Raw genomic sequence first — 55,194 nt, 5'->3', positions numbered from 1 at the left:
CCGGCAGGGATATCGCGGCGGGTGGGACACATTCGCGTTTGCGGGGGCGTGCGTTTGAGGTTGAGGGGTCACAGACACCGGTGCTTGCGAACGGCCGCGGCGATTGCCACGGGCGTGCTGGCTTTTCCGACCGCCGGCCGCGCGGCCGATCTGCCGCTGAAGGAGCCGGCCTTGAGAGCGGTCTATGACTGGACCGGTCTCTATATCGGCGCGCATGCCGGCTACAGCCGCGGCTCGTCGCGCTTCGCGCTGAACGACGGCACCGCACTCGGCGACAGCGGCGTCTTCAGCGGCATGATCGGCGGCGTGCAGGCGGGCTACAATTACCGCCTCAACTCCGGCTGGCTGGTCGGCGTCGAAGGCGATTTTACGTTTCCCAACTACATCACCTCGAACTCGATCGTCTCGTTCCTGGCAACGCCCGCCAACACCGTCACCCAGCAATGGGACTACGCCGCGAGCGTGCGCGGCCGCGTCGGCTACACCAGCGGTCCCTGGCTCATCTATGCCACCGGCGGCTTCGCCTGGATGGGCGAGCGCTATTTCGACGCGCCGGCCTCCGGCGCCGAAATCCCGAAGATCCTGAACACGCGGCCCGGCTGGGTCGCAGGCGCCGGCCTCGAATACGCCTTCGCGCCGCATTGGAGCGCGCGGCTCGAATATCTCTACAGCCGCTTCGACGGCGCCAACGTCGCCTTCTCCACGGGCGCGCAATACACGTCCTCGTCGCTCGACTTCCAGCAGGTCAGGCTCGGCCTCAACCGCAAGGTCGATTGGCCGGGCCTGCCTAGCTATGATCCGAAGAGCTCACTGATCGACACCGAATCGGACCGCTGGGAGATTCACGGCCAGACCACTTATCTTCCGCAAGGCTATCCATCCTTTCCCGCGCTCTATACCGGGCCGAACTCGCTGTCGCCATCGCGGCAGGCCAAAGCGACCTGGAGCAACAGCCTGTTCCTGAACGCGCGGCTGTGGGACGGCGGCGAGGTCTATTACAATCCCGAGCTGCTGCAGGGATTTGGGCTGAATGACACGGTCGGTGCGGCCGGCTTCCCGAACGGCGAAGCGCAGAAGTCGAACTTCCCCTATCCGCACTACAACACCTCGCGCCTGTTCGTGCGCCAGACCTTCGGCTTCGGCGGCGAGCAGGAAGAGCTCGCGAGCGGTCAGCTGCAGCTGGGGCAGAAGGTCGACGTGTCGCGCCTGACGATTCAGGCCGGCAAGTTTCCGGTGATCGACGTGTTCGACGGCAATGCCTACGCCAAGGATACGCGCCGGGATTTCATGAACTGGTCGATCTGGGCGCCCGGCGCCTTCGACTATTCCGCCGACAAGGTCGGTCTCACCTACGGCGTCACCGCCGAGCTCAATCAGAAGCAATGGGCGCTACGCGGCGGCTATTTCCTGATGGTCTCCGAGTCCAACGCCAATCACTTCGACACCAGGGTCGGGGAGCGCGGTCAATATTTGCTCGAGCTCGAGACGCGCTTCTCGCTGTTCGGCCGGCCGGGCAAGCTCAGGACCATCGGCTGGCTCGATAGCGCCAACATGGGCAGCTTCCGCGAGACGCTGGACAATCCCGCGCTCAATCTCGACATCGCGCAGACCCGGCGCGGCCGCCTGAAGTACGGCTACGTGCTCAACCTCGAGCAGGCGATCACCGACGATGTCGGCCTGTTCGGCCGCTGGAGCTGGAACGACGGCAAGACAGAAACGCTGGCCTTCACCGACATTCATCGCAGCCTGTCCGGCGGCGTTTCGATCAAAGGCACGACTTGGGGCCGACCCGACGACGTGATCGGCGTCGGCGGCGCGATCAATGCGATCTCGCAGGATTATCGCGACTTCCTCGCCGCCGGCGGCCTTGGTGTGCTGGTCGGCGACGGCGCGCTGAACTACCGCAAGGAACGTATCCTTGAAACCTATTACGCCTATGCGGTGAACAAGAACATCACCCTCACCGCCGACTACCAGCTCATCGTCAACCCCGCCTACAATGCCGACCGCGGACCGGTGTCGGTGTTTTCGGGGCGGCTGCACGGGGAGTTCTGAGCTCGACGCGACTTCGGTGCGCGCGACGCGTCCTTCGAGACGACCGCGTCGCGGTCTCCTCAGGATGAGGCTAAGCAACACCGGCGCCCGTGGAAATAGCTGCCGCATAGTCCGTCCTCATCCTGAGGAGCCCGCCAGAGGCGGGCGTCTCGAAGGATGGACCGCGGGCACGTCGCTCTTCAATGCGATTGCCTCACCAAGCGGCGAGAGACGCTCGTCACGCCGCGCGGATCGCGTCCAGGAATTTTCCGACCTCGACCTTGAGCCGGCTGCTCTCGCCGGACAGCGATCTCGCCGATGCGAGCACGTTGGAGGAGGCCGATCCGGTCTGGTTGGCACCGCGCTGCACGTCGACGATGCTGGCGGAGACCTGCTGGGTGCCGCGCGCGGCCTGCTGCACATTGCGTGAGATCTCGCGCGTCGCTGCGCCCTGCTCCTCGACCGCCGCGGCGATGGCGGACGCGATCTCGGACATGCGGGAGATGGTGTCGCCGATCGACTTGATGGCGCCGACGGAGTCCTCCGTCGCGGCCTGGATGCCGGAGATCTGCTGGCTGATTTCGCCGGTCGCCTTGGCGGTCTGCTCGGCCAGCGCCTTGACCTCGGACGCGACGACCGCGAAGCCGCGACCGGCCTCGCCGGCGCGCGCCGCCTCGATGGTGGCGTTGAGCGCCAGAAGGTTGGTCTGGCCGGCGATCTGACTGATGAGCTCGACGACGTCGCCGATCCGCCCCGCAGCCCTGGCGAGCTCGCCGACATGCTCGTTGGTCCGCCCGGCCTGCTGCACGGCCTCGCCGGCGATGCGCGCGGAATCCTGAACCTGACGGCTGATCTCGTCGACCGACGAGGCCATCTCCTCGGCCGCGGCGGCAACGGTCTGCACGTTGGTGGAGGCCTGCTCGGATGCGGCGGCAACGGTCGCGGTGACCTTTTCCGATTGCTCGGCCGTGCTCGTCAGCGTTCCCGCGGAGGCTTCCAGCTCCGAGGATGCCGATGAGACGGTGTTGATGACGTCGCCGATCATGGCTTCGAACTCGCGCGCGATCTGATCCATGCGCTGGCTGCGCTTCAGCTTCGCTTCCGCTTCGATCGCGGCCGCCTCGTCGGCGGACTTCTTGGCGAGCAGCGAATCCTTGAAATGCTGGAGCGAGCCTGCGACCTGGCCGATCTCGTCGCTGCGGCCCGTCGCCGGAATCTCGACCTCGTGCTGCCCGGCGGCGAGCGCTCCGATCACGTCGGCGATCCGGCCGAGCGGCGTCACCACGCGCCTGCGCAGCATGATGGTTACGCCACCGAGCGTGCCGAGCAGGGCCAGCACGGCGACACCGGCCAGTGCGAGCATCGCCAGCGCGCCGTCGCGCGCGGCCGAGGCACGCTCGGCGGCTTCCGCCAGCGCGGCGTCGCGCACGCCGTAGAACATCTGGATGGCCGGCACGATGACCTTCGCCAGTTCGTCGGCGGTGGCAGCATATTTGCCGTCGCTCCGGGCCGCAGGAAGCTCCTTGTCCACAGCAACTGCAGCTTTTCCGAAATATGATTCCGTCGCAGCCTTCAGCGCGGTGGCGATGCGGACGGGATTTCCGAGTTGCTCGAGACCGGCCTCGATGCGCTCGCGATCGACCTCCACGCGTCCCTGCATGCGGTCCATCAGCGACAATTCGGCCGCGGTGAGCGGACGGCGCGCGGAGAGCGCTGGGGACAGCGTGGCCGCACGGCTGCCGGCCGAAACACGCAGGTCCTGCGCCGTCCGCGCCAGGTTCAACAGCGCCGCAAGCGAGGAATCGGCGTTGATCACCTTGGCCTCGAGCTTGTTCATGACAGGCTCGAGATTGGCGAGGACCTCGGCAACACCGGGCAGGAAGCCCTTTGTCACGGCGCTGTCGCGCGTCGCGAGGGGAACGCTCATCGCACGATCGGCCGCGGCGGTGATGTCTTTCAGCCGCCGCGCTGCACGGTCGAGATTCTCGGCAATCGCGCCGCCGTCATCCAGCACCATGACGGCGCGCGTTGCGGCCTCGAAGCCCGCCTCGGCCGTTTTCGTGGCCTTCGTCGCAGCTTCGAGCTGCGCCTGCGTTGCGGCGCCCTCCTGGAAGATCGGTCCGATATAGGGAGCGCGAAGGCTGGCGACGTGCTGGCTGGCCATCAGCGTCGCGCCAAAGGCATCGACCGTCTTGATCGCGTCGGAGCGGTTCGTGAAGATGCGGGCCTGCGGTATCAGCACCTCGGCGCCGAGAATGACTGCAAATACCGTCACCGTCAGCATCGACAGCGCAAAAAGCTTCCCGATCCGCATCCTCAGGTTCCCCGACTTTACTTCTGCAATGTCGAAAACCTAGCCGGCGGGCCACTAAGGGCTCGTTAAGCAACGATCCGTAGTTCCGCGGGGTGTCAAGTCGTCGCGGACGCCCTTGGGAACGCCGTCGCGCGCGGGTTCCCTTTCGGCATGAACAAGCAGAATCGCCAGCACTTCCGCACTGAATACCTATATCAGTGGCTTGCCGGCATCCCGGCCACACTTGCTTACCTCCGGAACGTCAATGCTTTCGCTCGAACTCGCCATCGTCGTCGTCCTGATCGTCATCAACGGCCTGCTCTCCATGTCGGAGCTGGCCGTGGTGTCATCGCGCCCAGCGCGGCTGTCGCTGCTCGCGGCCAAGGGCGTGCGCGGCGCCGAGCGGGCGCTGACGCTGGCGGCCGATCCCGGCAAGTTCCTCTCGACGGTGCAGATCGGCATCACGCTGGTCGGTGTGCTCTCCGGAGCGTTCTCGGGCGCGACGCTCGGGCAGCGGCTGACGCAATGGCTGCTCGAGCTCGGCCTGTCCCCAGGTATTGCCGACATCGTCGGCGTCGGCATCGTGGTCACGCTCATCACCTACGGCACTCTGATCGTCGGCGAGCTGGTGCCGAAGCAGGTGGCGCTGCGCGACCCCGAGAGCATCGCGGTGCGGGTCGCGCCGGCGATGCACGCGCTCGCGAAAATATCGCTGCCGCTCGTGTTTCTGCTCGACGTCTCCGGCAAGCTGATCCTCACGCTGCTCGGCCGCGGCGGCAAGGCCGAGGAGAAGGTCTCGGAGGACGAGATCCATCACCTCGTCAGCGAGGCCGAGAGCGCAGGCGTGCTCGAGCCGGGCGAGAAGGAGATGATCGCCGGCGTGATGCGGCTAGGCGACCGGCCGGTCGGCGCGGTCATGACGCCGCGCACCGAGGTCGACGAGATCGACTTGAACGACGATCCCGCCGCCATCCAGGACATCATCGCCAAGAGCCCGCATTCGCGCTTTCCCGTCTCCGACGGCGACCGCGACAAGCCGATCGGCGTGCTGCAGGCCAAGGATTTGCTGATCGCCTATATGAACGAACGCAGCCCGGACCTGCGCGCGCTCGTGCGCGAGGCGCCCGGCATCCCGGTGTCGGCAGATGCGCGCGACGTGCTGACCATCCTGAAAGCGGCCCCAGTTCACGTCGGGCTCGTCTACGACGAATACGGCGCCTTCGAGGGCATGGTGACCGCCGCCGATATCCTCTACTCGATCGTCGGCGCCTTTCATTCCGAGGAGGGACCGCCCGAGCCGGCCTTCATCAGGCGCGACGACGATTCGCTGCTGGTCTCCGGCTGGATGCCGGTCGACGAGTTCGGCGAACTGCTCGGCATCGAGCTGCCGCCGCATCGCTACAACACGGTCGCAGGCCTCGTGCTGCAACAATTCAACATGCTGCCCGATGTCGGCGATGCCTTCGATTTCGGCGGCTGGCACATCGAGGTGGTCGATCTCGACGGGCGAAGGATCGACAAGATATTGGCGAGCCGATTGACTGAGGTCGAGACGGGGTAGCAGGTGACGGCGCACCCGCTTTTCCTTCTCCCCTTGTGGGAGAAGGTGGCGCGAAGCGCCGGATGAGGGGTTGTCTCCGCACATTCAATCGAAAATTGGATTCGCGGATAGAACCCCTCACCCGTCTCGCCGCTACGCGGCGAGCCACCCTCTCCCACAAGGGGAGAGGGAAACATCATCACCCGAACCTGACCCCGATCCGCTTTTCCTTGCGCCAGACCACCGTGCAGGTCCGATGCGTGCCGTCGGCCTGGACGAACAGGGTGAAATGATCGGGAATGCCGACGGGGCTGGCGACGTCGAGTGCGGCGCCGGTATCGGAGAGATTGCGGACGGTGCAGTCGATCGCGCCGCCGCCGAACTCGATCGTTCCGGCCTTCAGCACGCGATGTCGGGCCTTGTCGCGTCGCTCGTCCATGGGGCGAATCTACACCCAAAGTTGAACCAGCCGTTAAACCCTACCCTCCGCTCTCGGCAATTTGAGGTCCCTGGCCTACGGCAGCCGCAGCCCGCATCTTACAACGCCGGCTGGAACGTCTCGGCGCGCGCCATCTGCCAGGCGTCGCGGAAGCGCGGGTCTTCCGTGCCTTCGAGCAGCTCGCCCGGACGCAGCGCCGGATAGAGCTGCGCGAACGACTTCACCTGGGTCGTCGACGTCCGTTGGCTGAAATGGATCGGCCGCAGCTGCTGCGGATGTTCGAGCCCGGCCGCGGCGATCAGCTCGGTCAGCGAGTGCAGCGTGGCATGGTGATAATTGTGCACGCGGTCGATCTTGAGCGGCACATAGAGCGCGCGCGCCCGCGTCGGGTCCTGCGTCGCCACGCCGGTCGGGCAGCGGTCGGTATGGCAGCTCAACGACTGGATGCAGCCGAGCGAGAACATGAAGCCGCGCGCCGAATTGCACCAATCGGCGCCGATCGCCATGGCGCGCGCCATGTCGAAGGCGGTCGCGATCTTGCCGGAGGCGCCGATCTTGATGCGGTCGCGCGCATTGATGCCGACCAGCGCGTTGTGGACGAAATTGACGCCCTCGCGCATCGGCATCCCCAGATGATCCATGAACTCGAGCGGCGCGGCACCGGTGCCGCCCTCATTGCCGTCGACGACGATGAAATCAGGATAGATTCCGGTCTGAAGCATCGCCTTGCAGATCGCCAGGAACTCCCAGGGATGGCCGATGCAGAGCTTGAAGCCGGCCGGCTTGCCGCCCGAAAGGCGGCGCATCTCGGCGATGAACTGCATCATGCCCACGGGCGTCGAGAAGGCGCGGTGCGAGGCCGGCGAGATGCAGTCCTCGCCCATGGCGACGCCGCGGATCTTGGAGATCTCCTCGGAGACCTTGGCCGCCGGCAGCACGCCGCCATGGCCGGGCTTGGCACCCTGGCTGACCTTGAGCTCGACCATCTTGATCTGGTCGTCGCCGGCGACGCGCGCGAACGCTTCGGGATCGAAGCTGCCGTCGAGATGACGGCAGCCGAAATAGCCCGAGCCGATCTCCCAGATGATGTCGCCGCCCATCTCGCGGTGATAGGGGCTGACGCCGCCCTCGCCGGTGTCGTGCGCGAAACCACCCTTTTTGGCGCCGGCATTCAGCGCGCGCACGGCGTTGGGGCTGAGCGCGCCAAAACTCATCGCCGAGATGTTGAACACCGAGGCCGAATAGGGCTTTGCGCAGTCCGGCCCGCCGATCACGACGCGGAATTTCTCCGTCGCATGCGCCTTCGGCGAGACCGAGTGATGCATCCACTCATAGCCCTCGCGATAGACGTCCTCCTGGGTGCCGAAAGGACGCTTGTCGAGCTCCATCTTGGCGCGCTGATAGACCACCGCGCGGGTGTCGCGCGAGAACGGCATGCCGTCCTTCTCGCTCTCGAAGAAATATTGCCGCATCTCGGGGCGGATCTCTTCGAGCAGGAAGCGGATATGCGCCGAAATCGGGTAGTTGCGCAGCACCGCGTGGCTCTTCTGCAGAAGATCGCGGACGCCGAGCAGGGTCAGCGCGCCGAAGATCAGGATCGGAATCAGCAGGATGTCGAAGATCTTGCCGTCGGAGATGCCGATGCCGATCAGGAGCGCGGTGACCACCGCGCAGATCGTCAGCACGATGAAGCGCGGCGAGAAGGGCAGCAGCAGGGTTTCCATGATCCCCTCCTCCGCCAGCGGCAGGCGTTTCGGGGATGCATGCGTCTTGTTGTCGTCGGCCACGATTCCGATCCTCTCGCCAGCAGAAGGCGTCACGATACGCCCGCGCCTGTCATACGGATATGACGCCGCCCTTGTTTCAGGCTAGCGAATTCGGCCGAGACAAATCAATCAGCCGGATGGACGGATTTTGCGGTGCAGCAGAGGGGTCGGATGGGGTCAGGCTGGAGGCGGCGCAAGCCATGCAGTGTCCCGGGCAAGCGCAAGCTCAGACCCGGGACCCAGAATGCAACAGCATACGATGCGGCGAGATGGACCCCGGCTCTGCAGCGCACCGGCGAAGGGGCGCTGCGTCCGGGACACGAGAGCGTGGTGCTTAGCGCTCGACGAAGGCCTTCTCGATCACGAAATGGCCGGGCTTGTTGCCGCTTCCTTCGACGAAGTCGCGGCTCTCGAACATCTGCTTCAGCTCTTCCAGCATCGCCGGGCTGCCGCACATCATGATGCGGTCGGTTGCGATGTCGAGCGGGCCCTGCCCGATGTCGTTGAAGATCTGCTCGGAGCTGATGAGGTCGGTGATGCGGCCGCGATTCCGGAACGGCTCGCGGGTCACGGTCGGATAATAGACGAGCTTATCCGCGAGCAGCTCGCCGAACAGCTCATCCTCGCGCAGGGTCGCGACCAGCTTCTCGCCATAGGCGAGCTCGGAGACCTGACGGCAGCCATGCACCAGCACGATGGACTCGAACTGGTCGTAGACCTCGGGGTCCTTGATCAGGCTGGCGAAGGGCGCAAGGCCGGTGCCGGTCGAGAGCAGCATCAGCCGCTTGCCGGGAAGCAGGTTGTCGGTGATCAGCGTGCCGGTCGCCTTGCGGCCGACCAGGATGGTGTCGCCTTCCTTGATCTTCTGCAGGCGCGAGGTCAACGGACCGTCCTGCACCTTGATCGAGAAGAACTCGAGTTCTTCCTCGTGGTTGGCGCTCGCCATGCTGTAGGCCCGCAGCAGCGGCCGGCCATCGACCTCGAGGCCGATCATGGCGAACTGGCCGTTCTGGAACCGGAAGCCGGTATCGCGGGTGGCGCGGAAGCTGAACAGCGTGTCGGTCCAGTGGTGGACGGAAAGAACCTTCTCTCGGTAAAACGCGCTCATGATTTTCGATATTCCGAATAACTGCGGTTTTAGGGCAAAAGCGTTGCCCGGCCCTGAAATCGGGGCGGCACCATTTGCCATGGCGGAGGATTTCGCGTGTGTGATCTACGCCATTGAGACCAATAATCAACCTCGTTTCGGATGCAATTGATGCCGGTCAAACCGGCATTTGCGGCAGAACTGGTCACATCATTAAGGAATCTGCTGCCTGGCGCGCGCGGAGGATAATATCTTTTCCCTCCCGGCCTTCATTGCAGCACTTAATTTCCGGCGCGCTCGCAAGAATTTCATTAAGAATAGCTCTGATTTTCAGCCGGTTTGGCGCCGATGCCCGCATTTTTGCGGCTTTTGGCAACAGGAATGACGAAACACCATGGCAAGCGGCGAGCGGATCTTCGTTCAGGCGATCAGGCGGTATTGCGCGGAGACGGGCATCGCGGTCGATGTCCGCTCCGACGGCTGGCTGATCGCAATGCGCCGGGGGCCGCGGCGCCGTTTCGCCTTCGGCTACGACATCGGCCTCAACAGCGCCATCGCCCATCGCCTCGCCAATGACAAATCGGCCACCGCCGAGGCGCTGACGCTGGCGGAGGTGCCCTGCGTTCCGCATCGGCTGTTCCTCAACCCGAAGCTGGGCGTGCATGTCGCCGGCGCCGATTGGCGCGAGGGGATGCTGGCGCAGCTTGCCCAAAACCCGCAGGGCGTGGTGGTGAAGCCGAACGAGGGGACATCGGGGCGATCGGTGTTCAAGGTGACGACGGAGGCGGAGCTCGACCGGGCGGCCAGCGAGGTCTTTTCGATGAGTACGGGGCTCGTGATCTCGCCCTTTGTCGCGATCGAGGAGGAGGTCCGTGTGGTCCTGCTCGATGACATGCCGCTCGTCGTCTACAGCAAGCAGCGCGGCTCGGATTGGCGGCACAATCTCGATGCCGGCGCAAAGCCGGTGTTGCTGGAGGACGGCGAAGTCCGCGCGGCCTGCGCAAAGCTCGCGATCGATGCCGCGTGCGCCATCAGCATCGTCTTTGCTTCGATCGACGTGGTTCGCGTGAACGGCGAATGGAAGGTGCTCGAGATCAATTCCGGCGTGATGATGGAGGCGCTGGGCAAGCTGCACCCGGAGCTGGTGCAGGCGACGTATGACGCGGCGCTCGACCGGGTGTTTGCGTGACGCTCTGAGCGCCAAGCGCAAGCTGCAACCCCTTCTGCGTGCGGCCGCGTTTTCAGGATGTTCCCGTTGTGAAATGGAAAGCGGCGATCTAGCCTTCATGCAGCGCACGACGCATGCGGCTTGCACGCTTTCCTTGCGGCGGCTGCATCAATGATCGTCAAGCAAATGAAGAGGGAAACGCCATGAGCGGCAACATCAATCGCCAGATCCTGCTGGTGGAAAAGCCTAGCGGCAAGCTCGGTCCCGAACATTTCAGGATGGTCGAGGGCGCGATGCCGGAGCCGAAGGACGGCGAGGCCTTGCTGCGCGTACGCTACATCTCGCTCGACGCGGCCAACCGCGCCTGGATGCACGGCGCGACCTATCGTTCCGCCGTCGTAGCCAACAGCGTCATGGCCGGCGGCGCCATCGCCGAGGTCGTCAACTCGAAGGCAGCGGGGCTTGCGCCCGGCGATATCGTATTCGGCGACACCGGCTGGCAGGAATTTGCCGCCGTGCCGGCGAAGCATCTGACCAAGATGCCGAAGCTCGAGCCGATGACGCACCTGCTCAGCGTGTTCGGCATCGCGGGCCTCACCGCTTATTTCGGCCTGCTTGAGATCGGCAAGCCCAGGGAGGGCGAGACGGTCGTGGTCTCCGCAGCCGCAGGCTCGGTCGGCTCGATCGTCGGACAGATCGCCAAGATCAGGGGATGCCGCGTCGTCGGCATCGCCGGCGGCGCCGACAAGTGCAACTGGCTGACCTCCGAGCTCGGCTTCGATGCCGCCGTGGACTACAAGGATGGCACGGTGTTCAAGGCGCTGCGCGCAGCGGCGCCTGATGGCATCGACGTCTATTTCGACAATGTCGGCGGCGACATCCTCGAAGCCTGCCTGCCGCAGATGAACAATTACGGCCGCATCGCCTGTTGTGGCGCGATCTCGCAATATGACGGCGCGCCTGCCGCACATGGCCCGCGCGGCGTGCCCGGCCTGGTCGTGGTGAAGCGGCTGACCATGCAGGGCTTCATCGTGATGGACTACATGAAGGACAGCGAGCGCGCGCTCGCCGATCTCCAGGCTTGGGTGAAATCCGGCAAGCTCAAGGTGCAGGAGGACATTCTCGATGGACTTGAGAACACGCCGAAAGCGCTGATTGGATTGCTTGCAGGCGAGAACCGCGGCAAGCGCATGGTAAGACTGACGACGTAGTCGCGCGCCCCAATTGCGCCGCCATAATTGACTTGCGGTAGAGGCCGAAGCGGCCAAAGATGCCGCTCGCGAGCTGACCCTCGCGACGGTTGCGCTTGTATATCTTTTTCAGAATGGTCGGCATTCCCGATCGGGCAGGAATTCATTCAAATGTTCAAAACGTTGAAGCATGCATCGACGCGCACGGCGTTGCTGGCGACGGCACTCTTCGCAACCGCAACAGGAGCGTTCGCGCAGACCGAGGCCCAGAAAAGCGCGATCCGGTCCGCATGCCGCTCGGACTTCATGGCGCATTGCTCGAGCGTGACGCCTGGCGGAGTGGAGGCGTATCAATGCCTCGCCAAGAACATGTCGAGCCTGTCGTCGGGCTGCCAGGCTGCGGTTCGCGCGGTCGAACCGGCCGCCGCGCCGAAGACCGAAGCAGCGCCCGCCAAATCTGAACCGGCCAAATCTGAACCGGCCAGAACGGAAGCGGCGCCGGCTGCCGCGCCAGCTTCCAAGCCGGGAGCGGCGGCGGCGCCGAAGGCAGCAGCAGCAAAGCAGCCGAGCCCCGCGCAGGTTTCCGCGATCAAGAGCGCCTGCCGCGGCGATTATCCCAAGGTCTGCGCCAGCGTGCCGCCCGGCGGCGCGCCCGCGCTCGAATGCCTGGAGAAGAACAAGGCGAAGGTGTCGGCCGGTTGCGCCAAGGCGGTGAATGCGGCTTTCGGTGGCGGAGCGGCCGCGCCTGCTTCCGCTGCTGCACCGGCCGCAGAGGCGGCGCCTGCCGCGGCTCCGGCCGCCATCGTGCTGCGGCCATTGCTGCCGCGCGAAGAGCTGTTCATCGTGCGGTCGGCTTGCGGCGCCGACATCCGCACCCTCTGCGCCGGCGTGGCGCCCGGCGGCGGCCGGATCATCCAATGCATTTCCAACCGGGCGGCATCGCTCTCGCCGGCCTGCAAGGAGGTGCTCGCGCCTTTCGCGGCGCGATGAGACCGAGCGGGCTTAATTCGTCCGCGGCATGAATTGCCTGACGCGAAGGTTTGCGCGTGCTGAGGCGTAAACTAACCGATCCTTGTTTGAAAGGCCGCTACGACCACGACAAGCCCCGGGAGGACAACATGCGTTCATTGCTGCTCGTTGCTTCTGCGCTTCTGGCCTTCGCCGCCACCATGACCTTCGATGCCACCGACGCCAATGCGGTGGTGTGCGCACGCGGCGTCGTTCGCGCCGGCTGCGCCGGCCCGAACGCGGCCGTGGTCGTCCGCAAGCCGGTGCCGGCGGTCCGCTGCACCCGGGTTCTGGTGAACGGGGTCTATGTGAAGCGCTGCGTCTGACCCCCCGGTGGCCAATCCGCCCCGGTTTGGCTATGATTCGCACCTGACGGTTTCGGACTCGCAAAACGCGTGTCCGGACACGTGCTTTGGCGTGCCGCGCGCTGGCAATAATTCCGCTGGCGCAGGACACCGGAGCACATTAGTCTACCCCTAGATAGTAAGTATACTGTCAATTAGGGAGGCAGACGTTGCGGATCGCCGTGATTGGCGGGGGGCCCGGTGGGCTCTACTTCGCCTATCTCTGGAAGAAGCGTCACCCCGAGGATCAGGTCGACCTGTTCGAACAGAACCCGGCCGACGCGACCTGGGGCTTTGGCGTCGTGTTCTCCGACCAGGCGCTGGAATTCCTGCGCACGGACGACCCCGATACGGTCGATGCGATCGCCCCGCACATGGAGAGCTGGGAGAACATCACGCTGCACCTGCATGGCGACAGCGTCGCCATCGACGGCGTCGGCTTCTCATCGATCGGGCGACTGGACCTGCTCAGATTCCTGCAGCAGCGCGCGCTCGATGTCGGCGTGACCCCGCGCTTCGACACGCAAGTCCAGGCGATCGACCAGCTCAACGGCCACGATCTGATCGTCGCCGCCGACGGGCTGAACTCGCTGGTGCGCCGCGCCTATGAGGGCGATTTCGGCACCTCGCTGTCCTACTCATCCAACAAGTTCGTCTGGTACGGCACCTCGAAACGCTTCGACACGCTGTCGCAGACTTTCGTGAAGACCGAACGCGGCGCCTTCAACGCCCATCACTACCGCTATTCGCCGACCATGAGCACCTTCCTGGTCGAATGCGATTACGCCACCTGGCAGGCCTATGGGTTCGCCTACAAGGACGTCGAGCAGTCCAAGGGCGTCTGCGAGGAGGTGTTCGCCGACACGCTCGGCGGCCATTGCCTCGTCTCCAACAAATCGGTCTGGCGCAATTTTCCCTGGATCTGGAACGAGCACTGGTCGTTCAAGAACATGGTGCTGCTCGGCGACGCCCTGCATTCGGCACATTTCTCGATCGGCTCGGGCACGCGGCTCGCGATCGAGGACGCCATCGCCCTCGTCAAGGCGCTGGAGTCGGATGCGCATCTTGCGACTGCGCTGCATCGCTACCAAGCCGCGCGAAAACCCATCGTGCAGAAGCTGGTCAATGCGGCGCGCACCAGTGCGTTCTGGTACGAACATTTCGCCGAGCACATGAAGCTTCCGCTGATGGACTTCGCCTACAGCTACATCACCCGCTCCGGCCGCATCGACGATTCCCGGCTGCGTGCGATGTCGCCGGCCTTCATGGCCCGCTACGAGGCCGCCAAGAACGGCAAAGACAATGGCGGAGATGCAAGCGACGAGGCCACGGCATGAGCAACGACATTCGCGATCAAGTGCCCGCCGACAGCGCAGGGGCACGCGAGATCGGCTTCGCCGTTCCGGACATCTACAACGCGAGCCGCGTGCTGTTCGACAATCTCGGAAAGGGCCGCGGCGACAAGCGGGCGCTCATTGGTCCTGCGGGCTCGCGCACCTATGCCGAGCTCTGCGCGGAGGCCTGCCGCTGGGGCAATGGTTTCGCCTCGCTCGGCCTTGCGCGCGGCGATCGCGTGCTGTTGTTTCTCGACGACACGCCGGCCTACCCCGCCGCCTTCTTCGGCGCGGTGCGCGCCGGCTTCGTGCCGCTGCTGATCAACACGTTGACGCCGCCGGACCTGTTGCAATTCTATCTCGCCGATTCCGGAGCGACCGTCGCGGTGGCGGATGCAGAATTCGCGGCCCGCTTCAATGCCGAGGCTTGCAAGGGGACGAAGCTGCATACGCTGATCGTCGCCAACGGCGCGGCCGGCGAGCACGCGGCGCCGCGGGCGCTCGCGGCGGCGAGCTGGCTCGCGCAATTTTCTGCTGAGCTGGCGGAAGCGCCGACGCAACGCGACCACATGGCGTTCTGGATGTACTCCTCCGGCTCGACCGGACAGCCCAAGGGCATCGTGCACCTGCAGCACGACATGGCCTATAGCGAAGCCGCCTTTGCGCGGAACGTGCTGAAGCTGACGCCTGACGACATCTGCTTCTCGGTGCCGAAAATCTTCTTCGCCTACGGCTTCGGCAATTCCGTCACCTTCCCGTTCTCGGCCGGCGCCGCAACGCTGCTGCTGCCGGGCCAGCCGAAGCCGGCCGCGATCTTCGCGGCGATCGAGCAGTACAAGCCGACAATCTTCTTCGGCCTTCCGACGCTGTACACCGCGCTGACCAAAGCGGAAGGCGCGGACAAGACGGATTTCTCATCGCTGCGGATGGCGCTCTCCGCGGCCGAGGTGCTCTCGGCCGAGGTCTTCAACGGCTGGAAGACGCTCACGGGGCTCGAAATCATCGAAGGCCTCGGCTCGACCGAGGTGCTGCACATCTATCTCTCCAACCGGCCCGAGCAGAAGAAGCTGGGCGCTGCGGGCCTGCGCGTCCCCGGCTACGAGGTCGCGCTGCGCGACAAGGACGGCCGCGACGTCGGCGACAACGAGGAAGGGATTCTGTGGGTGCGCGGCGATTCCAACACGCCGCTGTACTGGAACCGGCCGGACAAGTCCGCCGAGACGATCCGCGAGGGCGGCTGGATCTACACCGGTGATCGCTTCGTCCGGGATGCCGACGGCTTCCACTTCTTCCGCGGCCGCGCCGACGATCTCATCAAGATCTCCGGCCAGTGGGTCTATCCGCTCGAGGTCGAGCTGTGCCTCGCCGATCACCCCGACATCCGCGAATGCGCGGTGTTCGCCGCCGAGCTGCCGGACCGTCGCATGACGCTGAAGGCGGTGGTGGTGATGAACAGCCGAGCGGTCGACCAGAGTGAGGCGACGCGCAGGCTGCAGGACTATGTCAAGGCCAGGCTGCTGCCCTACAAATATCCGCGCGAGGTGATCTTCATCGACGAGCTGCCGAAGACCGGCACGGGGAAGATCGATCGGCAGGCGTTGCTGCGGATGTGAGGCGAGGACAGTCAGGAGCGCACTCGCGCCCTACCCAACCGCTGTCATCGCCCGCGAAGGCGGGCGATCCAGTATTCCAGAGACGGCGCGGCTAGAAATCGAGGGGCCGCGGCGTACTGGATTCCCCGCCTTTGCGGGGAATGACAGCGGAGTTTGAGGCGACAGCATCGCCTCATCCCCCTCACCCCGCTTTTCCAAGATGCTCCAGCGCGTCCTCCGCGCGCAGCGGCACGCGGGAGGCTTCGTTGTTGAGATCGACCAGCTGCGCCAGCAGGCCCATCAGCGCCTTGCGGTCGGCGGGCTTGAGCGGCTCCAGCATCCGGGCCTGGGCGCGCTCGACGGCGGGGATGATCTCGCGCAGGATCGCGGCGCCGGACTTCGTCAAGTACAGGAGCTTGATCCGCTTGTCTTCCGGCGCCGGCTTGCGCTCGATATAGGCCTTGGCCTGGAGACGTTCGATCACACTGCCGAGCGTGGAGCGGTCGAAAGCGATCACCGCCGACAGCCGCGTCGCGTCGATGCCGGGATGGGTGTGGATCGCGACCAGCGCGGCATATTGCACCGGCGTGAGGTCGAACGCCTTGCACTCCTCCATGAAGATCGAGACGGCGATCTGCTGCATGCGCCGGAACAGATAACCCGGCGCGGCATAGACCGCGTCCATCGTGATCGGAGCAAGCGGCTTACTCGGCATCGGGCTGCTTCTCCGGCGCCGCATCGGCAAACGCCGGCAGCGCCTTGGCGGCGGCCTCGGCCTGGAGCAGGCGCGGATAGGCGGAGACGTCGACGCCGAAGCGGCGCGCATTGCCGAGCTGCGGCACGAGGCAGAGATCGGCCACCGTCGGCGCATTGCCGAAGCAGAATGGGCCCTTCTCGTCCTTGATCAGCGTCTCGCAGGCCGACAGGCCCTCGCGGTTGACCCAGGCGGCCCAATCCTGGACCTTCTCCTCGGGCAGGCCGAGCTCACGCAGCCGCGCCAGCACTTTCAGGTTCTGCACCGGATGGGTGTCGCAGGCGATCGCCAGCGCAAACGCTCGCACCTTGGCGCGGCGCAGCGGATCCTTCGGCAGCAGCGGCGGATTGGGATGGGTCTCGTCGAGCCATTCGATGATGGCCACCGATTGCGTCAGCACTCCGCCCGCATCGTCCTCCAGCGCCGGCACCAGGCCCTGCGGGTTGATGGCGAGATAGCTGGGGGCGCATTGCTCGCCCTTGCGCAGATGATGCGGCAGATGCTCGGCGCCGAGCCCCTTGAGGTTCAGCGCGATCCGCACGCGGTAGGCGGCGCTGGAGCGGAAATAGCCGTGCAGCTTCATTGAGACCTCCCTGCTTTGTCATTCCGGGGCGACGCGCCAGCGTCGAGCCCGGAATCCATACTCCCGATCGTGGTTATGGATTCCGGGCTCGCCGGGCCACGCGTTGCGCGGCCCTTCGCCCCGGAATGACAACCTTGTATGTCATTCGTCACGTTGACGCTACCTAGATCCTCAGTATACTGTCAATCAACAAACGATCGGGAGCAGCAACCATGGAAGCCGTGACCAAGACGCCGGAACGCGAGGCGTTCTACCGGAAGATCGACGGCGAGAATCTCACCGCGCTGTGGACGGTGATGAGCGACCTGATCACGCCGGAGCCGAAGAGCGCCTGCCGGCCACACCTCTGGAAGTTCGACGTCATCCGAGACTACATGACGGAGGCCGGCAAGCTGATCACCGCCAAGGAAGCCGAGCGGCGCGTGCTGGTGCTGGAGAACCCGGGGCTGCGCGGGCAATCCAAGATCACGACCTCGCTCTATGCCGGCGTGCAGATGGTGGTGCCCGGCGACGTCGCGCCTGCGCACCGGCACAGCCAGTCGGCGCTGCGCTTCGTGCTCGAAGGCAAAGGCGCCCACACCGCGGTGGACGGCGAGCGCACCGCGATGGAGCCCGGGGACTTCATCATCACGCCGTCGATGACCTGGCACGATCATTCCAACGAGACCGATCAGCCGATGTTCTGGCTCGACGGCCTCGACATTCCACTGGTGCAATTCTTCGACTGCTCCTTTGCCGAAGGCGCGAAGGAAGACCAGCAGAAGATCACCAAGCCCGCGGGCGACAGCTTTGCCCGCTATGGCCACAACCTCCTGCCCGTTGATGTGAAGCGGAGCTCGAAGACTTCGCCGATCTTCAGCTATCCCTATGCCTACACCCGCGAGGCGCTGGAGAAGGCCAGGACGAGCCAGGAATGGGACGCCTGCCACGGCCTCAAGCTGAAGTTCAGCAACCCCGAGACCGGCGATTTCGCGATGCCGACGATTGGCACCTTCATCCAGCTGCTGCCGAAGGGTTTCAACACCGCGCGCTATCGTTCGACCGATGCGACGGTGTTCTGCCCGATCGAGGGTAAGGGTCGGAGCCGCGTCGGCGATACAATGTTCGAATGGGGCCCGCGCGACCTGTTCGTGGTGCCGAGCTGGCATTGGGTGACGCACGAGGCGGATGAGGACGCCGTGCTGTTCAGCTTCTCGGATCGGCCGGTGCAGCAGAAGCTGGATCTGTTCAGGGAAGACCGCGGGAACGCGTGACGGTCGCCGGTCTCGTAGGGTGGGCAAAGGCGCCCTTGCGCCGTGCCCACGTCTTCGCGCCTCATGAAGGAATGGTGGGCACGCTTCGCTTTGCCCACCCTACGGCGCCGGTGATCGTATCTAGCGCCAGTGCAACAGCCGCATCTCCAGCCAGCCAATCACCTTCCCGACCGCCAGCCCAAACACCGACAGGATCACGACGCCCGCGAGCAGCTGATCGGTCTGCATCAGGTTGCCGGCCTGCAGCACGAAGGCGCCGATGCCGTATTGGGCGCCGATCATCTCGGCGCTGACGACCAGCAGCAGCGCGACGGAGGCGGTGATGCGGAAGCCGGCAAGGATCGCCGGCAGCGCGCCCGGCCAGATCACCTTGCGCACGATGGTGGCGAACGGAACGTTGAAGCTCTGCGCCATGCGGATCAGGTTGCGCGGCACGGCATCGACGCCGCTATAGACCGAGATCGCGGTCGAGAAGAATACCCCGAGCGCAATGGTCGCGATCTTCGGCTCTTCGCCGATGCCGAGCCAGAGAATGAGCAGCGGCAGCAACGCGATCTTCGGAATCGGAAACAGCGCCGAGATGAAGGTGATGCCGACGCTGCGCGCAAGGCGCGACAGGCCGATGGCGAAGCCGACGGCGATGCCAGCCGCCGTTCCCAACAGCCAGCCGACGCCGATCCGCAGCAGCGAGGCCGAAACATGCTGCCAGAGTGCGCCGGAAACGGCGAGCTGATAGATCGCGCGAACAATTGCGGAAGGAGTCGGCAGAAACAGCGCATTGACGAGGCCGGCGCTGCCGGCGGCCTGCCAGATCGCGATCACCAAAGCGAGCGCGATCCAGCCGCCGTACCGGCTCGAGGCAGGCACGAAACCGGCGCCGCGGAAGCGGACGGGCCGCGTAGCTTCGTTCTTGGCCGTGTCCGTTGCCGCGCGGTCAAGCATGCTGGACCTCGCGCTCGGCATCGATCGCCTCGTTGCGGATCAGCGACCAGATCTGGTTCTGCAGCACCAGGAGCTTTTCGCGCGCCGCCGCTTCGCCGCGCGTCGCCCGCGCCATCGGCACGGTGACGACCTCGCGGGTGCGGCCAGGACGGCGCGACAGCACCACGATGCGGTCGGCGAGCCGCGCGGCCTCTTCGAGATTGTGGGTGACGTAGACCGCGCCCATGCCGCCATCGGCAAGCAGGCGGATGAAATCCTCCAGCAGCAGCTCGCGAGTCTGCGAATCCAGCGCCGACAGCGGCTCGTCCATCAAGAGGATCGCGGGCCTCACCGCAAGCGCGCGCGAGATGCCGACGCGCTGGCGCATGCCGCCGGAGAGCTGCTTTGGATAGGTCTGGCGAAAATCGGTGAGGCCGGTGCGGCGCAGCGCATCCTCGACCAGCGCGCGGCGCTGCGCGGCCGAGAGCTGGGTGTGCAGCAGCGGGAATTCGACGTTTTCCTCCACCGTCGCCCAGGGCAGCAGCGCGAAGTCCTGGAACACGAAGGTCAGCGGATTGAGACTGTCCGCCGGCGGCGCGCCGCGCAGCTCGGGCGCGCCGGAGGTCGGCTGCAGCAACCCGCCGAGGATCGACAGCAGCGTGCTTTTGCCGCAGCCGGAGGGCCCGACGATCGCTACCACCTCGCCGGCCCCGACGGTGAACGAGACGTCGTCGAGCACAGCGAGATCGCCGAAGCGATGGGAGATGTGGCTGGCGATCAGGTCCATGAGGCGCACCGTTTCTGCTCGGGCTGGTGTGCGCGCTCTTCACCCTTCTCTGGAGGGGGAGGGCATAGGCCGCCTATGGCGGCCGTCCCTGAGAACGCCGAAGCCAAGCTTCGGCTATGTCGTATTGAGCGAAGCGAAATGCGAACCGGGGTGGGGTGACAGTCTATCGGCGCGGATGCTGGCAATTCCTGCCCCCGAACTTCCCGCGAATGGTCGGAGCAAGCGACAGATAGACCACCGCCGTGGCTCACCCCGCCCCGCTCGCTCCGGACGATGCTGCGCATCGCCGGTGCGATCGACCCTCCCCCTCCAGGGGAGGGTGGCAGATCGCCTGCCGCGGGAGTTTGCACAATCAGCATCAATCCACCTTCACGAATTCCTTCGCGATGATCGCTTCCGCATCAAAGCCCTTATCGACGAAGCCCTGCTCCTGCAGCCATTTGATCTGGTTGTCGACGTTCTTCACGTCGAGCTTGCCGTCGGGATCGATATAGGCGCAGTTGCCGACCACCTGCTCGACCGGCAGGTTGGTGTACTTTGCGATGATCTCCAGCAGCGGCCTGGTCTTGTCGTTGATCGGGGCGACACCGTCCTTCATCGCGGCAAGGATGACGTCGTGATATTCGCGGTCGGCTTTCGCGAGCACGCCGAGGAATTTCGTCACCAGCGCCTTGTTGGCCAACGTCTTCGGCGCGGCGAATACCGCGCCCAGCTGCCACGGCGTCTCGTCACCGACCCAGCCTAGGAATTTCGCGCCGCCCTCGTCCATCAGCTTTCGCGCGGTCGAGATCGGCAGCAAGGCGGCATCCACGGTCTCGCCCTTGAGCGCGGCGGCGGCATTCGACAGCGATTGCAGCGGCACGATCTTCACGTCCGCGAGCTTGAAGCCGTATTTGTCGGCGAGCAGGCCGAGCGAATAATGGAAGCTCGATCCGACCTGCGTCATCGCCACACGCTTGCCCGCAAGGTCCTTCGGCGTCTTCAGGCCGCTCGCATAGGCATTGTTGCTGGCGAAATAGCCGATCAGGGGATAGCCCGGCTTCTCGCGGCTCATGCCGCCGATCACCTTCAGCGTGCCCTTGCCTCCGAGATTGTAGAGCCCGGCGGTGAAGGCGGTGACGCCGAAATCGACGTCGCCCGAGGTGGTGGCGACCGCAATCGGCTGCGCCGCGTCGAAGAACTTCAGCTCGACCTCCAAGCCGGCCTCACGGAAATAACCCTTGTCCTGCGCGATGAAGACCGGCGCCGACGAAGACAGGCGGAGCACGCCGATCCTGGCTTTCAGCGGATCCTCGGCCCGTGCCGTGCCCATAGCCATGATCGCCATCAGGCCCCCTACCGCGAGCCGCGCAATCCCGATCATCCCGTTTCCTCCGCTTTGTCTTGCAGTGCGTTTACAGGCCTTCGGGCACCGCCTGGTCCCGTCCGATGAAGGCGCCCTGTTGTTTCAACGTTTCCTGCAACTTTTCAATGGGGATTTCGCGTGGAATCCGGTTTCCGGACAGCGCCAGAGCGGCGGCGGAACCGGCGGCCTCACCCATCGCGAAGCAGGCACCGGAGACCCGGGCGGCCGACTGGCCCTCGTGGGTCATCGAGGCGCAGCGGCCGGCGACCAGGAGATTGTCGACGCCCTCAGGGACCAGCATCCGGTAAGGCAGCTCATTATAGCCGCGCGATTCCGGGATCGGCGGGAAGGTGAAGACGACGTCGCCGGGCACATGGGCCTCGATCGGCCAGCCGTTGACGCCGATGGAATCCGCGAACGAGGCGCAGCCGAGCACGTCCTCGCCGCTGAGCTGGTAGCCACCCTTGATGCGGCGGGTCTCGCGGATGCCGAGCTGTGGCGGCAGGTCGACGATGTAGGACTTCTCAAATCCGGGCACCGTGCTGCGCAGGAATTCGTACGCGGCGAGCGCCTGCTTGCGGCCTTCGATCTCGCCGCGGGTGAGATCGTCGGGCTCGATGCCGTTGATGGCATGACCGTCCTCGCGCGCCACCTGCGTAAAGTTCACCCGCCATTCGATGCCGGATTTCTGTGGCCGCACGATCGCGCTTCTGCGCGGAAACCTGTGCGTGCCGGCCGCTACGGCCTTTTCCATCAATTGCGGAATGGTGCGCCAGGCCTCGCCGGCCTTTGCGGGATCGATGCCGTTGAGACGGAGCATCATCGAGGGGTAGAGCGGATGGCCATGCTCGTCGCCGATCTCGAACGGCGCGCCGGCCCACACGGCGAGATCGCCGTCGCCGGAGCAGTCGATGAAGATCTCCGCGCGCACCGCCTGCCGGCCGGCCTTGGTCTCGATCAGCATCGCGTCGATGCGGCGCTCATCGGCCATCACGACGCTGGCGCCGAGGGCGTGGAAGAGCATATTCACCTTATGGCTGGCGAGCAGCTGGTCGGCCGCGATCTTGTAGGCGGCGGTGTCATAGGCCTGGGCAAAAACCTTGCCGAGGATCAGATGCGGCGCGTTGAGGCCGTTCAAGCGATCGATCCGCGCCAGCAGCTCCGAGGCCAGCCCCTGCACCAGCCGCCGGTGCTCGCCATGGACATTGCCGTGCAGGCCGCAGAAATTGGTGACGCCGGCCGCGGTGCCCATGCCGCCGAGAAAGCCGTAGCGCTCGATCAGCAGCGTCTTCCGGCCCGCGCGCGCCGCTGCGGCCGCCGACACGATGCCGGCCGGCCCGCCGCCGAGCACGACGACTTCATATTCGCCATAGAGCGGCACTTTGCGCGCCGGTTCGTCGATCGTCGTGGCCCGCATGGCGCGTTCCTTCCGGAATCTGGTTCGAACTGGATCACGGCTTAGCCGGCGGTCCTCATGCCCGCAAGATCGCGGTTGCTCGCCACCGGTGAACCTGAGACAAGGACGGCCATGAATTCGATCATCATCAGGTCCTGCTTCGCCGCTTCTATCGCCCTCGCGCTCTCGGCCGTTCCAGCCTCGGCCGTGGAGCAAAATTGCCGTTTCATCCCCGGGCGCCCGATCGCGAAGCCTGCTACAAACGCCAGGAGGAAGAACTTGCGGCCAAGCGCAAGCCGGCCGCGCCGGCGGCTGAGAGCACGACGCTCGAAACGCTGCGCCAATTGCGACAGGATGACGACGCGGTCTATCGCAGCATCAACAACATCTGCCGCGGCTGCTGACCACGATGGCAGGATCCAAGGACGGACAAGAGGAAGCATAGGGATGCAGATCGATGGAGTTGATGCTCTAAGGAACGCAATCAGTTCTGGATGGGCTCCCGAGTTCGTCTTCTTCTGGGGACACACTCCGAAGGATCACAGGATCGGCAAGCACGTGCTCAGCCAGTGGTGGCCGGCGACCTTCGTCATTGATGGCCAAACCTATAGTACAGCCGAGCACTATATGATGGCCCAGAAGGCTGAACTATTTGGGGATCAGGACACGCTCGCCGCCATCCTTTCTGCGCCCGGTCCTTCGGAAGCGAAGAAGCTCGGTCGGCGAGTCAAGGGCTTCGACGAGGAGCGCTGGATAGTCCATCGCTTCGACGTCGCGGTACGCGGCAATTTGGCGAAGTTTGGCCAGAACCCGGAGCTCGGAGACTGGCTGCTCGCGACCCGTGATGCTGTGCTTGTAGAAGCCAGCCCCGTTGATAGCGTCTGGGGGATCGGTGTTGCCGCAGACGACAAGCGAGCCAGTGACCCGCATAACTGGCCGGGCCTCAACCTGCTGGGTTTTGCGCTGATGAAAGCCCGCCATTCACTGAAATCAGGATCGTCGGCGCCCTAGCTGCCACTACCCCAGTTCGCCGCCCGCTTCTCGGCGAAGGAGGCCAGTCCCTCCGCCGCCTCGGCGCTCTGGCGCTTGAGCGAGTGCAATCGCACGAGCCGGGTGTAAGCGGCATCGTTCACGGCCATGCCGCCGAACGAGCTCTCCAGCGCAAGCCGCTTGGTCTCGGCCATCGCCTCCGGTCCGTTGGCGAGCAGCTGCTCGACCACCTTGGCGCCTGCGGCCTCGAGATCGGCGAGCGGCACCACCTCGTGGACGAGGCCGATGCGGCGGGCGTCCTCGGCGCCGAAGCGCTCGCCGGTCAGCGCGTAACGGCGGACTTGCCGTACACTAATGGCATCGCAGAGCTGCGGGATGATGATCGCCGCGGTCAGGCCCCAGCGCACCTCGGTGATCGAGAACAGGGCGTTGTCCGCTGCAATCACGACATCGCAGGCCGCGATGACGCCGGTGCCGCCCCCGAAGCAGCCGCCCTGCACCAGCGCGACGGTCGGAAGCGGCAAAGTGTTGAGCCGCTGCACGGCCTCGAACGTCGCCCGCGAGGCTGCCTCGTTCGCCTCGCGCGATTGCGGCCGCACGCTGTTGATCCATTTGAGATCGGCGCCGGCCTGGAAGTGCTTGCCGTTGCCCCGGAGCACGACGACGCGCAAATTGGGCTTGCTGCCGAGGTCGTCCATGGCCGCGAGCACGCCTGAGATCAGCGCGCCGTCATAGGCATTGTTGACTTCCGGCCGATTCAACGTGACGGTCGCAACCCCGCGTTCATCGAGGCTCCACAGGACGGGGCTGGCAGTCATCGGCGGTCCTCCGGTTGTTTGCCGCGCACTATGGCTGAGCGCGCCTGCCCTGATCCATATCTTTCCGGCGTAGGGCGGCCGCGTCCATCGCATGGCGGCTTGTGTCATGCTGGCTGCGGGCGACACCACGGGATGGATACGGGATATCAATATGCGCATCTGCATTTTCGGCGCAGGCGCCGTCGGCAGCCACATTGCGGTACGGCTGGCGCGCGCCGGCCATGAGGTCAGCTGCGTGATGCGGGGCGCGCATCTGGAGGCGGCCCGCGCGGGTGGGCTCAAGCTGCGCGTCGGCGATTCCGAGGTCGGCGCCAAGGTGAACGCGTCAGGCGACCCGGCCCAGCTCGGCCCGCAGGACGTCGTGATCTCGACCTTGAAGGCGACGGCGCTTCAGGGACTGGTTTCCAGCATCAAGCCGCTGCTCCAGGACGATACTGCGATCGTGTTCGCGCAGAACGGCATTCCCTGGTGGTACGGTATCGGCCTGCCGCCGCGGCACCCGACACCGCCCGACATTTCATTCCTCGATCCCGGCGGGCGCCTGCGCGCCTGCATCCCGAAGGAGCGGATCATCGGCGGCGTGATCTTCTCCTCCAACGAGGTGATCGCGCCCGGCGTGGTGCAGAACCTGACGCCGGACCGCAACCGCCTCCTGATCGGCGAATGCGACGACCGCAATTGCGAGCGGATCACGAAACTGCGCGGCGTCTTCAACGATGCGCGGCTGGAATCGCCGCCGGTCGCCGAGATCCGCGAGGCGATCTGGTCAAAGCTGCTGACCAACATGTCGCTGTCGGTGCTGTGCCTGCTTACAGGCCAGACCGCGCGCGGCGTGCGCGACGACCCCGCCTTCACGGAGGTAATTCCGCGCATGCTGAACGAGGCCAACGAGATCGCCCAATACTTCATTCCCGAGGTCAAGCGTGCCAGCCGCAGCGGCCCCGCCCCCAACCACAAGCCGTCGCTGCTGCAGGATTACGAGCTCGGCCGCGCCATGGAAGTCGACGTGCTGGTGAAGGCGCCCCAGGCCTTCGCGCGCACCGCCGGCCTGTCCACGCCGACGCTCGACCTGATCGCCGCGCTCGCGATCCAGAAGGCGCGCGACAAGGGGCTTTATTCCGCGTGAGCCTCAGGCGAGCGCATCGATCCAGGCCGCGAGCGTGTCCAGCACCTCGTTGAGCGCCTCGTCATTGCTACGGCCGGATTTCTTGAGCACCGCAAAGGAATGGTCGCCGCCTGCGACCTCATGCAGCGTCGCCTTACGCCCGAGCCGCTCGATGACGGGCTCGATATGGGCAAGATCGGCAAGCTCATCGCGTGTGCCTTGCAGGAACAGCATGGGAATCGCGATTGCAGCGAGATGCTCGGCGCGCTCGCTCGACGGCTTCTTGGCGGCATGGAGGGGAAAGCCGAGGAAGGCCAGCCCCTTGACATCGGGGAGCGGCGACTTCGACTGCGCCTGCGAGGTCATGCGGCCGCCGAATGATTTTCCACCGGCAACGAGCTTCAGCCGGGGGCAGAGCCGCCCCGCCTCCGCGACCGCGGCGCGCACGCTCGCGTGTGCGATTGCGGGCGGGTCAGGACGTCCCTTCTTCGCTTCCATGTAGGGAAAATTGAAGCGGAACGTCGCAATGCCGCGTTCGGCAAGGCCGGCTGCAACCTTCTCCATGAAGGAATGCCGCATGTCTGCGCCGGCGCCGTGCGCCAGGACGTAGCAGGCGCGCGCGTGGGTCGGCTGCGTCAGGATCGCCGAGACCGTGCCGATGCGCTCGATGTCGAGCTTGAGCTCTGTCGTCTTGCCCGTCATGACCTACGCAAGCCTCGATGTGCATCTAAAGCGCGATGAGATCTGGATGAATCGTCATGACGCTTTAGGTTGTTGTTTGCGCATGATCTTTCCGGAAAACCGCTTCGCACTTTTACGGATCATGCTCTATTGGCGCGTGCCGCTCGCGGGCCAGAGATAGTTCAGGACCTGATCGAGCGTCATCATGATCTCGCGGCGTCCGGCCTCATTGTTCACAGAGCCAAATTTCTCCTCGAGCGCAAGCTTGGCAAAGCCGTGAACGGTGGACCAGGCCGCCGCAGCCGCCGTCTTCGCCTCCTTCGCGGTGCCGCCGGTCAGCTCGGCGACGACGACCTCGAACGCATGGCCGGCGGCCCTGCTCGCCTGCTTCAGGCGCGCATCGTCGGCAACCAGCCGCTTGTTGGCAAACATCATCTGGAAACGGCCGGGATGCCTCAACGCATAATCGACATAAGCAAGTCCCTGGGCGTGGAGCTTGTCGCGGACGCCCTGCTTGCCGGAGGCCGCCTCGCGCAAGGCGCCGGCAAGCGCGTCGTAGCCGCGGATCGCCACTTCGGTGAGAAGGCCCTGGGCGTTGCCGAAATGATGCGATGGCGCGGCCGGCGAAACGCCGGCGCGGCGTGCGGCTTCGCGCAGCGTGAAGGCTTCCGCGCCCTGCTCGGCGAGAATGGCTTCGCTCGCGGCGATCAGCGCCTCCTGCAATTCGCCGTGATGGTATCCGACCTCCGGCCTTGGCCGGGTCGGAGCGGTGCTGCGCTTGGCGGCGGGGGGCCGTTTCTTCATGTAACTTGACACTGTTCAGATTGCAGCATATCTATCTTAACACTGTTCAGATTGAGCGGACCGGAGTTCGAAATGACCGAAATGCAGAATATCATCGCGAGCCATCCCGTAAAGCGGCGTCATCTGGTCGGGGGCGCGGCCCTCGGCATGCTCGCAGGTGCCGTCGGCGGCCTCGCCGGCGGCGTGGCGCTCGGCCAGGGCGCGGCGCTGCCGCAGCAAAAGCCGAGCGGCAAGCAAAGGTTCGCGGGCAAGGTCGTCATCGTCACGGGCGGCACCTCCGGAATCGGGCGGGCCGCAACGCTGATGTTCGCCGCCGAGGGCGGCCGCGTCGCCTTTTGCGGGCGCAACACCGACCGTGGCAAGCAGGTGGAGACCGAGGTGCGCGAGTCCGGCGGCGAGGCCGTCTTCATTCGCGCCGACCTGCGCCACGAGTCCGAGGTGAAGGCGCTGGTCGACGCGACGATCGCGCGCTACGGACGGCTCGACGTCGCCTTCAACAATGCCGGCATCTCCATCGAGAAGCCGCTGCATGAATTCAGCGCGGCCGAATTCGACGACGTGATCGGCACGGATCTGCGCGGCGTGTTCCTGTCGATGAAATATCAAATCCCGCACATGCTGGAGAAAGGCGGATCGATCGTCGTCACCTCCTCGTCCAACGCCATTGCGACGTCGGCCAAGCGCTCGGCCTATTCGGCTGCCAAGCGGGGACTGGTCGGCCTGGTGCAGGCCGCGGCACTCGACTACGCAAAGCATGGCATCCGCATCAACACCTTGATCCCCGGCACCACGGACACCCCGATGATCCGCCGGCTCGCCGGCATGGAGGGCCTGCCCGATGCCGCCTGGCACGTCGGCATCGCGCAATGGGCTAAATCCAACGTCCCGGGGTTGCAGCGCCTGGCGACGCCCGAGGAGATCGCGGCTTTTGCGCTGGTGCTGGCCTCAGACGATCATCCCTACACGACCGGGGGCCAGTTCGTGATCGACGGCGGCAAGACGGCTCATGGCTAGATCGGACGCAGCCTGAAAACACAGTTCATGGCGATCCCGGTGGGCGTATCCGCGCGACCACGATCTGGAAAACATCAATCTTCGCGCGTCCTCGGCGCGCAGGCCGTAACGCGCGGGAGCCGTCAGCTGACCCGCCGTTCCCGCCCCTCCCAGAACGGCCTGCGCAGCTCGCGCTTCAGCACCTTGCCGGCGCCGGACAGCGGCAACGGCGTCTCGGTGATCTCGATGCTGCGCGGACATTTGTAGCCGGCAATCAACGTCTTCGTGAACTCGATCAGCTCGCCGGTCGAAACCTCTACGCCGCTGCGTTTGACCACGACGGCATGGACCTGCTCTCCCCATTGCTCATTGGGAATTCCGATCACGGCGCATTGCAGCACCGACGGATGCTGGGCCAGCGCGTTCTCGACCTCGACCGAGTACACATTCTCCCCGCCCGAGATGATCATGTCTTTCACCCGGTCGACGACATAGATGAACCCGTCCTCGTCCATGTAGCCGCCATCGCCCGTGTGCATCCAGCCGTCGACGACGGCGCGCGCGGTCTCCTCCGGCCGCTCCCAATAGCCCATCATCACGGTGTCGCCGCGCACCACGATCTCGCCGACCGCGCCCGCCGGCAGCGGCTGGTCGTTCTCGTCGACGATCCGCACCTCGCAACCGAGCGTGGCGCGGCCCGCACCGCGATGACGTCCCTTTCTGCGCCCCTCCGCGACATGCTCGTTCGCATGTAGCAGCGTCGCGATCGGCGACAATTCGGTCATGCCATAGGCCTGGGTGAAGCGCACATGCGGCAGTGCGCGCGCGGCACGATCGAGCACCGCCTCGCTGATCGGCGAGGCCCCGTAGATGATGTTCTTCAGGGACGAGAGGTCGTATTTGCCGATCGCGGGGTGATCGACGAACATCTGGATCATCGTGGGCACCAGCAGCACGTCGGTGACGCGCTCGTTCTGCATCGCAGCCATCACGCCTTCGGGCGTGAAGCCCTGAACGATCACGTTCGAGCCGCCGGAGAGCAGCAGCGAATACATCGCCGCCCCGTTGGCAAGGTGAAACATCGGAGCCGCATGCAGATAGATCGCGCTTGCCGGAAACAGGCCTTCGCCGAGTGCGTTGAGCGCATTGGCCATCAGATTCTGGTGACTGAGCATCACGCCTTTGGAACGGCCGGTGGTGCCGCCGGTGTAAAAGATGCCGGCGAGATCGTCGCTTTTGCGCATGGCGTCGGGCACCCGAGCGCTGCCCGCAACCAAAGCCTCATAGCTCTCCATCCCCGCCGGCGCCTCGCCATCGTCGGCATAGATCAGCTTCAGCCCCGGAATGGCGCCGGCGAGCTGCGCGCCGACCTGCGCAAAGGCCTTGTCGACCAGCAGAACGGACGCGCGGCAGTCGCGCAGCGCATCCTCGTTTTCCAGCGCGCTCCAGCGGATGTTGAGCGGCACGATCACGCCTCCCGCCCAGCCGGTCGCCAGATAGAGCTCGAGATAGCGGTCCGAGTTGAAGGACAGCACCGCAACACGGTCGCCGTCCCTGACGCCGCGCGTGCGCAGGCCGCCGGCCAGCCTTGTAACGCGCTCGCCGAGCTCGCCCCAGCTGCGCCGCCGCTGGCCATAAACGGTCGCCAGCCCATTCGGATTGATCTGCAGCGCCCTGCGCAGGCCGTGCGTGATGTTCATCCCGTCTCTCCTCCCGTGCGTTTCTTCCCTGTTGTCTTGCGTCCTGAGTTGCGCCCTTGCGGCGCCCTCGGCGTCTTCCTTGTCGTCTGCAGCCGAACCTGGGACGCCAGGCCGTCCGTCAGCCGCACCGTGAACTCGTCGGCGATCGCGGTCGGCGACAGCTTGCCCTCCCGTCGATACCAATGGCCGATCCAATTGAGCGAACCCGCGATCGCGAAGGCTGCAAGCTTGGGATCGCAAGGCCTGATCGAACCGTCGGCGATGCCCGCGGCAATGTAACGCCGGAAGGTGGCGTCGATCCGCCTCTTGGCGGCGCGTGCGACACCGGCGTTCCGCTCGGCCAGATCGCGCAAATCGAAACGCACCAGGCTCGCGCCGAAATCGGTCGCCATCAGTTCGGCATAGGCGTGCACCAGCTTGCGCAGCTTGGCGAGACCCGAACCGCCGCCGGCGTTGATCTCCGTGATCACGCCGTCGACGAGTTCGGCGCCCATCGACCAGCATTCGAACAGGATCTCGTCCTTGCCCCGGAAGTAATTGTACAGCGCGGGCTTGGTGATGTTCAGCCGGTCCGCAACCTCGTTCAGCGTCACGCGGTGATAGCCCTGCTCCAGGAACAGCTGCACGGCGGCGCGCAGCACCGCCTCGCGCTTTTCGTCGCGGGCGCGGCGGCGGCTCTCGAACGGCAGCCAGGGCGATGGCGATGAGGGTGGAACGGGGGGCGCTGAATCCATGCTCGTCGGTTGACTCTCGTGGGGTTCGGCCGATATGTTACCCATGGGTAAGAAAAAGTCCAATGGGTAATTTATTGGGAGGAAGCCATGTCTGACGTCATCGTCGCAGGGGTCGGCATGATCCCGTTCGCCAAGCCGGGCGCGAGCGCGCCCTATCACGAGATGGGGACGGAGGCGATCAAGCTGGCGCTCGCCGATGCCGGCCTCGGTTACGACAAGGTGCAGCAGGCCTATGCCGGATACGTCTACGGCGATTCCACCTGCGGGCAGCGCGCGCTGTATCACGTCGGGATGACCGGCATTCCCATCGTCAACGTCAACAACAATTGCTCGACCGGATCGACCGCGCTGTTCATGGCGCGGCAAATGATCGCAAGCGGGGCGCTGGATTGCGTGCTGGCGGTCGGCTTCGAGCAGATGAAGCCCGGCGCGCTCGGCAGCGTCTACACTGATCGCCCGAGCGCGTTCGAGGAGTTCGACGCGGCTGCGGACCAGTTGATCGACGCCCCCGGCATACCGCTGGCGCTGCGCTATTTCGGCGGCGCCGGGCTCAGCCACATGAAGAAGTACGGCACCCCGCTCGACGCCTTCGCCAAGGTGCGCGCCAAGGCGAGCCGCCATGCCAAGAACAATCCGCTCGCACTCTTCCGCAAGGAGGTCAGTGCGGACGATGTGATGAACGACCAGGTGATCTGGCCCGGCGTCATGACGCGCCTGATGGCGTGCCCGCCGACCTGCGGCGGCGCCGCCGCCGTGCTGGTCTCCGAGCGGTTTGCGGACAAGCATGGCATCGGCAAAGAAGTACGCATCGCGGCGCAGGCCATGACCACCGATACGCCCTCGACCTTCAAGGCCGGCGACATGATGCAGCTGGTCGGCTACGACATGGCCAAAGAGGCGGCAGGCCGAGTCTATGAAAGCGCCGGCATCGGCCCCGGTGATCTCGACGTGGTGGAGCTGCACGACTGCTTTGCTCATAACGAGCTCATCACCTACGAGGCGCTCGGCCTCTGCGGCGAGGGTGAAGCCGGCAAGTTCATCAATGACGGCGACAATACCTATGGCGGCCGGATCGTGACCAATCCGTCCGGCGGATTGCTGTCCAAGGGACATCCGCTCGGCGCCACCGGGCTTGCGCAGTGCTACGAGCTGACGCGGCAGCTGCGCGGCACCGCAGGCTCGACGCAAGTCGAGGGTGCCAAGGTCGCGCTCCAGCACAATCTTGGCCTCGGCGGCGCTTGCGTCGTCACGCTCTACAAGCGGCACTGATATCGGCCATGGTCGACCAGTCCGCCGTAGGGCGCAGCTTCACGCCGGTCACCGCGCGCGTGGAGCCCGGCCGTCTCCGCTACTTCCTCAACACGCTGGGTGAACAGAATCCGGTCTACCGCAATGCGGATGCTGCCCGGGCGGCCGGGTTCACCGGCATGCCGGTGCCGCCGACCTATCTGTTCTGCCTAGAGATGATGGACGTCGACGACCCCTTCGAAATGTTCAGCGCGCTCGGCATCAATCTGTCCCGCGTGCTGCATGGTGAGCAAAGCTTCGCCTATCACGCCCCGGTTCTGGTCGGCGACACCCTGACGTTTCGACCGCTGGTGACCAGCGTCGTGGACAAGAAGGGCGGCGCGATGACGCTGATCGGCATCCGATGCGAGGTGACCAACCAGGACGGCGTGCATGTCGCCGATACCGCGCGCACCATCGTCGTCCGCGACGAGGCGGCGTCATGACGGCATCCGAAGACATAAAGGCCGGCGAGCGCATCGTCCACAAGGTCTTTCCGCCGATCACCCGCCACACGCTCGCGCTCTATTGCGGTGCATCGGGCGATCATAATCCGATCCACGTCGACATCGACTTCGCCAAGGCGGCCGGATTTCCCGATGTGTTCGCCCACGGCATGCTGGTGATGGCCTCTCTTGGGCAGGCGCTGACGGATGTGGTGCCGCCGTCGAAGCTCCGCAGCTTTGCGACCCGGTTCGTCTCGATCACTCAGCTCGGCGCCAAGCTCACTTGCGAAGGCACCGTGACCGAGCTCTTCGTCGAGGACGGCGAGCGTCGCGCAAGGCTCGCGCTCACCACCAAGGACGATCGCGGCGAGGTCAAGCTCGAAGGCAGCGCCGTCGTCGCGCTGTGACAGCAAGAGGACTCATTCAAATGACAAGACTGCAGGGAAAGGTCGCGCTCGTCACCGGCTCAGGCCGGGGCATCGGACGCGCGATCGCGCTCAAGCTGGCGCGCGAAGGCGCCAGGGTGGTCGTCAACGACCTCGATGCCGAGCCCGGCAACGCCGTGGTCGCGGAGATCGAGGCACTCGGCGGCAATGCCACTGCCGTGAACGGCAGCGTCGCCGAGGCGGGCTTCGCCGATCGCTTCGTCGGCGCCGCGCTGGACAAGTTCGGCGGGCTCGACATCATCGTCAACAATGCCGGCTATACCTGGGACTCCACCATCCAGAAGATGACCGACGAGCAGTTCCAGGCCATGCTCGACGTCCACCTCGTCGCGCCGTTCCGGATCCTGCGCGCGGCCGCCGAGCCGATCCGCGTCTTCGCCAGGAAGGAGGCCGAAGAGGGACGCGAGGTGTTCCGCAAGGTCGTGAACATCTCCTCCATCGCGGGTCTCTACGGCAATGCCGGGCAGGCCAGCTATTCCTCGGCCAAGGCCTCGCTGATCGGCTTGACCCGAACCATGTGCAAGGAGTGGGGCCGCTACAAGGTCAACGTCAATTGCGTCGCCTTCGGCCTCATCAACACCCGCCTGACCCAGCCGATCGAGGCGCAGCAGAAGACCATCGACGTCGCCGGCCGCGACATCAAGGTCGGCGTGCAGCCGCACATGCTGGAAGCCATGTCGCGCATGATCCCGCTCGGCCGCGGCGGTACGCCGGAAGAGGCGGCCGACGCCGTCTATCTGTTCTGCAGTCCGGAATCCAATTATATCAGTGGTCAGGTGGTCGTCGCCGGCGGCGGCCTGATTGTCTGAGAGCGAGGCGCTGATGCATTATCGATCGTCCTGGATGACCGAAGACCTCGACGTCTTCCGCGACCAGTTCCGCAAATATCTCGCCAAGGACCTGGCGCCGCATGCCGAGAAATGGCGCGAGCAGAAAATGGTCGACCGCTTCGCCTGGCGCGGGCTCGGCGAGATGGGAGCGCTGCTGGCGAGCGTGCCGGAGGAATATGGCGGTCTCGGCGCCACCTTCGCCTATGACGCCGCCGTGCTCGACGATCTCGAGAGCACGGTGCCAGAGCTGACCACCGGCGTCTCCGTGCACAGCGCCATCGTCGCGCATTACATCCTCAATTACGGTTCGGAGGAGCAGAAGAAACGCTGGCTGCCGAAGATGGCGTCCGGCGAGATGGTCGGCGCCATCGCCATGACCGAGCCCGGCACCGGCTCGGACTTGCAAGCTGTCAAGACCACGGCGAAGAAGCAGGGCAATTCCTACGTCATCAACGGCCAGAAGACCTTCATCACCAACGGCCAGGCTGCCGATCTCGTCATCGTGGTCGCGCGCACCGGCGAGCTAGGTGCGAAAGGCATTTCGCTGATCGTGGTCGAGACTGCGGGCGCGGACGGCTACAAGCGCGGGCGCAACCTCGACAAGATCGGCCTGCACGCCTCCGACACCTCGGAGCTGTTTTTCGACAACGTGACCGTGCCGCCGGAAAACCTGCTCGGCAAGGAGGAGGGCCAGGGTTTTGTCCAGTTGATGCAGCAATTGCCGCAGGAACGCCTTGCGCTCGCGGTCGGCGCCGTCGCCTCGATGGAGCGCGCGGTCAAGCTCACCACCGACTACACCAAGGAGCGCAAGGCGTTCGGCAAGCCGCTGATGGATTTCCAGAACACCGCCTTTACGCTGGCCGAGCGCAAGACCGAGGCGATGATCGCGCGCGTCTTCGTCGACTGGTGCATCGAGCGCCTGATCGCCAAGGACCTCGACACCGTGACGGCCTCGATGGCGAAATATTGGTGCTCGGAGAAGCAGGTCGAGACCGCCGACGAATGCCTGCAGCTATTCGGCGGCTACGGCTACATGCAGGAATACCCGATCTCGCGCATCTTCATCGATTCCCGCATCCAGAAGATCTATGGCGGCACCAACGAGATCATGAAGCTGCTAATCGCGCGGTCGCTGTGAGGCGCTCCACCTCGCCCCGCTTGCGGGGAGAGGTCGATCGCGTAGCGATCGGGTGAGGGGGACTCTCCACAGGTCCGTCTCTCACCGTATTCGCGGAAGCAGCCCCTCACCCCAACCCTCTCCCCGTAAGAACGGGGAGAGGGGGCTCATCGAGCGAGTCGCCGCGCAGTTTCTCTCACCGCGCGCGCCAGTCGCGCGGCCGGCAGCCGAAGCGCTGCTTGAAGCGGCGGGTGAAGTGGGAGAGGTCCGAAAAACCCCAATCGAACGCGATGGCGCCGATCGCGCGCTCCGCCATCGCGGGAGTCCTGAGATCCCTGGCCGCGCCGTCGAGACGATGGTCGATGACGTAGTCGGTGAAGCTGGAGCCCGATCGCGCCAGCAGCTTGTGCACGTAGCGCTCGCTGATGCCGACGGCGGCGGCGACGTCTGCGACCGCAAGTCCCGGCTGGCGGAGCCGCCGGTGGATGGCACGTTTCACCGCCAGCGTGGTTGCATCGGCGAGACTCTCGGCTTCAGCTGCGTGCAGGCGGCTGCTTCGCGACAGGCTCACGGCAACCAATTCGATCAGCGCCCGGAACAGCCGCACACCTTCGTCCTCGCCCATCTGCAGCGCGCCCTCGCTGAGCGTGCGCGCGGTCTCGACAATGAGGTGGCCGACGACGGGATCGTCCGAGAGGCGTGCCGCAACGACGTCGAACGAAGCCGGCAGCCGTTCACGCAAGGCTTCTGCCGGCACCCAGAACGAGGCGACGCGCAGCTGCGGACCACGATCGTGCAGGAGCGCGAACTGGCGGTCGCTGTCGAAGATGCCGACCTGTCCGGGCGACAGGCTGATCTCGCGACCGTCCTGCTGGATGCGGCAGCGGCCGGCCAGCTTCAGGTTGAGGTAGAAGCAGCTGCGATCGGACGCCGCAATGTCGGCCGCGGAACGGCGCACCACGTGCTCAGGGAAGCTGACGCGGTTGATCGCGGCATCACCGAGACGGACATGCTCGACGCTGGCGGGAAAGGCGGCGGCGGCCGCCGGCTCCGGCGTCAGATTCATGAAAGCCTGGCAGATTGCCTCGCGATAATAGGCGAATTGCTCGTGAGGCCGTACGCCCACCGTATTCCAGGCCGAGTGGCGTGACGGAACGGGACGCTCGATCTGCTGCATCGGTTCACTCCGAGACCAATACGGTTCACTTCCAGCCAAGCGGCAAATCGGTCGCCGGTCCACACTTGCCGTGCGGCGACGCTGCGCCGATCTAACCACACCCTCGGGAGGAGCCACAATATGTCGACCTACGTTCTCGTCCATGGCGCCTGGCATACAGGCGCCGAGCTCGAGCCGGTCGCCGCGACGATCCGCGCCGCCGGCCATCAAGTCCATACCCCCACCATCAAGGGCAACCGTCCGGGCGATGCCAAGACGACCGGGTTGAAGGAAGCGATCCAATCGATCGCGGACTACCTGGCCGAGAATAATCTGAAGGACGTCATCCTGCTCGGCCATTCCTATGGCGGCATGGTTATCACTGGCGTTGCCGACCTCGTGCCGGAGCGCATCCGCCGTCTGGTCTATTGGAATGCCTTCGTGCCCAACGGCGGCGAATGCCTCAACGACATGGTGCCGCCGCATTATGTCGGACTGTTCGACGCCATCGCGGCCGAGCGCGGCGACGGCTCGGTGGTGCTGCCCTTCCCGATCTGGCGCGAGGCCTTCATCAACGATGCCGATCTGGAGACGGCGCAGCGCGCTTATGACGTGCTCAATCCGCATCCGCTGGCGACCTTCAGCGACAAGATCGCGCTCAAGAGCAATCCGGCCGAGATGCCGCTGGCCAAATCCTACATCAACTGCACCGAGGATACCGCGATGCCGCACAGCCATGGCTGGCATCCGCGCCTGTCGGAGAAGCTCGGCCTGTTTCGCCTGGTGCAGGTGCCGGGAAGCCACGAACTGTGCTTCTCGGACCCGGCGCGGCTCGCCAAGGCGATCATGGAGGCGGGACGCGACTGATCAGTGCGTCATGCGAGCACGTGGTCACGATCCGCGCGCGCCGCTCAATTCGGATGCCACCAGCGGCCGCCGATGACGACGCCTTCGGACACGATCTTGCGATCGCCGATCAGGTGCTCGCCGACGACGTCTTCATAGTCGAACTGGCCCTGCCGCACCGAGATCAACGTCGCGTCGCCGACGCTGCCCGGCTTGAGGCTGCCGAGCTCAGGACGCCGCAGCGCCATCGCCGCATTCACCGTCGATGCCGCGATCACATCCGGCAGCTCCATGCCCATGCACAGGAACTTCGACATGGTCGTCACCTGGTCATAGGCCGGTCCGTCGATGCAGAGCTGATGGATGTCCGAGGAAATCGTGTCCGGATGGAAACCATTGGCCAACATGGCGCGCGCGGTCTTGAACGCGAACGAGCCCTTGCCGTGGCCGATATCGAACAGCACGCCGCGCTCGCGCGCCTCCAGCACCGCTTTCTTCACGGTGCCTTGCGCCGTCGCCGGGGTGTTGGGAAAGGGGCGGAACGCGTGGGTCAGCACGTCGCCGGGACGCAGCCGCGCCAGCACGTCCTCATAGCTCGGCGGCGGATGATCGATATGCGCCATCAGCGGCATGCCGACCTCGTTCGCAACCTCGAGCGCGATGTCGAGCGGCACCGCGCCCGAGGTGCCCGAGGAATGCAGGCCCACGCGCACCTTGATGCCGACGATGAGATCGCGGTTGGCATCGGCCACTTCGGCCGCCTCGATCGGATTCATCAGGCGCAGCTCCTCGCTCTCGCCGACCATGATCCGGTGCGAGAAGCCGAAGATGCCGGCATGCGAGACGTGCAAATAGGCGAGGATGCGGACCTGGCTCGGCTCGATCACATGCTTGCGGAAGCCGGCGAAATTGCCGGGGCCAGCGCTGCCGGTATCGACCGCCGTGGTGACGCCGGAGAGGCGGCAGAACTCCTCGGCATCAATGCCGAGCGAGGTGCCGCCCCAATAGACATGGGTGTGCAGATCGATGAGTCCGGGCGTCACGATGAACTGCGAGATGTCGCGGACATCGGTGCCCGGATCCGCCTTGAGCCCAGTGCCAACAGCGGCAACCTTGCCGTTCGAAAATGCGACATCCGTCACGGCATCGAGCTTCTGCGAGGGGTCAATGACCCTTCCGCCGCGAAGGATCAAGTCAAAAGGCATCATGGTCTCCGGGTATGGCAACGGACAGGCACGGACCGGGCTGGAAGGTGCCCCTTCCGGCCCGGTCGCTTCTGTTAGCAATTTTTGCACCAGCCGAGCAAATCAGCGGGCATCCTGTCCGCTCGGCTTGCGGGCCGCCGGATGCATGACGGCTTACTCCGTGAACGTATTCGCGACTCTACGGGAGCGAAGGACGTAGGTTATCCAAATCGCGGTACTGATCGCACCGACGACCATTCGTGCGACTTGAAGAGGTTCGATAGTGAAAAAATCACCGAACGGACGGTTCAAGCCAATGGAAAAGATCGATGCAACCCAAACCAGATCGATCAACGGCATCAGTACCGCACAGATCATCTGCACAATGAAGAACGCTGGAAATCTACGGGAATGCATGAACAGGAGCACCGCCGTCCAGATTGCGAGACCGATCAGCGCGGCGTTCATCGCTATCTCGCCCCAAAATACGATTGAGAATTGCACCCAGGTCTCGCTGGAGATCGACTGCACATATTGCGCGGTATTGACGACGAGGCGCACGATGCCGATCATTTGGCCGAACGCCAGAAGCCCGAGCCAGCCGCTGATGCCGGTCATCTCTGGCTGGACGTCCTTGAATGAAGCGCCGTCTTCTGCGGGAGCGGCCGCCTCGCGAATGACCTCAACCGGCGGCGATGCTGGGCTTGGCGGCGGCGATTGAAGGAGCTGCTGCGTGATCTCGTGCACCTCCCCGGCCGGCTTCCAATTCTCGAAGCCGTGCCGCCAGACCAGCACGCGCCGAGGATCGGCGATACCCGCGAGAAGCGTAAGGAGTTCAGAAATCGAGAACGGGCCGCGCCGCTGCCCGCCCTCAGCGTAGTACCATGAGTCCGCCATGCAAGGCCCCCTGCACCCGCCGTATTTTAGCCGGCTGTCGGCACACGTCACGATGGAATAACGCTTGGGGGGAATACCGGCGTTGCGTGCCCTAGGCGCGGCGTAAACGCGCGGAAAAGTGGCGATCCCGGGAAGACTCGAACTTCCGACCTACGGTTTAGGAAACCGCCGCTCTATCCGGCTGAGCTACGGGACCGCGGAACCCGTGGGTGCGGGCTCGGCCCCCTCATAGCAGAGCAAAATGCGGTTCGCCAGCCGTCAGGCGGGCGAGATCGATCGTCAGCCTGAACGGGGCGGCTATACTTCCAGGCCCCTCCCAACGGAGCAGCTCACATGATCGGAAGCATCAGCGCCATCACGCTCGGCACGCATGACATGGGGCGCGCCGTGCACTTCTACCGGTCGCTGGGGTTCGAGCTCTTGTATGGTGGCGAAGCCGCCGCATTCACGAGCTTTCGCGTCGGCCCCGGTTATCTTAACCTGACGGCACAGCCGGACGACAAACGCTGGTCCTGGTGGGGCCGCGTCATCTTCCATGTCGCCGATGTCGACGCAATCTATGAGCAGGCGCGCGCCGCGGGATGGCAGCCGTCGACCACGCCGCGCGACGCAGAATGGGGCGAGCGCTACTTCCATCTCACCGACCCCGATGGCCATGAGCTCAGTTTCGCACGTCCCCTTCGTCGGGCATGACGGGGCCTCACGCCTTGATATTGTTGTCCTTCACGACCTTGCCCCAGGTGGCGACCTGCTTGTCGAAGAAGGTCTTGAAGGCGGCGCCGTGATGGAGCAGCAGCGTCATGTGTTGCGTCTCCTTCAGCTGGGCGGCGGTCGCGGGCTCGCTCAGGATCTCCTTGGACGCCGCCGCGAAGGCCGCGACGACGTCCGGCGGCGTGCCCGTGGGCGCGAAGATGCCCCACCAGGCCAGCGTCTCGAAGTCCGGGAAGCCGGCCTCGATCGCGGTCTGAGTATCAGGCAGGGCCGGCAGCCGCTCGCGGCCGAGCTGCAGGATCGGACGCAGCATATTGGTGCCGAGCTGGGCGGCGACCAGCGCCGCCGATCCCGCGATGAGATCGACGTGGCCGCCGAGCACGTCGTTCATGGCCGGCCCGCCGCCGCGATAGGGCACGTGCATGATCTCGACGCCGGCCTTGTTACCGAGCACGGTCATGGCGAGATGGCCGAGCGTGCCGATGCCGACCGAGGCATATTTCACCGCACCGGGGGTCGCCTTGCAGGCGGCAACCACGTCGGCAAAGCTCTTGTAGGGGCGGCCAGCGCCGGCCGCGATCACGTAAGGCGCGGTGCCGATCAGCAGCACCGGCATCAGCTCGCGCTCGACATCGACCGGCGGCTTGTCGAGGATCGACGGGATCACGGCGTGGGAATCGAACGTCACCAGGAAGGTCGAGCCGTCGGCCGGGCTCTTGGCGACCTGCGCCGCGCCGAGCGCACCGGCCGCGCCCGATTTGTTCTCGACCACCACGATGCGACCAAGCTTGGTCTGCAGGTTCGTCTGCAGCAGCCGCGCCATGGCGTCGGTCGATCCGCCCGGCGGGAACGGCACCACCAGCGTGATTTTGCCGGCCTGCGCCATCGCCGGCGTCAATGCGAGAATAGCCGGCGCGGCCAGCAGCGCCCGTCGTGTGATCGTCATGGTCCCCTCCCTTTATGTGTAGCGCTTTGCTTTTTTGCTTTTGAGCGCTAGGTCGTGCCGAAGCCTGATCCTGCTTTTCTGTATTCTGGCCGAGGCGGACTGAAGATGTCCAGCACGCGGGCGCCGTCCGGGCCGGCGCGCATGGTGTGCGGCACGTTCCCGGGCGTGCGCCAGAAATCGCCTTTCTTCACCGGGATTTCCTCCTCGCCCTGGACGCGGATGGCGGAGCCGTCGAGCAGCACGCCCCACTGCTCCTCGGGGTGATGATGCAGCGTGCCTTGCGCATGCGGGGCCAGCGTCACCACCGACAGCATCGCCTGCTCGCCGGAGAAGATGCGCGTGGTCACGCCGGCGGCAAGCTCGCGGAAGAGTCCGTCGCTGGCATCATCGAGATTGTGAAATTCTTCCTTCTGGCTCACGCCATCCTCCCTTCACGCTCCTCTGATCAGGACTTGCCGTAGGCGCCCTGGTAACGGCCCTCGCGGATCGCCTTCAACGTCTCCTCCTCGCGCGCGACCTGGACACGCACCGCGTCCAACAGGGCGGCCGCCCCGGCAGCGGGAAACGACACCACGCCGTCCTCGTCGCCGACGACGATGTCGCCGGGCGCAATCACGCTGCCGCCGATCGTCACCGGCACGTTGATCTCGCCGGGGCCGTTCTTGTAGGGACCGCGATGGATCACTGCGCGGGCGTAGCAGGGGAAGTCGTCGGCCGCGAATGCTGCGACGTCGCGGATCGCGCCGTCGATTACGTAGCCTTCAGCTTTGCGCCATTGCGCGATGTTCTTCATGATCTCGCCGATCAGCGCGCGCGTCTCGTCGCCGCCGCCGTCGACCACGATGACGTCGCCGGGCCCGACCAGATCCAGCGCGCGGTGGATCGCGAGATTGTCGCCGGGACGGGTGCGCACGGTGAAGGCCGTGCCCACCAGCTTGCCGCCGCGGTGATAGGGCCTCAGCCCCACTGCACCGGGTAGCCGGGCGAGATTGTCCGAGATCACCGAGGTCGGCGCGTCCCTGAACCCCTCGATGATATCGGCCGGCGGCTTCTTCACGCTGCTCGCTGCGATGGTGATCGTCATGTCAGTCCTTCCTTGCTTGTCTCATTCGGCATGCGCCCGCGCCTTCGAAGACAAGATCCGGAACGCGCGCCCCTCCTTCATCCACGTCGCACGCTCATCGCGCAACAGGGTGCGCCGAACTTTTCCGGAATCGTCGCGCGGCGGGGCGCTGACGAATTCGAAGCTTTCGGGATGCTTATAGCGGCTGAGCCGGTCCTTGAGAAAATCCGCCATGCCGTCGGCAATGGCCTGCCCGTCCGCATCGGGCTCCGGCTCGATGATGGCATGCACACGCTGGCCCAGTTCCGGATCGGGCAGGCCCACCACGACGCAGGAGCGCACACCGGGAGCCTCGGACACCGCGGCCTCGACCTCGGCCGGATAGATGTTGGCGCCGCCGCGCAGCACCATGTCCGCGAGGCGGTCGCCGAGATAGAGATAACCTTCGGCGTCCAGCCGGCCGATATCGCCGAGCGATTCCCAGCCGTCGGCGCGGCGCTTCGGCTCGGCGCCGAGATAATGGTAGGTGGCGTCCTTGCCGTCATTGTTGAGGAAATAGATCTCGCCGGTCTCGCCGGGCGCAACGTCCTTGCCGTCCTCGCCGACGATGCGAAGCTTCGCCATGTCGCCGATCTTGCCAACCGAGCCCTTGTGCGTCAGCCATTCAGTGCCGGAGATGATGCAGGCGCCCTGCCGCTCGGTGCCACCATAGAGCTCCCAAATCCGCTCGGGTCCGAGCCAGCCGATCCAGTTCTCCTTTAGCCACGGCGGCATCGGCGCAGCCATGTGGAAGACCGTCTGCAGGCTCGACAGATCGTAAGAGTTGCGCACGCTCGCAGGCAGCGCCCAGATGCGGTGCATCATGGTCGGCACGAAATTGACCCATTGCACGCGCTCGCGTTCGATCTGCCGCAGCGTCTCCTCGGCGTCGAACTTGGTCAGCCCCGTGAGCTTGCCGCCGACGAAGAGCGCATAATGCGACACGATGAACGGCGCGTTGTGGTAGAGCGGACCGGGATTGAGCAGCGATACGCCGAATGGAATATTGAGCGGCGGCGCAGCCGCGGTATCGGTCACGGCCGGCTGGTGATCGAGGATCACTTTGGGTCGGCCGGTCGAGCCGCCTGAGGTCATCGCCTTCCAGTATCGCGCCACCGGCGGCGCCAGCGGCCCATCCGAGAATCCTTCCGGCACGAAGTCGGCGGCCAACCGGTTGGGCGCATTCCAGTCGGCCTCGCCGCCGACCACCAGCGCAGGCTTGAGAATGTCGAGCACGGCGGCGGCTTCGCCGCGCGGCAGCCGCCACGACAGCGAGGTCGGCGTCGCGCCGCATTTCCACACCGCAAAGGAGGTCTCGAAGAACGCGTTGCCGTTCGGCAATCCGATCGCGACGAAATCCCCGGGCTTGACGCCCTTGGCCATGAATGCCCGCGCGCGGCGGTTGGCGCCGCGCTCGAGCTCGTCCCAGGTCAGCGTGTCCTGCCCGTGACGGATCGCAATCGTGCCGTGTGGTTTGCGTTCCGCGTACCAGCGCGGCACATCTGAGAGCGGCAGCAACATCAGGCGTTTCCATTTCGTCTTCTTGGCGTCGCCGCAGGAGTGAGGCGCTCGCGGCACGAGTGTACCAGCCTGCGGTCAGGGCGCTGTGACTCTCGCGCCACGTCAAGCACAAAATGTCAGCATCGCAGCCCTGAATTTCCTGGGTTCCATGGGTGACAAGCCGGCAAGAAAGGGGCAAAAATCCGGCTCGACTCAGTTCGGGTTGAGTTGCGCAAGGAATGCTCTCGTAGAATGTCGTCGGTCGTTACATCGCGTCGTGCGGCGCTGCTCGCCGTAGGTACAGCAGGTTTGTTCCTGCTGACGCACGGGCATGCCGAGGCGCAATGGTGGAAGCGCGCTCCGGTTGATTTCGAGGAATGCGCCGACGCCGCCGAGAAGGCCGCAACCAAAGCGGAGAAGACGGCCGCCCTTGCCGATTGCAACGCCAAGTTCGCCGGCCGCCGCAAGCCGGGCGGCGGCTATTCCTATTACGATTTCCTCCAGGATCGCACCTTCGATATCGCCGGTCCCAATCCGACGCCGGAGGAGCAGAAGAAGATCGACGAAGCCTATACGGCCTATCTCGCCAACCAGCGCCGCAGCAACGAAGCGGCCCAGGCTATCGCCCGGCAGCAGCGCGAACAGCAGGAGCAGCAGTTGCAGCAGCTGCAGCAGGTCGCGCTGCGGACCGAAGTCGCGCGCGTGCCGGTGCCGGTCGAGCGGCCGAAGGTGCAGCAAGCCGCGGGCGCGAAGCCGAAGGCTGCACCTTGCGCCAAGGGCTCGTTCTCCTGCGAATGGCCGCGGCTGTCGGAGAGCTTGAACGACCTGAAGAAGCTGTTCAACCCGACCCCGAGCAAGCCCGCGAAGAAGGGGTGAGTTGCATCCATAACCGTCATTGCGAGGAGCCCTTGCGACGAAGCAATCCAGGGTCTTTCCGCGGTGGGATTCTGGATTGCTTCGCGGAGCCTGTCATCGGGCGGCGCTTTGCGCCGACCCGGTGGCTCGCAAGGACGAGTTGGATGGAGATCAGCTCCCACCCTCAGTTCGTGCGCTTCTTCTTGCCCTGCTTCGGTTTCACCAACGGCGCAGTCGCCGGCTCCGTCACCATCGGCGAAGCACCCAACTGCGACCGGCTCTCCTGCAATCGCCTGTCATATCCAGGTGAGTTCATCACCGTCGGCGGCCTCGCATAGGCGAGCGTCGATGTGCCGCAGAAGGCGGTCAGCGCGAGCCCGATCACAAGACCACGTTTCATCGCGCTCCTCCTTTCGGGCGCTACCCCCGAATCTGCTGCGGCGTCATACGGAGCGGACCGTTGCCGGCCGCCTCGGCTTCCTTGATCAGCGCAACAATGCGGCGCATCAGCGGCACGGCGACATGGTTCCGCTCGGCGAGCGCGATCACCGCGCCTTGCAGATAGTCGATCTCGGTCTTGCGGCCCTGCTTCAGATCCTGCCACATCGAGGAGCGCGCCTCGGGATCGATCTTCATGGTCCGGCCCAGGATTGCACCGAAGATCGCATCCGGCAGCCGCAGCAGGGTTGGAGACCAGCTCATCGGGATCGGCGTCGACGACACCGGCACGATGTGGGCGGCCTTCAGCACGGCCAGCCCTTCGGCCATCTGGTCGGCGAACAGCCTGCGCCAGTCGCGGCTGGCCAGTTGCGCGGCAAGCGGCATGTCCGACAGCGCGCTGAGCGCGTTGTTCAGGTTGATGATCAGCTTGCCCCATTGCACGCCCGTGATGTCGCTGCTCGCGCGCATCGTGAGGCCGGCGACCGAGAGCTTCCCGGCCGTGTTCTCCGCATCCTCGCCAACATGAATGTCGCCGGAGGTCGAGCGGTGGAAGCGGCCCTCGCCCATCGCGATCACGTTGAACGGCACCATGCCGGCCAGCACGCGGCGGCCGCCCAGCCGCTCGCGCAGCGCAGCGACATTGCCGACGCCGTTCTGAAGCGAGACGATGACGGCATCCTCAGGCGCATGCTGCGCGATCTGCTCGGCGACAGCAGCGGTATCGGCGCTTTTCACCGTCACCAGCACGATGCCGGCGCTGTGGAAGATCGAGGGATCCTCCGACAGCGCCAGTTGACCCGCGCCGAGCTTGTTCTCGGAGCCGTCGAAATCAGTCAGAAGCAAGCCGAACCGCTCGATCTCGGTCTTTACCCGCGGCCGCACCAGGAGCGCGACGCGGCGGCCGCTGGCGGCCAGCATGCCGCCGACGAAACAGCCGATGGCGCCGGCGCCGGCCACAACGATCGGTCGATCCGCAATCACCGAGCTCACTCCCTGAATGACCGGCCTTCGATAGCAGAGCCGAGCCCGACAACCAATCGCGGCGCATCCGACTTGTAACGGTCATGAGTGCCCCATATCTTCTCGCCCCGGGGGCAGTCAGCGGCGAGCGCTCGCCGAACGAGACGCCAAAGGAGAGCACCATGGGTCTACTCGACGTCCTCAACGGCATGCAGAACGGCCCGCGCGGCCAGAGCACACCGAGCTCCGAGAAATCCTCCGGCGGCATGTCGCCGATGACCATGGCGCTGCTCGGCCTGCTCGCCTGGAAGGCATTCAAGCATTTCACCGGCAACCAGTCCGGCTCAGCGCCCCAACCGTTGCCGACACCCGCGCCTCCGCCGGTGAACGTAGGTCGGGGCGGCGGTCTGAACGACATGCTCAAGGGCGGCCTCGGCGGCCTGCTCGCCGGCGGTGCGGCCGGCAGCATTCTGAGCGGCGGGCTTGGCGATCTCCTCAACCAGCTCCAGCAGAGCGGACACGGTGATGCCGCCAATTCCTGGGTCGGCAAGGGCGAGAACAAGCCAATCGCGCCGGGCGATCTCGCCAGCGCGCTCGGCGCCGACCAGATCGAGAGTTTGTCCGCCCAGAGCGGCCTGTCACGCGAAGAGCTGCTCTCCGGCCTCAGCCAGTATCTGCCGCAGGTGGTCGACCATTTGACGCCGGACGGACGGCTGCCGACCGAGAATGAACTCTCGGATCGGGTCTGATCGGTTCAAAGAGAGGGGAGCACTGTCATGAGCATGGGCGGCCTGTTTTGGATCATCTTGGTCGGCTTCATTGCCGGCCTCATCGCGCGCTGGCTGTCGCCGGGGCCGAACAATCCGAGCGGCTTCATCCTCACCACCATCCTCGGCATTGCCGGCGCGTTTCTGGCCACCTGGATCGGCCAGGCCATCGGCCATTACAGCCCCGACCAGGGCGCCGGCTTCATCACCGCGACCATCGGCGCGGTGGTGGTGCTGTTCATCTGGAATCGGCTGGTAGCGAGCGGCGTGATCAAGGGGTAGCGCTTAGAAGCGGTAACGACGAGAGCACGCCACCTCCTCATCGTCATGCCCGGGCTTGACCCGGGCATCCACGTCCTTCGACCCGAGCGGCCTCACGTGGATGGCCGGGTCAAGCCCGGCCATGACGCGGAGAGGGCGTATCGGGTCTCACGTAATCAAATGCATCCCCGCATCCATGCGCACGACCTCGCCGGTCATGTTGCTGGAGGCCGGCGTCGCCAGGAAGCAGACGAGCTGGGCGATGTCCTCCGCGGATGATGCGACCTTCAGCGGCACTTTCGCCACGACGCTGTCGCGCACCTGCTTGGCCTGCGCCTCGCCGCGGCCCTTGGTGAACCAGGGCGTGTCGATATAGCCAGGGCAGACCGTGTTGACGCGGATCAGCGGCGCCAGCGCGCGCGACAGCGACAGCGTCATGGTGTTGAGCGCACCCTTGCTCGCGGCGTACGCAATCGACGAGCCGACGCCGCTGATGCCGGCGACCGAGGACACGTTCACGACCGCAGATGGCCGCCCCGAAGCCTTGGCGGCGGCTTCGAGCAGGCTGCGCGCCGCGCGCACCATCTGGAACGGGCCGATGGTGTTGACGCCATAGACCCGCTGGAAATCTTCCGCCGACAGACCGTCGAGATCGGCGTGAGCCACATGCTTGGTGGTGCCGGCATTGTTGACGAGGATGTCGAGCCGGCCCCAGCCGCTGGCCGCCGCGACGATCTTGCGACAATCCTCATCCTTGGAGACGTCGCCCTGTGCGACCAAAACCTCCGCGGCGCCGGCCTTGCGGCAGGTCTCGGCCGTCGCCTCGGCTTCCTTCTGGCTCGACGAATAGTTGATGACGAGCCTCGCCCCGCTGCGGGCGAGAATCTCCGCAGTCGCTGCACCCAGCCCGGATGCGGACCCCGTCACGATTGCGCACAAGCCGTCTTTTGCCATCCGGATTTCCTTCCCCTGTCTCTGGTGTGGCGTCCTGTTTAGCGAGTTTGCCGCGCCCTGCAAATCGAGCAAACTCCGCTAAGCGGAATTAGCATTTCCTGAAGCCTGGCCCCATGCCCACGCCGCAGATGGACCTGCGATCAACGCTTGTCAGGGCCATGGCTTTTTCCGATCATCGGGCGCAAGAAGAGACTGCGCACTGGCCGATCAGACCGGACGCGCCAATGGCAAGATACGGGGAACGCTGTGGCGGAGAGTGACAATATCGTCGTCGAGACCGCGGAGAAGATCTTCGCAGATCTCGCCGATCCGCAAACCATCAACAACGACAAGAACAATTCCTGGCAGGCGCCGCTGTGGCAGGCGTTGAGCGAAGCCGGCCTGCCGCTGTCCTGGGTGCCGGATGATCTCGGCGGCTCGGGTGCGAGCCTCGCCGACGGCTTTGCGCTGATGAACGCCGCCGGCCGTTTCGCAGTCGCGGTGCCGCTGGCCGAGACCATGCTGGCGGGATGGCTGCTGGCACAGGCCAAGATCACATCACCCGATGGCGAGATGACGGTCGTGCCGGCGTCCCCGAAGGACCGCATCACCCTCGATGCCGACGGTGCGCTCTCCGGCCGCGCGCGCGGCGTGCCCTTTGCCAAGACGGCGAAGCATTTTGCCGTGCTGGCGCACGGCAAGGATGGTGCTTCCATCGCGCTGATCGACGCGGCCAAGGCGCGGATCGAGGCCGGGCTCAATGTCGGCTACGACCACAGCGATACCGTCACGCTCGACAAGGTCCAGCCAGTCGCCATCAAGCCCGCGCCGAAGGGCTTTGAGCAGACCCATCTGATGCTGATGGGCGGCGTCGCGCGCAGCCTCCAGATCGCCGGCGCGCTGGAATCCATGCTCGACATCTCCGTGCGCTATTCCAACGAGCGTGTCGCCTTCGAGAAGAAGATCTCGAAATTCCAGGCCGTGCAGCACAATCTCGCGCGCCTCGCCGGCGAATCCGCCGCGGCGCTTGCGGCGGCGACGTCCGCCGCCGACGCCATCGCCAATGCAAGATCGTTCAACGACGAGATCTATCTCGAAGCCGCCTCCGCAAAGATCCGCTGCGCGGAAGCTGCCGAGAAGGGCGGCGGCATCGCGCATCAGGTCCATGGCGCGATCGGCTTCACCATGGAGCACATCCTGCACCGCTATTCGCTGCGCGCGCTGGCCTGGCGCGACGATTTTGGCTCGGAAAGCTACTGGGCCGTCGAGCTCGGCAAGCTCGTGGCAAACCGCGGCGCCGATGAACTGTGGCCGCTCGTGGCGTCGCGCTGATCAGGGGACGAGACAAAAATGACCGCTGCCCTCCGTTTCGATCCGATCCGCCTGCCGGAGAAATGCGAGCAATTGCGCAAGGAAGTGCGCGCCTTCCTCGCCGAGGAAATCGCCGCCGGCACTTTCGATCCGCACAAGCCCAATCGCGAGGACACCGACGCGCCGGAATTTTCCCGCCGGGTCGGCGCCAAGGGCTGGCTCGGCATGACCTGGCCGAAAAAGTATGGCGGCCAGGAACGCTCCTTCCTCGAGCGCTACGTGGTGACCGAGGAGATGCGCGTCGCCAATGCGCCGACGCGGCGCTTCTTCGTCGCCGACCGCCAGAGCGGGCCGGTGCTTTTGAAATATGCGCCCGAGCACATAAAGATGGAGATCCTGCCGCGGATCTGCCGCGGCGAGATCTGCTTTGCGATCGGCATGAGCGAGCCGAACTCGGGCTCCGATTTGTTCGCGGCGAAGACGCGCGCGACCAAGACCGAGGGCGGCTATCTCATCAACGGCACCAAGATCTGGACCTCGTCGGCGCATATCGCCGACTACATGATCGCGATCTTCCGGACCTCGCCGCCGACCAAGGAGAACCGCCGCCACGGCCTGACCCAGTTCCTGGTCAAGATGAAACAGCCGGGCATCAAGGTGAACCCGATCGGCCAGATCACCGGCCAGTATGAATTCAACGAGGTGGTCTTCACCGATCACTTCATTCCCGATGACCACGTGCTCGGCGAAGTCGACGGCGCCTGGAAACAGGCGACGAGCGAGCTCGCCTATGAACGCTCGGGCCCTGAGCGTTTCCTCGAGACCTATTACGTCCTCACCGAGCTGGTCCGCGCTGTCGGTCCCAATCCCGATACGCGCAGCGCCGAGGGCATCGGCCGCCTGGTCGCGCAGCTCCACACCATGCGGCGGATGTCGGTCTCGGTGGCCGGCATGCTCGAAACCGGCAAGGAGCCGGTGGTGGAGGCTTCCATCGTCAAGGACATCGGCACGGTCTGGGAGCAGCAGCTGCCGCATCGCGTGCGCGATCTCGCCGCCTTCGTCGAGGAGACCGCGAGCAACCGCGAGACCTTGGAGCGGCAGCTCGACTTCGCGATCAAGACCGCGCCGAAACTCACCATCCAGGGCGGCACCACCGAGGTGCTGCGCGGTATCATCGCCCGCGGATTGGGTCTGCGTTAAGTCAATCGAGGATCATCATGAGCACCTATCAAGATATCGGCGTCGAGAAGGTCGGGCATGTCGGCACCATCGAGATTCGCCGTCCGCCGCTCAACTTCTTCGATATCTCGCTGATCAACCAGATCGCGGACGCTCTCGACGAGTTCGACCGCGACATCGAGATCCGTGCCTCCGTGCTCTCCGCGCAGGGCAAGGCGTTCTGCGCCGGCGCCAATTTCGGCGATCCGGCGCGGCAGGCCCAGGAGGCGCGCGAAGCGGAGAAAAAGGGCGATCCGGCCGACAGTCTCGGCCCGATCAACCATCTCTACATCCAGGCCGTGCGCATCTTCCGCGCCAAGAAGCCGATCGTTGCCGCCGTGCAGGGCGCGGCCATCGGTGGCGGTCTCGGGCTTGCAGTGTCGGCCGATTTCCGCGTCACCTGTCCCGAAGCGCGCTTCTCCGCAAACTTCACCAAGCTCGGCTTCCATCCCGGCTTCGGCCTGACCGTGACGCTGCCGGAGCTGATCGGCAAGAACAACGCCGAGCTGATGTTCTATACCAGCCGCCGCGTCACGGGCGAGGAAGCCTACAAATGGGGCCTCGCCAACGAGCTGGTGCCGCAGGACCAGGTGAAGGCGGCCGCGATGAAGCTCGCCGGCGAGATCGCCGAATGCTCCCCGCTCGGCCTGCTCTCCACCCGCGCCACGATGCGCAATGGCCTCGCCGACCGCGTGATGGCCGCGACCAATCACGAACTCGCCGAGCAGACGCGGCTGCGCGCGACGGACGATTTCAAGGAAGGCGTGAAGGCAACGGAAGAGCGGCGGGTGGCGAATTTCAAGGGAAGGTAGTTTCTTACAAACGGTCGCTTCTTCCTTCCTTCTCCCCTTGCGGGAGAAGGTGGCGCGAAGCGCCGGATGAGGGGTTGCTTCAGCGCATTCAAACGCAAGTGATTCGCTCGCGGAGAGAGACCCCTCACCCGTCTCGCCGCTCGCGGCGAGCCACCCTCTCCCACAGGGGGAGAGGGTTTGCCCGATCAACTCACGCGGAACTTCACTCCGCCCAGCAGAAACTCGTTGCCCGCAACCGCGAGCCCCTTGGCCTTGGCGGTATGCAGCACCTGCGCCACGTCAGCCACCCGAAACTCCAGCGCGCTCATGATCTCGCTGGCGCCCTTGACGAAGCGGAAGGTCGCGTTGGGTAGCTTCAGTTCGGCGCCTTCAGGCGCAATTCCGATGATCCTGCCCCAGTGCTCGGCCAGCCCTTGCGGATCCGGGCTCTGCATCTCCACCGCCGTCAGCGCCTCGGTCACATCCTTGCGAATGAATTTCTGCCAGTCCGGTCCCGCCGGAGGATACGGCCCGAGGATGTCGTCGCTGCCTTCGGTGTGATTGAACTCGATGAAGGCGGCGCGGCAGTCGCGGGGGTGGAGCTGGACGCCGTGATACGGCGCGTGGTCGATGACATTGGCGGTGCGCACGCCGAGCGCATTGGCGTTGCGGCCGCGCTCGTCCGGGTCGTCGCAGCAGAAGATCGCCATGTAACCGCCGCGGCCGCCGGTCTTCTCGATGAAGCGACCGGCCGTGGTGCCGTCCTTGAACGGCGCGACCACCTCCAGCAGGATCGTGTCGACCGGGAGCAGCGCGTTCTCGAGGCCGTATTGGGCGACATTGCCGTCGCGATAGCAGACGGCGAGGCCCATGATCCGACCGATATCCGTGATGACGGGCTCGAGCTGCGGCGCGACCAGGCAGATCTGACGCAGCCGGATATAGGGCGCCATGGTCATGCGCCCCTAAAGGTCGGCTTGCGCTTCTCGACGAAGGCCTTGGCCGCCTCCTTGTGATCCTCGGTGTCGCCGCAACGGGTGTGATGGATCGCCTCGCCGTCGAAGCAATCCTCCAGCGCCAGGTGCTCGGCGTTGTTGATGTTGCGCTTGATGAAGCCGAGCGCGATCGACGGCCCTTGCGCCAGCGACAGCGCGAGCTCGTGCGCGGCCGCGTCGATCTCGGCGTCGGGCACGACCTTCGTCACCATGCCGATCGCATGTGCCTCCTTCGCGGTGAGCACCGGCGACATCAGATAGAGCTCGCGCGCCCGCGCACTGCCGAGCAGCTGAGTCAGGAAATAGGTGCCGCCGTAATCACCGGAGAATCCGACCTTGGCAAAAGCAGTGGTGATCTTGCAGGATTCGGAGGCGATGCGCAGGTCGCAGGACAGCGCCATGGACAGGCCGGCGCCGGCCGCCGCGCCGTCGAGCTGCGCCACCACGGGCTTTGGCATCTGATGCAGAATGCGCGAGACCTCCATGCCGTGGCGCAGATTTGCGAGCTTCCGCTCGAACGGCAGCGGCGCGCGACCAGCTGCCATCGACTTGACGTCGCCGCCGACGCAGAACGAGCCGCCGGCGCCCTTGAACAGCACCGCCCGCACCTCGGGATCATCAGCCGCGCGCCGCGCCGCCTCGACCAGCCCGGCGACCATCTCGGGATTGAGCGCGTTCTTCCGCTCCGGCCGGTTCATCGTGATGGTGAGCAGCCCGCCTTCGAGCTTTTGCAGGACCATGTCGTTCATGGACGTTGGCCTCATTCTGTGGTGCCACTCTCTCACTTTGTCATTCCGGGGCGCGACGAAGTCGCGAACCCGGAATCCATCTCTCAACCGTCAATGCCGCCCAATGGATCCCGGGCTCTCGCTTTCGCGAGCCCCGGGATGACGACCTATTGTTTGGCGCGCCCCGGGATGACGGCGTGCCCTTACGTCACGCCGTCACTTCTTCACCAGCGGGCAGCGCGACAGCTCCAATGACTGGAACGCCTCGTTGCCGGGGACGGTGGCGAGCAGCTTGTAATCGTCCCAGCGGCCCTTGGACTCCGACGGCTTCTTCACCTCGAACAGGTACATGTCGTGGATCATGCGGCCGTCCTCGCGGATCTTGCCGTTCTTGGCGAAGAAGTCGTTGATCGGCGTCTCCTTCATCAGCTTGATCACCGCCGCGGCGTCGGTCGTGCCGGCTGCCTTCACCGCTTTCAGATAATGGGTGACGGAGGAATAGACGCCGGCTTGTGCCGAGGTCGGCACGCGCTTGGTGCGCTCCATGAAGCGCTTCGAGAATGCACGCGTGTCGTCGTTGAGATCCCAGTAGAACGCTTCCGCGAGCAGCAGCCCCTGCGCGGTCTCGAGCCCGATCGAGTCGATATCGGTGACGAAGGCGAGCAGCGGCGAGACCTTCTGGCCGCCCTTGGTGATGCCGAACTCCGCCGCCTGCTTGATGGCGTTGATGGTGTCGCCGCCGGCATTCGCGAGCCCGATCACCTTGGCCTTGGAGGCCTGGGCCTGGAGCAGGAAGGACGAGAAATCCGACGTGTTGAGCGGGTGGCGGACGGCACCGAGCACCTTGCCGCCGGTCTTGGTCACGACCGCGCTGGTGTCCTTCTCCAGATCCTGGCCGAAGGCGTAGTCGGCAGTGAGGAAGAACCAGCTGTCGAGACCCGACTTCACCGCCGCAAGACCGGTCACGTTGGCCTGGCCGTAGGTGTCGAACACGTAGTGGATGGTGTAGGGACCGCAGGCCTCGTTGCTGAGACGGATCGAGCCCGGCCCGTTGAACATGATGATCTTGTTGCGCGCTTTCGCGATCTCGCCGGCGGCAAGCGCGGTCGCGGAGGCCGCGACGTCGTAGATCATCTCGACGCCCTGATTATCGAGCATGTCGCGGGCAATGTTGGCGGAGAGATCGGCCTTGTTGAGATGGTCGGCCGCCAGCACCTGGATCTTGCGTCCCAGCACCTCGCCGCCGAAATCCTCGACCGCCATCTTCGCCGCAGTCTCGCTGCCGGAGCCGGTGATATCTGCATAAAGGCTCGACATGTCGAGGATGCCGCCGATCTTCAGCGGCGGCTTGTCCTGAGCCTGTGCGGCGCTCGCATTGAGGGCAAACGCGGCGGCAAAAATGCCGGACAAAATAGTCTTCATCGAAAACGACCTCCCTTATCGCGCCGTGCTCTGATGGCGGCTTGGTTATTGCTCTTGGGTTATTGCTCTTGGCTATTCGCTGTTGCCGCAATCATGCCGCATGCGCAAGAGCGCAGCAAGCGCAGGTGCGATGCAGATGAATGATCAATGCGCGCTTTCCGCAAAGCGGAATGCCGCGAGGACGGAAGCTGTCCCCGCATTGTCATTGCGAGCCAACGGGTCCGCGCGAAGCGCGGCCGGATGACAGGCTCCGCGAAGCAATCCAGAAATGCGTCCGCGGAAACAGTCTGGATTGCTTCGTCGCGAAGAGCTCCTCGCAATGAAGGGTGTGAGAAAGCCCCTTCGCATCTCACCACGCATGAGTTAAGGTCCGGCCGCAATGCAACCTCTCCGGATCACGTGACGCAACGGCTTCGCTTCATCGTCGCATGTCTTCTCGTCGCAAGTAGCTCGGCATTCGCGGGCCCCTGCCAGTTCGAGTCCCAAGGCGAAGGCCGCGTCGCTGCCATCGTCGATGCGCGCAGCGTGCGGCTCGATGACGGGCGCGAGATCCGCCTCAGCGGCATCGCGCCGACCGCGACCACGAAGCAGGCGCTGACCTCGCTGCTCGCCGGCCACGACGTGATGCTGCGGAGCGCTGACGACACGCCTGATCGCTACGGCCGCCAGAGTGCGCTTGTCTTCATCGGCGAAGGCGACATCTCGGTGCAGGCCATGCTGCTCGCTCGGGGCGATGCCATCGCCTCCGCCGAGATCCTGGACAAGGACTGCGCGGCCGCCCTGATGGCGTCCGAAGCTGCGGCGCGGCGCCAAAAAATGGGCAGCTGGGCTGACCCGTCGGCCATAAAAAACGCGGAAAGTCCGGACGATATTTTGGCGGAGATCGGGCGCTTTACGGTGGTCGAAGGCAAAGTCCTGTCGGTCCGGCAAGCTGGGGCAACGACCTACCTCAACTTCGGACGAAACTGGACACGCGGCTTTGCCGTGACTATTTCAAAGCGCACGCTAGCGGCGTTCGAAAGCGCTGGTATGGCCCTTAAGTCCCTGGAGAATCGGCGTATTCGCGTTCGGGGCTGGGTTGAGGGGAATACGGGGCCACGCATCGATGTACGCCTCGTGGGGCAGATCGAGTTGCTGGGCGCAAACGAGCCGACAGGGGTAAGGCCTTAAGACAGGCCGGGCACGGGTTAAACGACGTGAATGGGGTGCTAGAACGGCACGGACTGGGCGATTGCCGCCGCCTGCGGGCTGCGCCGGCCGCGCTTTGCCTTGCGCTGGGCGGACTTCTCGCTGGCTGCGGCGATATGGGCCGGTTCCAGACTGCGGCGACCCCGGCAGCCGTCGCGATGCCGAAGCCGAAGCCTGCCGTCGCCCAAACCCCGGCC

At 65.2% G+C, this 55,194-nt stretch carries 56 protein-coding genes and 1 tRNA gene (1 of these 57 running past the window's edge); 28 read left to right on the top strand and 29 right to left on the bottom strand.

Features of this window, described 5'->3' with window-relative positions:
• Positions 1–84 precede the first annotated feature (84 nt).
• Positions 85–2,055: a carbohydrate porin gene (locus tag N2605_RS01040; RefSeq protein ID WP_109141692.1), complete on the top strand. Its 1,971-nt coding sequence runs from the start codon at positions 85–87 to the stop codon at positions 2,053–2,055.
• A 217-nt stretch (positions 2,056–2,272) separates the two neighbouring features.
• Here the strand turns inward: N2605_RS01040 and N2605_RS01035 are convergent, their stop codons facing one another.
• The gene (locus tag N2605_RS01035) at positions 2,273–4,348 is read right to left on the bottom strand and encodes a methyl-accepting chemotaxis protein (RefSeq protein WP_225127057.1); all 2,076 of its coding nucleotides are present in this window, start codon (positions 4,346–4,348) and stop codon (positions 2,273–2,275) included.
• A 244-nt stretch (positions 4,349–4,592) separates the two neighbouring features.
• Between N2605_RS01035 and N2605_RS01030 the strand changes: the two genes are divergently transcribed.
• Complete coding sequence (locus N2605_RS01030; RefSeq protein WP_036026403.1) at positions 4,593–5,888, top strand: hemolysin family protein; 1,296 nt, start codon at positions 4,593–4,595, stop codon at positions 5,886–5,888.
• Between the two features lie 178 nt (positions 5,889–6,066).
• Here the strand turns inward: N2605_RS01030 and N2605_RS01025 are convergent, their stop codons facing one another.
• The 3 genes from N2605_RS01025 to N2605_RS01015 form a co-directional block, all read right to left on the bottom strand.
• Positions 6,067–6,306, bottom strand: coding sequence for a PilZ domain-containing protein (locus N2605_RS01025; RefSeq protein ID WP_036014228.1), 240 nt, complete (start codon positions 6,304–6,306; stop codon positions 6,067–6,069).
• 98 nt (positions 6,307–6,404) lie between these two features.
• A complete protein-coding gene (locus tag N2605_RS01020) occupies positions 6,405–8,093 on the bottom strand; it encodes an FMN-binding glutamate synthase family protein (RefSeq protein WP_370129210.1) in 1,689 nt (562 codons plus the stop codon).
• A gap of 313 nt (positions 8,094–8,406) precedes the next feature.
• The gene (locus tag N2605_RS01015) at positions 8,407–9,180 is read right to left on the bottom strand and encodes a ferredoxin--NADP reductase (RefSeq protein WP_036014229.1); all 774 of its coding nucleotides are present in this window, start codon (positions 9,178–9,180) and stop codon (positions 8,407–8,409) included.
• Between the two features lie 373 nt (positions 9,181–9,553).
• Between N2605_RS01015 and N2605_RS01010 the strand changes: the two genes are divergently transcribed.
• The 6 genes from N2605_RS01010 (at position 9,554) to N2605_RS00985 (ending at position 15,816) form a co-directional block, all read left to right on the top strand.
• Complete coding sequence (locus N2605_RS01010; protein ID WP_260345563.1) at positions 9,554–10,348, top strand: ATP-grasp domain-containing protein; 795 nt, start codon at positions 9,554–9,556, stop codon at positions 10,346–10,348.
• 182 nt (positions 10,349–10,530) lie between these two features.
• A complete protein-coding gene (locus N2605_RS01005; protein WP_260345562.1) occupies positions 10,531–11,538 on the top strand; it encodes an NADP-dependent oxidoreductase in 1,008 nt (335 codons plus the stop codon).
• 150 nt (positions 11,539–11,688) lie between these two features.
• On the top strand, positions 11,689–12,507 hold the full coding sequence (locus N2605_RS01000) for a cysteine rich repeat-containing protein (RefSeq protein WP_260345561.1): 819 nt from the start codon (positions 11,689–11,691) through the stop codon (positions 12,505–12,507).
• Between the two features lie 128 nt (positions 12,508–12,635).
• Positions 12,636–12,851 carry a hypothetical protein gene (locus tag N2605_RS00995; RefSeq protein WP_109145511.1) on the top strand — a complete coding sequence of 72 codons (216 nt, stop codon included), beginning with the start codon at positions 12,636–12,638 and terminating at the stop codon, positions 12,849–12,851.
• A 188-nt stretch (positions 12,852–13,039) separates the two neighbouring features.
• Positions 13,040–14,206 (top strand): FAD-dependent monooxygenase, encoded by a 1,167-nt coding sequence (locus tag N2605_RS00990; RefSeq protein ID WP_260345560.1) that lies wholly within the window; start codon positions 13,040–13,042, stop codon positions 14,204–14,206.
• Positions 14,203–15,816: a benzoate-CoA ligase family protein gene (locus N2605_RS00985; RefSeq protein ID WP_260345559.1), complete on the top strand. Its 1,614-nt coding sequence runs from the start codon at positions 14,203–14,205 to the stop codon at positions 15,814–15,816. The genes N2605_RS00990 and N2605_RS00985 overlap by 4 nt, the downstream gene beginning before the upstream one ends.
• Positions 15,817–15,997: 181 nt before the next feature.
• Here N2605_RS00985 and N2605_RS00980 read toward each other — a convergent pair whose 3' ends face one another.
• Both N2605_RS00980 and maiA read right to left on the bottom strand, forming a co-directional pair.
• Positions 15,998–16,510, bottom strand: coding sequence for a MarR family winged helix-turn-helix transcriptional regulator (locus N2605_RS00980; protein ID WP_225141022.1), 513 nt, complete (start codon positions 16,508–16,510; stop codon positions 15,998–16,000).
• Positions 16,500–17,132: a maleylacetoacetate isomerase gene (gene maiA / locus N2605_RS00975; protein ID WP_260345558.1), complete on the bottom strand. Its 633-nt coding sequence runs from the start codon at positions 17,130–17,132 to the stop codon at positions 16,500–16,502. Before maiA ends, N2605_RS00980 begins: the two co-directional genes overlap by 11 nt.
• Positions 17,133–17,344: 212 nt before the next feature.
• Between maiA and gtdA the strand changes: the two genes are divergently transcribed.
• Positions 17,345–18,385 carry a gentisate 1,2-dioxygenase gene (gene gtdA, locus N2605_RS00970; protein ID WP_036042440.1) on the top strand — a complete coding sequence of 347 codons (1,041 nt, stop codon included), beginning with the start codon at positions 17,345–17,347 and terminating at the stop codon, positions 18,383–18,385.
• A 120-nt stretch (positions 18,386–18,505) separates the two neighbouring features.
• Here gtdA and N2605_RS00965 read toward each other — a convergent pair whose 3' ends face one another.
• The 4 genes from N2605_RS00965 to N2605_RS00950 form a co-directional block, all read right to left on the bottom strand.
• Complete coding sequence (locus tag N2605_RS00965) at positions 18,506–19,327, bottom strand: ABC transporter permease (RefSeq protein ID WP_260345557.1); 822 nt, start codon at positions 19,325–19,327, stop codon at positions 18,506–18,508.
• Positions 19,320–20,093, bottom strand: coding sequence for an ABC transporter ATP-binding protein (locus N2605_RS00960; protein ID WP_057027464.1), 774 nt, complete (start codon positions 20,091–20,093; stop codon positions 19,320–19,322). The genes N2605_RS00965 and N2605_RS00960 overlap by 8 nt, the downstream gene beginning before the upstream one ends.
• A gap of 358 nt (positions 20,094–20,451) precedes the next feature.
• The gene (locus tag N2605_RS00955) at positions 20,452–21,456 is read right to left on the bottom strand and encodes an ABC transporter substrate-binding protein (protein ID WP_225148513.1); all 1,005 of its coding nucleotides are present in this window, start codon (positions 21,454–21,456) and stop codon (positions 20,452–20,454) included.
• A gap of 31 nt (positions 21,457–21,487) precedes the next feature.
• Complete coding sequence (locus N2605_RS00950; RefSeq protein WP_225148512.1) at positions 21,488–22,855, bottom strand: FAD-dependent oxidoreductase; 1,368 nt, start codon at positions 22,853–22,855, stop codon at positions 21,488–21,490.
• A 197-nt stretch (positions 22,856–23,052) separates the two neighbouring features.
• Between N2605_RS00950 and N2605_RS00945 the strand changes: the two genes are divergently transcribed.
• Positions 23,053–23,238: a hypothetical protein gene (locus N2605_RS00945; protein WP_260345556.1), complete on the top strand. Its 186-nt coding sequence runs from the start codon at positions 23,053–23,055 to the stop codon at positions 23,236–23,238.
• A 43-nt stretch (positions 23,239–23,281) separates the two neighbouring features.
• A complete protein-coding gene (locus N2605_RS00940; RefSeq protein WP_036026370.1) occupies positions 23,282–23,845 on the top strand; it encodes an NADAR family protein in 564 nt (187 codons plus the stop codon).
• Here N2605_RS00940 and N2605_RS00935 read toward each other — a convergent pair.
• The gene (locus N2605_RS00935; RefSeq protein ID WP_225113681.1) at positions 23,842–24,642 is read right to left on the bottom strand and encodes an enoyl-CoA hydratase-related protein; all 801 of its coding nucleotides are present in this window, start codon (positions 24,640–24,642) and stop codon (positions 23,842–23,844) included. The two genes, N2605_RS00940 and N2605_RS00935, sit on opposite strands and share 4 nt — an antisense overlap.
• A gap of 151 nt (positions 24,643–24,793) precedes the next feature.
• Between N2605_RS00935 and N2605_RS00930 the strand changes: the two genes are divergently transcribed.
• Complete coding sequence (locus N2605_RS00930) at positions 24,794–25,768, top strand: ketopantoate reductase family protein (protein ID WP_225148510.1); 975 nt, start codon at positions 24,794–24,796, stop codon at positions 25,766–25,768.
• 3 nt (positions 25,769–25,771) lie between these two features.
• On the opposite strand, the gene N2605_RS00925 is transcribed toward N2605_RS00930, so the two are convergent.
• The gene (locus tag N2605_RS00925; RefSeq protein ID WP_225137642.1) at positions 25,772–26,449 is read right to left on the bottom strand and encodes an alpha/beta hydrolase family protein; all 678 of its coding nucleotides are present in this window, start codon (positions 26,447–26,449) and stop codon (positions 25,772–25,774) included.
• 126 nt (positions 26,450–26,575) lie between these two features.
• Complete coding sequence (locus N2605_RS00920; RefSeq protein ID WP_051057177.1) at positions 26,576–27,232, bottom strand: TetR/AcrR family transcriptional regulator; 657 nt, start codon at positions 27,230–27,232, stop codon at positions 26,576–26,578.
• Between the two features lie 72 nt (positions 27,233–27,304).
• On the opposite strand from N2605_RS00920, the gene N2605_RS00915 reads away from it, so the two are divergent.
• Positions 27,305–28,246, top strand: a complete 942-nt coding sequence (locus N2605_RS00915; protein WP_063824119.1) for an SDR family NAD(P)-dependent oxidoreductase — start codon at positions 27,305–27,307, stop codon at positions 28,244–28,246.
• A 122-nt stretch (positions 28,247–28,368) separates the two neighbouring features.
• On the opposite strand, the gene N2605_RS00910 is transcribed toward N2605_RS00915, so the two are convergent.
• The gene (locus tag N2605_RS00910) at positions 28,369–29,925 is read right to left on the bottom strand and encodes an acyl-CoA synthetase (protein ID WP_036014511.1); all 1,557 of its coding nucleotides are present in this window, start codon (positions 29,923–29,925) and stop codon (positions 28,369–28,371) included.
• Positions 29,922–30,659, bottom strand: coding sequence for a TetR/AcrR family transcriptional regulator (locus tag N2605_RS00905; RefSeq protein WP_036014513.1), 738 nt, complete (start codon positions 30,657–30,659; stop codon positions 29,922–29,924). Before N2605_RS00905 ends, N2605_RS00910 begins: the two co-directional genes overlap by 4 nt.
• 87 nt (positions 30,660–30,746) lie before the next feature.
• On the opposite strand from N2605_RS00905, the gene N2605_RS00900 reads away from it, so the two are divergent.
• The 5 genes from N2605_RS00900 to N2605_RS00880 are packed head-to-tail and all read left to right on the top strand — an operon-like array spanning position 30,747 to position 34,806.
• Entirely contained in the window at positions 30,747–31,928 is a 1,182-nt protein-coding gene (locus N2605_RS00900; RefSeq protein ID WP_036014515.1) for a lipid-transfer protein, read from the top strand.
• Positions 31,929–31,936: 8 nt separating this feature from the next.
• Positions 31,937–32,392 (top strand): MaoC family dehydratase N-terminal domain-containing protein, encoded by a 456-nt coding sequence (locus N2605_RS00895; RefSeq protein ID WP_036014516.1) that lies wholly within the window; start codon positions 31,937–31,939, stop codon positions 32,390–32,392.
• Positions 32,389–32,799: a MaoC family dehydratase gene (locus N2605_RS00890; protein ID WP_225127098.1), complete on the top strand. Its 411-nt coding sequence runs from the start codon at positions 32,389–32,391 to the stop codon at positions 32,797–32,799. Before N2605_RS00895 ends, N2605_RS00890 begins: the two co-directional genes overlap by 4 nt.
• Positions 32,800–32,819: 20 nt before the next feature.
• Entirely contained in the window at positions 32,820–33,647 is an 828-nt protein-coding gene (locus N2605_RS00885; protein WP_225153441.1) for an SDR family NAD(P)-dependent oxidoreductase, read from the top strand.
• A 13-nt stretch (positions 33,648–33,660) separates the two neighbouring features.
• Positions 33,661–34,806 carry an acyl-CoA dehydrogenase family protein gene (locus N2605_RS00880; RefSeq protein ID WP_225153439.1) on the top strand — a complete coding sequence of 382 codons (1,146 nt, stop codon included), beginning with the start codon at positions 33,661–33,663 and terminating at the stop codon, positions 34,804–34,806.
• A gap of 175 nt (positions 34,807–34,981) precedes the next feature.
• Here N2605_RS00880 and N2605_RS00875 read toward each other — a convergent pair whose 3' ends face one another.
• Positions 34,982–35,962, bottom strand: a complete 981-nt coding sequence (locus tag N2605_RS00875; protein ID WP_225153437.1) for a helix-turn-helix domain-containing protein — start codon at positions 35,960–35,962, stop codon at positions 34,982–34,984.
• 120 nt (positions 35,963–36,082) lie between these two features.
• On the opposite strand from N2605_RS00875, the gene N2605_RS00870 reads away from it, so the two are divergent.
• Positions 36,083–36,808, top strand: coding sequence for an alpha/beta fold hydrolase (locus N2605_RS00870; protein WP_225137660.1), 726 nt, complete (start codon positions 36,083–36,085; stop codon positions 36,806–36,808).
• A gap of 44 nt (positions 36,809–36,852) precedes the next feature.
• Here N2605_RS00870 and N2605_RS00865 read toward each other — a convergent pair whose 3' ends face one another.
• From N2605_RS00865 to N2605_RS00855, 3 genes are all read right to left on the bottom strand, one after another.
• Positions 36,853–37,992 carry an amidohydrolase/deacetylase family metallohydrolase gene (locus N2605_RS00865; protein ID WP_057027798.1) on the bottom strand — a complete coding sequence of 380 codons (1,140 nt, stop codon included), beginning with the start codon at positions 37,990–37,992 and terminating at the stop codon, positions 36,853–36,855.
• Between the two features lie 153 nt (positions 37,993–38,145).
• A complete protein-coding gene (locus tag N2605_RS00860) occupies positions 38,146–38,868 on the bottom strand; it encodes a DUF2569 family protein (protein ID WP_225153435.1) in 723 nt (240 codons plus the stop codon).
• Between the two features lie 119 nt (positions 38,869–38,987).
• Positions 38,988–39,064 (bottom strand) — tRNA-Arg (locus N2605_RS00855).
• Positions 39,065–39,201: 137 nt separating this feature from the next.
• Here N2605_RS00855 and N2605_RS00850 point away from each other — a divergent pair.
• Positions 39,202–39,561: a VOC family protein gene (locus N2605_RS00850; RefSeq protein WP_225153433.1), complete on the top strand. Its 360-nt coding sequence runs from the start codon at positions 39,202–39,204 to the stop codon at positions 39,559–39,561.
• A 7-nt stretch (positions 39,562–39,568) separates the two neighbouring features.
• Here N2605_RS00850 and N2605_RS00845 read toward each other — a convergent pair whose 3' ends face one another.
• Genes N2605_RS00845 through N2605_RS00830 form a run of 4 tightly spaced genes read right to left on the bottom strand, consistent with a single transcriptional unit; the run spans position 39,569 to position 43,148 of the window.
• A complete protein-coding gene (locus tag N2605_RS00845) occupies positions 39,569–40,525 on the bottom strand; it encodes a tripartite tricarboxylate transporter substrate-binding protein (protein ID WP_225153431.1) in 957 nt (318 codons plus the stop codon).
• A gap of 47 nt (positions 40,526–40,572) precedes the next feature.
• Entirely contained in the window at positions 40,573–40,944 is a 372-nt protein-coding gene (locus N2605_RS00840; RefSeq protein WP_036014542.1) for a dimethylsulfonioproprionate lyase family protein, read from the bottom strand.
• 26 nt (positions 40,945–40,970) lie between these two features.
• Positions 40,971–41,609: an RraA family protein gene (locus tag N2605_RS00835; protein WP_036014544.1), complete on the bottom strand. Its 639-nt coding sequence runs from the start codon at positions 41,607–41,609 to the stop codon at positions 40,971–40,973.
• A 21-nt stretch (positions 41,610–41,630) separates the two neighbouring features.
• Positions 41,631–43,148: an AMP-binding protein gene (locus N2605_RS00830; RefSeq protein WP_036014546.1), complete on the bottom strand. Its 1,518-nt coding sequence runs from the start codon at positions 43,146–43,148 to the stop codon at positions 41,631–41,633.
• 231 nt (positions 43,149–43,379) lie between these two features.
• Here N2605_RS00830 and N2605_RS00825 point away from each other — a divergent pair, with 231 nt between their 5' ends.
• Positions 43,380–44,003: a hypothetical protein gene (locus N2605_RS00825; protein ID WP_057027447.1), complete on the top strand. Its 624-nt coding sequence runs from the start codon at positions 43,380–43,382 to the stop codon at positions 44,001–44,003.
• Between the two features lie 163 nt (positions 44,004–44,166).
• Here the strand turns inward: N2605_RS00825 and N2605_RS00820 are convergent, their stop codons facing one another.
• Both N2605_RS00820 and N2605_RS00815 read right to left on the bottom strand, forming a co-directional pair.
• Positions 44,167–44,382, bottom strand: coding sequence for a hypothetical protein (locus N2605_RS00820; protein ID WP_225113663.1), 216 nt, complete (start codon positions 44,380–44,382; stop codon positions 44,167–44,169).
• A 20-nt stretch (positions 44,383–44,402) separates the two neighbouring features.
• On the bottom strand, positions 44,403–45,404 hold the full coding sequence (locus tag N2605_RS00815; protein WP_225145216.1) for a 2-dehydropantoate 2-reductase: 1,002 nt from the start codon (positions 45,402–45,404) through the stop codon (positions 44,403–44,405).
• 161 nt (positions 45,405–45,565) lie between these two features.
• On the opposite strand from N2605_RS00815, the gene N2605_RS00810 reads away from it, so the two are divergent.
• Both N2605_RS00810 and N2605_RS00805 read left to right on the top strand, forming a co-directional pair.
• A complete protein-coding gene (locus tag N2605_RS00810) occupies positions 45,566–46,132 on the top strand; it encodes a YidB family protein (RefSeq protein ID WP_036014559.1) in 567 nt (188 codons plus the stop codon).
• 27 nt (positions 46,133–46,159) lie between these two features.
• Positions 46,160–46,432 (top strand): GlsB/YeaQ/YmgE family stress response membrane protein, encoded by a 273-nt coding sequence (locus N2605_RS00805; RefSeq protein WP_370103030.1) that lies wholly within the window; start codon positions 46,160–46,162, stop codon positions 46,430–46,432.
• Positions 46,433–46,579: 147 nt separating this feature from the next.
• On the opposite strand, the gene N2605_RS00800 is transcribed toward N2605_RS00805, so the two are convergent.
• A complete protein-coding gene (locus N2605_RS00800; RefSeq protein WP_109141716.1) occupies positions 46,580–47,365 on the bottom strand; it encodes an SDR family NAD(P)-dependent oxidoreductase in 786 nt (261 codons plus the stop codon).
• 246 nt (positions 47,366–47,611) lie between these two features.
• On the opposite strand from N2605_RS00800, the gene N2605_RS00795 reads away from it, so the two are divergent.
• Genes N2605_RS00795 through N2605_RS00785 form a run of 3 tightly spaced genes read left to right on the top strand, consistent with a single transcriptional unit; the run spans position 47,612 to position 50,685 of the window.
• Positions 47,612–48,676 (top strand): acyl-CoA dehydrogenase family protein, encoded by a 1,065-nt coding sequence (locus N2605_RS00795; RefSeq protein WP_225113660.1) that lies wholly within the window; start codon positions 47,612–47,614, stop codon positions 48,674–48,676.
• Between the two features lie 18 nt (positions 48,677–48,694).
• Positions 48,695–49,855: an acyl-CoA dehydrogenase family protein gene (locus N2605_RS00790; RefSeq protein WP_260345554.1), complete on the top strand. Its 1,161-nt coding sequence runs from the start codon at positions 48,695–48,697 to the stop codon at positions 49,853–49,855.
• A 17-nt stretch (positions 49,856–49,872) separates the two neighbouring features.
• Positions 49,873–50,685, top strand: a complete 813-nt coding sequence (locus N2605_RS00785; RefSeq protein ID WP_225141058.1) for an enoyl-CoA hydratase/isomerase family protein — start codon at positions 49,873–49,875, stop codon at positions 50,683–50,685.
• Between the two features lie 185 nt (positions 50,686–50,870).
• Here N2605_RS00785 and N2605_RS00780 read toward each other — a convergent pair whose 3' ends face one another.
• The 3 genes from N2605_RS00780 to N2605_RS00770 all read right to left on the bottom strand — a co-directional run bounded on the left by N2605_RS00780 (position 50,871) and on the right by N2605_RS00770 (position 53,809).
• Complete coding sequence (locus N2605_RS00780) at positions 50,871–51,617, bottom strand: VOC family protein (protein ID WP_225157220.1); 747 nt, start codon at positions 51,615–51,617, stop codon at positions 50,871–50,873.
• Positions 51,618–51,619: 2 nt separating this feature from the next.
• On the bottom strand, positions 51,620–52,408 hold the full coding sequence (locus N2605_RS00775) for an enoyl-CoA hydratase (RefSeq protein WP_036014577.1): 789 nt from the start codon (positions 52,406–52,408) through the stop codon (positions 51,620–51,622).
• Between the two features lie 195 nt (positions 52,409–52,603).
• A complete protein-coding gene (locus tag N2605_RS00770) occupies positions 52,604–53,809 on the bottom strand; it encodes an ABC transporter substrate-binding protein (protein ID WP_074448069.1) in 1,206 nt (401 codons plus the stop codon).
• 399 nt (positions 53,810–54,208) lie between these two features.
• Here N2605_RS00770 and N2605_RS00765 point away from each other — a divergent pair, with 399 nt between their 5' ends.
• Together N2605_RS00765 and N2605_RS00760 are read left to right on the top strand one after the other, a co-directional pair.
• Positions 54,209–54,979 carry a thermonuclease family protein gene (locus N2605_RS00765; RefSeq protein WP_225113658.1) on the top strand — a complete coding sequence of 257 codons (771 nt, stop codon included), beginning with the start codon at positions 54,209–54,211 and terminating at the stop codon, positions 54,977–54,979.
• A gap of 35 nt (positions 54,980–55,014) precedes the next feature.
• On the top strand, positions 55,015–55,194 hold the 5' end (the start) of the coding sequence (locus N2605_RS00760) for a M48 family metalloprotease (protein WP_036014583.1). The gene runs 1,311 nt beyond the window's last position; the window shows 180 of its 1,491 coding nt (coding positions 1–180); the start codon lies at positions 55,015–55,017; its stop codon lies off the right edge, out of view.

The sequence above is a fragment of the Bradyrhizobium yuanmingense genome, from assembly GCF_025200905.1.
GTDB lineage: Bacteria > Pseudomonadota > Alphaproteobacteria > Rhizobiales > Xanthobacteraceae > Bradyrhizobium > Bradyrhizobium yuanmingense.
This window is presented reverse-complemented; position numbering and strand designations above follow the sequence as displayed.

Coding starts and splice junctions, on each gene's coding strand:
- N2605_RS00850 (WP_225153433.1), top strand. CDS start 39,202: ATGATCGGAAGCATCAGCGCCATCACGCTCGGCACGCATGACATGGGG.
- N2605_RS00980 (WP_225141022.1), bottom strand. CDS start 16,510: ATGCCGAGTAAGCCGCTTGCTCCGATCACGATGGACGCGGTCTATGCC.
- N2605_RS00920 (WP_051057177.1), bottom strand. CDS start 27,232: ATGAAGAAACGGCCCCCCGCCGCCAAGCGCAGCACCGCTCCGACCCGG.
- N2605_RS00835 (WP_036014544.1), bottom strand. CDS start 41,609: ATGACGATCACCATCGCAGCGAGCAGCGTGAAGAAGCCGCCGGCCGAT.
- maiA (WP_260345558.1), bottom strand. CDS start 17,132: ATGAAGCTGCACGGCTATTTCCGCTCCAGCGCCGCCTACCGCGTGCGG.
- N2605_RS00820 (WP_225113663.1), bottom strand. CDS start 44,382: ATGAAACGTGGTCTTGTGATCGGGCTCGCGCTGACCGCCTTCTGCGGC.
- N2605_RS00810 (WP_036014559.1), top strand. CDS start 45,566: ATGGGTCTACTCGACGTCCTCAACGGCATGCAGAACGGCCCGCGCGGC.
- N2605_RS00925 (WP_225137642.1), bottom strand. CDS start 26,449: ATGACGGGCAAGACGACAGAGCTCAAGCTCGACATCGAGCGCATCGGC.
- N2605_RS00905 (WP_036014513.1), bottom strand. CDS start 30,659: ATGGATTCAGCGCCCCCCGTTCCACCCTCATCGCCATCGCCCTGGCTG.
- N2605_RS00880 (WP_225153439.1), top strand. CDS start 33,661: ATGCATTATCGATCGTCCTGGATGACCGAAGACCTCGACGTCTTCCGC.
- N2605_RS00785 (WP_225141058.1), top strand. CDS start 49,873: ATGAGCACCTATCAAGATATCGGCGTCGAGAAGGTCGGGCATGTCGGC.
- N2605_RS00825 (WP_057027447.1), top strand. CDS start 43,380: ATGTCGTCGGTCGTTACATCGCGTCGTGCGGCGCTGCTCGCCGTAGGT.
- N2605_RS00830 (WP_036014546.1), bottom strand. CDS start 43,148: ATGTTGCTGCCGCTCTCAGATGTGCCGCGCTGGTACGCGGAACGCAAA.
- N2605_RS01025 (WP_036014228.1), bottom strand. CDS start 6,306: ATGGACGAGCGACGCGACAAGGCCCGACATCGCGTGCTGAAGGCCGGA.
- N2605_RS00950 (WP_225148512.1), bottom strand. CDS start 22,855: ATGCGGGCCACGACGATCGACGAACCGGCGCGCAAAGTGCCGCTCTAT.
- N2605_RS00985 (WP_260345559.1), top strand. CDS start 14,203: ATGAGCAACGACATTCGCGATCAAGTGCCCGCCGACAGCGCAGGGGCA.
- N2605_RS00770 (WP_074448069.1), bottom strand. CDS start 53,809: ATGAAGACTATTTTGTCCGGCATTTTTGCCGCCGCGTTTGCCCTCAAT.
- N2605_RS00940 (WP_036026370.1), top strand. CDS start 23,282: ATGCAGATCGATGGAGTTGATGCTCTAAGGAACGCAATCAGTTCTGGA.
- N2605_RS00910 (WP_036014511.1), bottom strand. CDS start 29,925: ATGAACATCACGCACGGCCTGCGCAGGGCGCTGCAGATCAATCCGAAT.
- N2605_RS00900 (WP_036014515.1), top strand. CDS start 30,747: ATGTCTGACGTCATCGTCGCAGGGGTCGGCATGATCCCGTTCGCCAAG.
- N2605_RS00890 (WP_225127098.1), top strand. CDS start 32,389: ATGACGGCATCCGAAGACATAAAGGCCGGCGAGCGCATCGTCCACAAG.
- N2605_RS01015 (WP_036014229.1), bottom strand. CDS start 9,180: ATGAGCGCGTTTTACCGAGAGAAGGTTCTTTCCGTCCACCACTGGACC.
- N2605_RS00780 (WP_225157220.1), bottom strand. CDS start 51,617: ATGGCGCCCTATATCCGGCTGCGTCAGATCTGCCTGGTCGCGCCGCAG.
- N2605_RS00870 (WP_225137660.1), top strand. CDS start 36,083: ATGTCGACCTACGTTCTCGTCCATGGCGCCTGGCATACAGGCGCCGAG.
- N2605_RS01010 (WP_260345563.1), top strand. CDS start 9,554: ATGGCAAGCGGCGAGCGGATCTTCGTTCAGGCGATCAGGCGGTATTGC.
- N2605_RS01035 (WP_225127057.1), bottom strand. CDS start 4,348: ATGCGGATCGGGAAGCTTTTTGCGCTGTCGATGCTGACGGTGACGGTA.
- N2605_RS00915 (WP_063824119.1), top strand. CDS start 27,305: ATGACCGAAATGCAGAATATCATCGCGAGCCATCCCGTAAAGCGGCGT.
- N2605_RS00805 (WP_370103030.1), top strand. CDS start 46,160: ATGAGCATGGGCGGCCTGTTTTGGATCATCTTGGTCGGCTTCATTGCC.
- N2605_RS00955 (WP_225148513.1), bottom strand. CDS start 21,456: ATGATCGGGATTGCGCGGCTCGCGGTAGGGGGCCTGATGGCGATCATG.
- N2605_RS01000 (WP_260345561.1), top strand. CDS start 11,689: ATGTTCAAAACGTTGAAGCATGCATCGACGCGCACGGCGTTGCTGGCG.
- gtdA (WP_036042440.1), top strand. CDS start 17,345: ATGGAAGCCGTGACCAAGACGCCGGAACGCGAGGCGTTCTACCGGAAG.
- N2605_RS00860 (WP_225153435.1), bottom strand. CDS start 38,868: ATGGCGGACTCATGGTACTACGCTGAGGGCGGGCAGCGGCGCGGCCCG.
- N2605_RS00960 (WP_057027464.1), bottom strand. CDS start 20,093: ATGGACCTGATCGCCAGCCACATCTCCCATCGCTTCGGCGATCTCGCT.
- N2605_RS00790 (WP_260345554.1), top strand. CDS start 48,695: ATGACCGCTGCCCTCCGTTTCGATCCGATCCGCCTGCCGGAGAAATGC.
- N2605_RS00865 (WP_057027798.1), bottom strand. CDS start 37,992: ATGCCTTTTGACTTGATCCTTCGCGGCGGAAGGGTCATTGACCCCTCG.
- N2605_RS00800 (WP_109141716.1), bottom strand. CDS start 47,365: ATGGCAAAAGACGGCTTGTGCGCAATCGTGACGGGGTCCGCATCCGGG.
- N2605_RS00845 (WP_225153431.1), bottom strand. CDS start 40,525: ATGACGATCACACGACGGGCGCTGCTGGCCGCGCCGGCTATTCTCGCA.
- N2605_RS00995 (WP_109145511.1), top strand. CDS start 12,636: ATGCGTTCATTGCTGCTCGTTGCTTCTGCGCTTCTGGCCTTCGCCGCC.
- N2605_RS01030 (WP_036026403.1), top strand. CDS start 4,593: ATGCTTTCGCTCGAACTCGCCATCGTCGTCGTCCTGATCGTCATCAAC.
- N2605_RS00965 (WP_260345557.1), bottom strand. CDS start 19,327: ATGCTTGACCGCGCGGCAACGGACACGGCCAAGAACGAAGCTACGCGG.
- N2605_RS00935 (WP_225113681.1), bottom strand. CDS start 24,642: ATGACTGCCAGCCCCGTCCTGTGGAGCCTCGATGAACGCGGGGTTGCG.
- N2605_RS00930 (WP_225148510.1), top strand. CDS start 24,794: ATGCGCATCTGCATTTTCGGCGCAGGCGCCGTCGGCAGCCACATTGCG.
- N2605_RS00895 (WP_036014516.1), top strand. CDS start 31,937: ATGGTCGACCAGTCCGCCGTAGGGCGCAGCTTCACGCCGGTCACCGCG.
- N2605_RS00875 (WP_225153437.1), bottom strand. CDS start 35,962: ATGCAGCAGATCGAGCGTCCCGTTCCGTCACGCCACTCGGCCTGGAAT.
- N2605_RS00885 (WP_225153441.1), top strand. CDS start 32,820: ATGACAAGACTGCAGGGAAAGGTCGCGCTCGTCACCGGCTCAGGCCGG.
- N2605_RS01005 (WP_260345562.1), top strand. CDS start 10,531: ATGAGCGGCAACATCAATCGCCAGATCCTGCTGGTGGAAAAGCCTAGC.
- N2605_RS00775 (WP_036014577.1), bottom strand. CDS start 52,408: ATGAACGACATGGTCCTGCAAAAGCTCGAAGGCGGGCTGCTCACCATC.